At 63.5% G+C, this 41773-nt stretch carries 39 protein-coding genes and 3 tRNA genes (1 of these 42 only partly in view); 23 read left to right on the forward strand and 19 right to left on the reverse strand.

Features of this window, described 5'->3' with window-relative positions:
• Positions 1-1927, reverse strand: partial view of an AsmA family protein gene (locus OE856_RS12985; RefSeq protein WP_263716575.1) — the 5' portion only. The gene continues 2 nt to the left of window position 1, outside the view; 1927 of the gene's 1929 nt are visible here — the first part of the coding sequence; the start codon lies at positions 1925-1927; the stop codon is cut by the window's left edge — 1 of its three bases falls inside, at position 1.
• A 129-nt stretch (positions 1928-2056) separates the two neighbouring features.
• Here OE856_RS12985 and rimO point away from each other — a divergent pair, with 129 nt between their 5' ends.
• The gene (rimO, locus tag OE856_RS12990) at positions 2057-3436 is read left to right on the forward strand and encodes a 30S ribosomal protein S12 methylthiotransferase RimO (RefSeq protein WP_263716576.1); all 1380 of its coding nucleotides are present in this window, start codon (positions 2057-2059) and stop codon (positions 3434-3436) included.
• A 237-nt stretch (positions 3437-3673) separates the two neighbouring features.
• A complete protein-coding gene (locus tag OE856_RS12995) occupies positions 3674-5287 on the forward strand; it encodes a thiamine pyrophosphate-binding protein (RefSeq protein ID WP_263716577.1) in 1614 nt (537 codons plus the stop codon).
• A gap of 126 nt (positions 5288-5413) precedes the next feature.
• On the opposite strand, the gene OE856_RS13000 is transcribed toward OE856_RS12995, so the two are convergent.
• The 16 genes from OE856_RS13000 to OE856_RS13075 all read right to left on the reverse strand — a co-directional run bounded on the left by OE856_RS13000 (position 5414) and on the right by OE856_RS13075 (position 16642).
• Positions 5414-5488 (reverse strand) — tRNA-Phe (locus OE856_RS13000).
• An 89-nt stretch (positions 5489-5577) separates the two neighbouring features.
• Positions 5578-5760 carry a DNA gyrase inhibitor YacG gene (locus OE856_RS13005; RefSeq protein WP_263716578.1) on the reverse strand — a complete coding sequence of 61 codons (183 nt, stop codon included), beginning with the start codon at positions 5758-5760 and terminating at the stop codon, positions 5578-5580.
• The gene (locus tag OE856_RS13010) at positions 5757-6788 is read right to left on the reverse strand and encodes a ribonuclease E/G (protein WP_263716579.1); all 1032 of its coding nucleotides are present in this window, start codon (positions 6786-6788) and stop codon (positions 5757-5759) included. Before OE856_RS13010 ends, OE856_RS13005 begins: the two co-directional genes overlap by 4 nt.
• Positions 6785-7363 (reverse strand): Maf family protein, encoded by a 579-nt coding sequence (locus OE856_RS13015; RefSeq protein ID WP_263716580.1) that lies wholly within the window; start codon positions 7361-7363, stop codon positions 6785-6787. The genes OE856_RS13010 and OE856_RS13015 overlap by 4 nt, the downstream gene beginning before the upstream one ends.
• Positions 7364-7371: 8 nt before the next feature.
• Positions 7372-7590, reverse strand: coding sequence for a translation initiation factor IF-1 (infA, locus tag OE856_RS13020; protein ID WP_037209844.1), 219 nt, complete (start codon positions 7588-7590; stop codon positions 7372-7374).
• A 164-nt stretch (positions 7591-7754) separates the two neighbouring features.
• The gene (locus OE856_RS13025) at positions 7755-8150 is read right to left on the reverse strand and encodes a low molecular weight phosphatase family protein (protein ID WP_263716584.1); all 396 of its coding nucleotides are present in this window, start codon (positions 8148-8150) and stop codon (positions 7755-7757) included.
• 68 nt (positions 8151-8218) lie between these two features.
• The gene (locus OE856_RS13030; protein WP_263716585.1) at positions 8219-8707 is read right to left on the reverse strand and encodes a UPF0262 family protein; all 489 of its coding nucleotides are present in this window, start codon (positions 8705-8707) and stop codon (positions 8219-8221) included.
• The gene (hisD, locus tag OE856_RS13035; RefSeq protein ID WP_263716586.1) at positions 8704-10017 is read right to left on the reverse strand and encodes a histidinol dehydrogenase; all 1314 of its coding nucleotides are present in this window, start codon (positions 10015-10017) and stop codon (positions 8704-8706) included. The genes OE856_RS13030 and hisD overlap by 4 nt, the downstream gene beginning before the upstream one ends.
• A gap of 60 nt (positions 10018-10077) precedes the next feature.
• Positions 10078-10557, reverse strand: coding sequence for a DUF2948 family protein (locus OE856_RS13040; RefSeq protein WP_263716587.1), 480 nt, complete (start codon positions 10555-10557; stop codon positions 10078-10080).
• Positions 10554-11825, reverse strand: coding sequence for a UDP-N-acetylglucosamine 1-carboxyvinyltransferase (gene murA / locus OE856_RS13045; RefSeq protein WP_263716588.1), 1272 nt, complete (start codon positions 11823-11825; stop codon positions 10554-10556). The genes OE856_RS13040 and murA overlap by 4 nt, the downstream gene beginning before the upstream one ends.
• Before the next feature lie 9 nt (positions 11826-11834).
• A complete protein-coding gene (locus tag OE856_RS13050) occupies positions 11835-11978 on the reverse strand; it encodes a hypothetical protein (protein ID WP_263716589.1) in 144 nt (47 codons plus the stop codon).
• 69 nt (positions 11979-12047) lie between these two features.
• Positions 12048-12122 (reverse strand) — tRNA-Thr (locus OE856_RS13055).
• 81 nt (positions 12123-12203) lie between these two features.
• Complete coding sequence (locus OE856_RS13060; RefSeq protein ID WP_263716590.1) at positions 12204-14096, reverse strand: acyl-CoA synthetase; 1893 nt, start codon at positions 14094-14096, stop codon at positions 12204-12206.
• A gap of 107 nt (positions 14097-14203) precedes the next feature.
• Positions 14204-14626 (reverse strand): peptidoglycan-binding protein LysM, encoded by a 423-nt coding sequence (gene lysM, locus OE856_RS13065; protein WP_263716592.1) that lies wholly within the window; start codon positions 14624-14626, stop codon positions 14204-14206.
• 69 nt (positions 14627-14695) lie between these two features.
• Complete coding sequence (locus OE856_RS13070) at positions 14696-16492, reverse strand: ABC transporter transmembrane domain-containing protein (protein ID WP_263716593.1); 1797 nt, start codon at positions 16490-16492, stop codon at positions 14696-14698.
• 76 nt (positions 16493-16568) lie between these two features.
• Positions 16569-16642, reverse strand: a tRNA-Gly gene (locus OE856_RS13075).
• 286 nt (positions 16643-16928) lie between these two features.
• On the opposite strand from OE856_RS13075, the gene OE856_RS13080 reads away from it, so the two are divergent.
• From OE856_RS13080 to OE856_RS13115, 8 genes are all read left to right on the forward strand, one after another.
• Entirely contained in the window at positions 16929-18335 is a 1407-nt protein-coding gene (locus OE856_RS13080) for a serine/threonine-protein kinase (protein ID WP_263716594.1), read from the forward strand.
• Complete coding sequence (locus OE856_RS13085; protein ID WP_263716596.1) at positions 18332-19492, forward strand: FHA domain-containing protein; 1161 nt, start codon at positions 18332-18334, stop codon at positions 19490-19492. The genes OE856_RS13080 and OE856_RS13085 overlap by 4 nt, the downstream gene beginning before the upstream one ends.
• Positions 19479-20438: a PP2C family protein-serine/threonine phosphatase gene (locus OE856_RS13090; RefSeq protein WP_263716597.1), complete on the forward strand. Its 960-nt coding sequence runs from the start codon at positions 19479-19481 to the stop codon at positions 20436-20438. Before OE856_RS13085 ends, OE856_RS13090 begins: the two co-directional genes overlap by 14 nt.
• Positions 20435-21835 carry a hypothetical protein gene (locus OE856_RS13095; protein ID WP_263716598.1) on the forward strand — a complete coding sequence of 467 codons (1401 nt, stop codon included), beginning with the start codon at positions 20435-20437 and terminating at the stop codon, positions 21833-21835. Before OE856_RS13090 ends, OE856_RS13095 begins: the two co-directional genes overlap by 4 nt.
• A 170-nt stretch (positions 21836-22005) precedes the next feature.
• Positions 22006-24057: a dynamin family protein gene (locus OE856_RS13100; protein WP_263716599.1), complete on the forward strand. Its 2052-nt coding sequence runs from the start codon at positions 22006-22008 to the stop codon at positions 24055-24057.
• A 22-nt stretch (positions 24058-24079) separates the two neighbouring features.
• Positions 24080-24976, forward strand: coding sequence for a dynamin family protein (locus OE856_RS13105; RefSeq protein ID WP_263716600.1), 897 nt, complete (start codon positions 24080-24082; stop codon positions 24974-24976).
• Between the two features lie 118 nt (positions 24977-25094).
• Positions 25095-25475, forward strand: a complete 381-nt coding sequence (locus OE856_RS13110) for a hypothetical protein (RefSeq protein WP_263716601.1) — start codon at positions 25095-25097, stop codon at positions 25473-25475.
• Positions 25472-26299: a hypothetical protein gene (locus OE856_RS13115; protein WP_263716602.1), complete on the forward strand. Its 828-nt coding sequence runs from the start codon at positions 25472-25474 to the stop codon at positions 26297-26299. The genes OE856_RS13110 and OE856_RS13115 overlap by 4 nt, the downstream gene beginning before the upstream one ends.
• Before the next feature lie 15 nt (positions 26300-26314).
• Here OE856_RS13115 and OE856_RS13120 read toward each other — a convergent pair whose 3' ends face one another.
• Entirely contained in the window at positions 26315-27124 is an 810-nt protein-coding gene (locus OE856_RS13120; RefSeq protein ID WP_263716603.1) for a helix-turn-helix transcriptional regulator, read from the reverse strand.
• Between the two features lie 612 nt (positions 27125-27736).
• Here OE856_RS13120 and OE856_RS13125 point away from each other — a divergent pair.
• The 12 genes from OE856_RS13125 to OE856_RS13180 all read left to right on the forward strand — a co-directional run bounded on the left by OE856_RS13125 (position 27737) and on the right by OE856_RS13180 (position 39346).
• The gene (locus tag OE856_RS13125) at positions 27737-27934 is read left to right on the forward strand and encodes a Flp family type IVb pilin (RefSeq protein WP_263716604.1); all 198 of its coding nucleotides are present in this window, start codon (positions 27737-27739) and stop codon (positions 27932-27934) included.
• Positions 27935-28045: 111 nt separating this feature from the next.
• Complete coding sequence (cpaB, locus tag OE856_RS13130) at positions 28046-28888, forward strand: Flp pilus assembly protein CpaB (RefSeq protein ID WP_263716605.1); 843 nt, start codon at positions 28046-28048, stop codon at positions 28886-28888.
• Positions 28889-28926: 38 nt separating this feature from the next.
• Positions 28927-30426 carry a TadE/TadG family type IV pilus assembly protein gene (locus OE856_RS13135; protein WP_263716607.1) on the forward strand — a complete coding sequence of 500 codons (1500 nt, stop codon included), beginning with the start codon at positions 28927-28929 and terminating at the stop codon, positions 30424-30426.
• 4 nt (positions 30427-30430) lie between these two features.
• On the forward strand, positions 30431-30928 hold the full coding sequence (locus OE856_RS13140) for a TadE/TadG family type IV pilus assembly protein (protein WP_263716608.1): 498 nt from the start codon (positions 30431-30433) through the stop codon (positions 30926-30928).
• Entirely contained in the window at positions 30925-31554 is a 630-nt protein-coding gene (locus OE856_RS13145) for a TadE/TadG family type IV pilus assembly protein (protein ID WP_263716609.1), read from the forward strand. The genes OE856_RS13140 and OE856_RS13145 overlap by 4 nt, the downstream gene beginning before the upstream one ends.
• Positions 31551-32789, forward strand: a complete 1239-nt coding sequence (locus OE856_RS13150; protein WP_263716611.1) for an AAA family ATPase — start codon at positions 31551-31553, stop codon at positions 32787-32789. The genes OE856_RS13145 and OE856_RS13150 overlap by 4 nt, the downstream gene beginning before the upstream one ends.
• Positions 32790-32792: 3 nt before the next feature.
• Entirely contained in the window at positions 32793-34175 is a 1383-nt protein-coding gene (locus OE856_RS13155; protein ID WP_263716612.1) for a CpaF family protein, read from the forward strand.
• Positions 34172-35131 (forward strand): type II secretion system F family protein, encoded by a 960-nt coding sequence (locus OE856_RS13160; protein ID WP_263716613.1) that lies wholly within the window; start codon positions 34172-34174, stop codon positions 35129-35131. Before OE856_RS13155 ends, OE856_RS13160 begins: the two co-directional genes overlap by 4 nt.
• A 12-nt stretch (positions 35132-35143) precedes the next feature.
• A complete protein-coding gene (locus OE856_RS13165) occupies positions 35144-36139 on the forward strand; it encodes a type II secretion system F family protein (protein WP_263716614.1) in 996 nt (331 codons plus the stop codon).
• 230 nt (positions 36140-36369) lie between these two features.
• Positions 36370-37011 carry a VPLPA-CTERM sorting domain-containing protein gene (locus OE856_RS13170; RefSeq protein ID WP_263716615.1) on the forward strand — a complete coding sequence of 214 codons (642 nt, stop codon included), beginning with the start codon at positions 36370-36372 and terminating at the stop codon, positions 37009-37011.
• A gap of 190 nt (positions 37012-37201) precedes the next feature.
• Positions 37202-39022: a Na/Pi cotransporter family protein gene (locus OE856_RS13175; protein ID WP_263716616.1), complete on the forward strand. Its 1821-nt coding sequence runs from the start codon at positions 37202-37204 to the stop codon at positions 39020-39022.
• A 69-nt stretch (positions 39023-39091) separates the two neighbouring features.
• Positions 39092-39346: a hypothetical protein gene (locus OE856_RS13180; protein ID WP_263716617.1), complete on the forward strand. Its 255-nt coding sequence runs from the start codon at positions 39092-39094 to the stop codon at positions 39344-39346.
• Positions 39347-40158: 812 nt separating this feature from the next.
• On the opposite strand, the gene OE856_RS13185 is transcribed toward OE856_RS13180, so the two are convergent.
• Positions 40159-41037, reverse strand: coding sequence for a hypothetical protein (locus OE856_RS13185; RefSeq protein ID WP_263716618.1), 879 nt, complete (start codon positions 41035-41037; stop codon positions 40159-40161).
• Between OE856_RS13185 and OE856_RS13190 the strand changes: the two genes are divergently transcribed.
• Positions 41028-41357, forward strand: a complete 330-nt coding sequence (locus OE856_RS13190; protein ID WP_263716619.1) for a hypothetical protein — start codon at positions 41028-41030, stop codon at positions 41355-41357. The two genes, OE856_RS13185 and OE856_RS13190, sit on opposite strands and share 10 nt — an antisense overlap.
• The last annotated feature ends 416 nt before the right edge of the window (positions 41358-41773 follow it).

Here is a 41773-nt window from a genome sequence, read left to right on the forward strand (position 1 = left end):
ACTGAAACAGCTTTTCGAGCTTTTTCTTGGCCTTCTCTTCCAGCTTGCGCTTGGCGGCATCCTCCAGGCTTTCGCCTTCCTGGGTCTGCACGCCCAGCTTTTCGGCGGCTTTCTGGGTCAGCTCTTCCTTGGCCTTGTCCTTGCGGGCGTCGATCACCGCGTCAAGATCCAGCCGCAGGCTGGGTTTCGCCCAGGGGCCAACGATGCGCAGCGGAATTTTCAGCGCCTTGCCGCCCTCGCCGCCCAACAGGGTCTGCGGCACCAGCCGATAATCCATGGTCTGCTTGCCCAGGTTGACCTGCCCCTCGCCCAGGGCGGTAAAGCGGTCCGAGGTCAGGCTCAGGTCATCGTTGCGCAGGATGCCGTTCTTGATGGCAAAGGTCGCCTTGACGTCGTGAAAGATCGTGCGGGCGCCGTCTTGCGCGCCCTCGGCCTTCTGCAGGAAGATCGCCAACAGGTCCAGCCCGCGGAATTCGCCCTCGCCCAGGTCAAGGTTGCCGCTGCCCGACAGGCCCGACATGATCGCCGCCATCGAGGGGCCGCTGCCCAGGAAATTGACGCGCATATCGGCACGGGCCGAAAGCCGGTCGTAATCGGCCAGTTCGTTCAGCGCGGGGCGCATGGCGATGCCGGCCAGGCTCAGATCGCCGCCGACCGACAGGCCGCCGCGCCCGTTGATCACGAAATTGCCGGTGATCTGGCCCTCATACGCGGCCATCTGGTGCAGGTCGAGCACCAGCCGTCGGTCGGTCAGCGTGGCGGTCAGGCGGGTCGGGCCCATGGTGGCGCCATCCAGCAGCAGGCTGTCGGCGCTCAGGCCCAGTTCGGCATCCAGCGCGCCCAGGGCCGACACGTCGATCGGCGCGTTGGACCAGCCCCCGCCGCCCTTGCCACCAGCGCCGCCGCCGCCGTCACCGCTCGAGGAGCCCGTGCGCAGGTCCAGCGTGCCGCTGGCGAACTGACCCACAAGGCGCGGGCGCGGGCCGTCCAGGCTGATCGTGGCATTGCCGGCCAGGGCATTGGGACCAAAGCGGATATTGGCGCCGTTCAGGCCGATGCGGCCATCGGCGCCATAGGCCAGATCGCCCTTGGCCGACAGGCCCTGGGTGAATTTGCTATGCGCGGGCGCGGGTTGGTTCAGCGCCGCCATCAGCGCCGGCAGATCGCCTAGATCGGCCTGGAACGCGCCATTGGCCTGCACGGGCGACAGCCCGGCCTGCCCGTCAAACCGCAGCGACGACCCGCCCAGGTCGACCGACAGCCGGGTTTCGGCTACGGCGCCGTTCAGTTGGTCGGACAGCCGCGCCAGATGCACCGCGCCCTTGACCGGCTGACCGTTGACGCTGCCGTCGAATTCCAGATCCAGCGGGCCATTCGCCGCTGGCAGGCGCATCGTGGCATTCAGACCGGTGATATGCTCGCGGGTTTTCGCGGCGTGGTTTACGAAGGTCAGCGAGGCATCGGTGACCTGCGCGATGTCCAGCGTCACGCCGCCACCCGCACTGCCACCCGCGCCGCCGGCGCCAGTTTCGGTGCCGGTGCTTTCCCCGAATTGCCAGTTCACCCGGTCATCCACGCCCTTTTCCAGCAGGATCTCGGGGCGGGTCAGGGCGATCTTGCGGATGACGATATCGCCGCCCATCAGCGCGCCAAGATCCAGCCCGATTTCCAGCGCCTCGGCGCGCAGCATCGGCGTGTCGCTGGCCCAGTCGGCATTCGAGATCGACACCGCGCCGGTGGTGACGCCAATCTGCGGCCAGATCGAGGGTTTCAGCCGTCCCTCGAGCGTCAGCTCGCGCCCGGTGGCCTTGCGGATCTGATCACCGGCCAGGTCCGCGATCTTGTCGGCGGGCAGCAGGAACACCGCCCCGATCAGCAGCACAACCAACAGCACAACCGCCACGAACGCACGGATCAGCCAACGCATGGGAACCCTCCACCATGAAACATTTATCCCAGCCTAGGGGCCGTCATGGCCGGGCACAAGCGTGCCCGCGCGGTGGCGCGATCAAAACCCCGCTTCCCCCGCGCGCGATCCCCGACTATATGAGGCCGCATGAGCACCAACCCGCCCAATCTGCGCCCCGACCTGGCCCCTGCCCCGCGTTTCGATGACACTCGCCGCGAGGGTCAGCCGACCATTGGCATGGTCAGCCTTGGCTGCCCCAAGGCGCTGGTCGACAGCGAACGCATCCTGACCCGGCTGCGGGCCGAGGGCTATGCGATCAGCCCCGACTATTCGGGCGCGGACGCGGTGATCGTGAACACCTGCGGGTTCTTGGACAGCGCCAAGGCCGAAAGCCTGGAGGCCATCGGCGAGGCCTTGCAGGAAAACGGCAAGGTGATCGTGACCGGATGCCTTGGCGCTGAGCCTGAATACATCACCGGCGTGCACCCTCGGGTTCTGGCCGTCACCGGACCGCATCAATATGAACAGGTGCTGGATGCCGTGCATGGCGCCGTGCCACCCGATCCTGACCCGTTCATCGACCTGCTGCCCGCCACAGGCGTGTCGCTGACCCCGCGCCATTACAGCTATCTCAAGATTTCCGAGGGCTGCAATCACCACTGCAAGTTCTGCATCATCCCCGACATGCGCGGCAAGCTGGCCAGCCGCCCGGCCCATGCCGTGATGCGCGAGGCCGAAAAGCTGGTCGATGCGGGCGTGCGCGAATTGCTGGTGATCAGCCAGGACACCAGCGCCTATGGCGTCGATATCAAACATGCCGAGGCCAAGGGCCACCGCGCCCATATCACCGACCTGGCCCGCGATCTGGGGTCGCTGGGGGCCTGGGTGCGGCTGCATTATGTCTATCCCTACCCGCATGTGCGCCAGCTGATCCCGCTGATGGCCGAGGGGCTGATCCTGCCCTATCTGGACATCCCGTTCCAACACGCGCACCCCGACACGCTGAAACGCATGGCGCGCCCTGCGGCGGCGGCGAAAACGCTGGATGAGATCGCGGCCTGGCGGCGCGACTGCCCCGACATCACCCTGCGCAGCACCTTCATCGTGGGCTATCCGGGCGAGACCGAGGCCGAGTTCCAGACCCTGCTGGATTGGATGGACGAGGCGCAGTTGGATCGCGTCGGGTGTTTCCAGTACGAAAACGTCGCCGGCGCCCGGTCGAATGATCTGCCCGATCACGTGTCTGATGAGGTCAAGCAGGACCGCTGGAACCGGTTCATGGAAAAGGCGCAGGCGATTTCCGAGGCCAAGCTGGCCGCCAAGGTCGGTCAGCGCATGGACGTGATCATCGACGATATCGACGAAGACGGCATTGCCACCTGCCGCACCAAGGCAGACGCGCCCGAGATCGACGGCAACCTCTTTATCGACGAGGGCACCGAGGGCTTGGAAGTCGGCCAGATCGTCACGGTCGAGGTGGACGAGGCCGGTGAATATGACCTCTGGGGCCGCCTGCCTAACGGCTGAGGCGCGGCCGATACGGCCCCCGGCAGGTCACACCAGACCTGTTGTCGCAGGAAAAGATTGCACCCATCGGTGTTGGCCGTCGACTCAGCACAAACGCGCAACGCACGCATTTTTTCCATTTATCGCGCGCATCTCCCGCAATTATTTCCCTAGGACCTCAAAGTTTGCGCACTTTGCGCGCAGGCGAACCGCTATGAGTGCACGGTCCATCCGCGCAACAGACCAATGAGCCTCGACATGTATGTTTACCAATCCATAGCCCAATCACTTTGCGATCATGGTTTTGATACGATGTTCGGATTGATGGGGGACGCCAACCTGTTCATGGTCGATCACTACGTTCGGTCCGGCGGCGGGACCTTCGTGCCCGTAGCCTTCGAGGGCAGCGCCGTGCTGATGGCACTCGCCCATGGCCGCGTGTCGGGTCGGGTCGGCATCGCCACCGTCACCCATGGCCCGGCCCTGACGAACTGTGTGACCGCCCTGACCGAAGGCGCGCGCGGCCGTGTGCCGATGGTGCTGTTGGCGGGCGATACAGCCGTGTCCAATCCGCAGAACCTGCAAAACATCGACCAGCGCGAAACGGTCAAGGTGACTGGAGCCGGGTTCGAACAGATGCGTTCGCCCGAAACGGCCTCTTATGACGTGGCGCACGCGATCTACCGTGCCCAGGTGGAAAAACGACCGATCGTGCTGAACATGCCTGTCGATTTCATGTGGCAAGAGATCGAGCACACCCGGCACGTCTTTCCGGCCTTCAACGCGCCGTCGCATGTGCCCGAGGGCAAGGATCTGGACGAGGCCGTGGGCATGATCGCAAGCGCGCGGCGCCCGATCATCCTGGCCGGCATCGGCGCCAAGGATGCCGTTGCGCAGATCACGAAACTGGCCGACCGCCTCGAGGCCCCGCTGGCCACCACGCTAAAGGCAAAGGGGATGTTCAGGGATCACCCCTATAACATCGACATCTTCGGCACGCTTTCCACACCCGCCGCCTATGATGCCATCGCCAAGGCCGATTGCGTCATCGCCTTTGGCACCTCGCTGCATCATTTCACCACCGACCAGGGCGCGTTGATGAAAAACAAGCGCGTGGTGCAGGTCAACAATACCGTCACCGAAGTGGCCAAGAATTATCACCCCGACGTGGCCCTTGTCGCCGATGCGGGCCTGACGGCGGACAATATCGTCTGGTGGCTGAACGAGGCCGAAATCCCCGCCAGCGGCTTTACCGCCGAGCTGGACATGGACGTGCTGACCGCCCACCCCAAGGGCAACCCCGACAAGGCCAAACCCGGGTTCGTGAATTTCGAATATGCGCTGGACCGGCTTGAGAGCGCCCTACCCAGGGACCGTTTCCTGACCACCGATGGCGGGCGGTTCATGACCGAGGTCTGGTGCCGCATCTCTTGCCCCAACGCCGAAAGCTTTATCGCCTCGACCAATTTCGGCTCTATCGGCCTGGGGCTACAGGTGGCCATCGGCACCGGATTTGCAGTGCCGGACAGGCCCGTGGTGCTTTTTACCGGCGATGGCGGCTTCATGATGGGCGGCATCAACGAATTCAACACGGCCGTTCGCATGAACCAGGATCTGATCGTGATCGTCGCCAATGACTCTGCCTATGGCGCCGAGCACATCCAGTTCCTCGACCGCAACATGGACCCGGGCCTGTCGATGTTCGACTGGCCGTCTTTTGCCCGGATCGCGACCGCGCTGGGGGGGCATGGCGTTGTGGTCAACTCTGTCGAAAGCCTGGAAGACGCGATCAGGGCCATTGATACCCGCGACAAGCCTCTTTTGATCGAACTGCGCCTGGACCCGAACGATGTACCGCGCATGCGGATCTAGGACGCACATCCAAAGGCAAGACCGTGGGCATTTGCCGTCACCAAACTTGATGACAGACTCGAAACCGAAACAGGAAGACTGGACAGATTTCTGTCCGGTAAGACCGTGGTGTATGTTCTAAAATAGTGGTGCCCGGGGGCGGAATCGAACCACCGACACGAGGATTTTCAATCCACTGCTCTACCCCTGAGCTACCCGGGCACGGGGAACGCGGTTGCGTTCGGGTGGCGGTGTTCTAGACGCGGCGTGGGGCGGTGTCCAGAGGGCAAATCAGAAAAAAGCGCGAATTCTCAGTGCGGTTTGGGCGGCTGTTTTTCCAGCTCTTCCGCGGCCTTCTCGATCGACTCGGGGTCGGTGGCGGGTACGGCGTACTTGCCGCCCAGCCAATTGCCCAGATCAACATCGGCGCAGCGCTTGGAGCAGAAAGGCCGGTATTTCTGATCGGTCTCTTTCTGGCAGATCGGGCAGGTCATTCGAACAGCCCCCGCTCGACGGGGCGGCGTTCGCGTTTGCGCTGCAGCTCGAAATTGCCCAGCGCCGTCCAGCCGGCCAGCACGGTATCGACCGGGTCGGCACGAAAGGCGGCCTTTAGCACCTGTTCCAGCTGGCGGCGGTCTTTCTTGGGCATGGGCGCGAAATCGACGACCACCTGCCCGCCCAGCCCCCGGATGCGCAGCAGGCGCGGCAGGTCGCGGGCGGTGGCGATATTGGCCTTGAGGCCCGCGGCGGGCGAGCTATCGCCGCCGGTGTTCACATCGACGGCGACCAGAGCGCGGGTGGGTTCGACCCAGACAGAGCCGCCGCCCGACAGCGCCACTCCGCCCTGCAAGGCCACCATGGCGTCCAGCACGCCATGGGCGTCAAAGCCCTGCACCACCTCGTCGGGGGCGGGTTCGGCCCAGTCGCGCCAGGCCAGCTCGTGCGCGTCGGGGGCGTCGACCAGCAGCTCTGGCGCGCCCTCGGCGTCGGCCTGCACCTGTTCGGCGAGGCTGCGCATGGCAGAGATGTCATCGGCAATCTCGTCGGCATCGGCGCCCGCGCAGGCCGAGCGGAGGATCAGGCCCAGCCCTTCATCGGCGCCCTTCATGCCCTCATGGGCGACCTCAAGCAGGCGGTCGCGTTCGTCCTCATCGCGGATCGCGCGCGAGATGTTCAGCCCCGGCGCGTCAGGGGTGACGATCGCATAGCGGCTTTTGAACAGCAGACGCGGGGTGACCGGCACGGCCTTGCCCGGCTCGGCAAAGCCGGTGACCTGCACCAGCAGCGACTGGCCGGGCGCCAGGCCCTTGGCCTGTTTCAGAAAGGCGCGGCCCTGCGGCAGGGTCAGAAAGACACCGCCCTGCCCTTTCATCTGGCGATCGACCTGAGCACGAAAGATCGCGCCCGGCGCGGGCGTGTCGTCGGCGGGGTCGATCAGGAAATCCTCGAGCCGCCCGTCCACCATCAGCGCGGCGGCCTTGCGGCCCTTGATGTCATCAAGAATGACGGATCTGCCCTTCATGCGTTCCCCCGGTAGATCGGATAGCCCGCCGCCGTCAGCAGCGTGGCGGTTTCGGCCAGTGGCAGACCCACGACGCCAGAGAATGACCCGCTGATCCAGGGCACAAAGGCCTCGGCCAGGCCCTGGATGCCATAGGCACCCGCCTTGCCCTGCCATTCGCCCGAGGCGAGATAGGCGTTCAACTCGTCGTCGCTGAGGCGCTTGAATTTCACCGCCGTGACCGCATCGCGCTGCCACAGCCGGTCGCCCAGCCGCAGCGCCACGGCGGTAATCACCTGGTGACGCCGCCCGCCCATTGCGATCAGGAATTCAGCGGCCTCGCCGGCGTCACGCGGCTTGCCCAGAATGCGGCGGCCCAGCGCCACGGTGGTATCGGCGCACAGCACCAGTTCGTCCGGAGCGGCAGGCACGGCCATGGCCTTTTCACGGGCCATGCGCGCGCAATAGGGGCGCGGCAGTTCGCCTTTCAACGGGTCTTCGTTGATGTCGGGGGCGCGGATATCGTCGGGCACAACGCCGATCTGCGCCAGAAGCTCTTTCCGGCGCGGGCTGCCAGAGCCCAGAACGAGTTTCATCAGATCGCTTACTTGAAGCGATAGTTGATCCGACCCTTGGTCAGATCATACGGGGTCATCTCTACTTGAACCCGGTCGCCAGCCAGAACACGGATGCGGTTCTTGCGCATCTTGCCTGCCGTATGAGCGATGATTTCATGGCCGTTTTCCAGCTCGACCCGAAACGTCGCATTCGGCAGGAGTTCCTTCACGACACCGGGAAATTCGAGCATTTCTTCCTTGGCCATGGTCACTCCATATTGATCCAGCCCGCCAAACTGCGGGCGAGGCCTTAAATGCGCCCGAACGCGCCGGTTTTCAAGGGCGAAAAGGCGGATTGCGCGGGGATGTGACCCGTTTTGACCCTGATCCTGCCGGAAATGACGCAGCGCGGTATTCTGCGCGTGCAGTGTCAGCCGCTGGTGGGGGGGCCGAAACGTTCGATCAGGCGCTGGCGGATCTGGTCGCGGGCCTGGCGAAAGGCGGTCAGCTTGGTCTCACGGTTTTCGCCGATTCCGGTCGGGTCGATGATCGGCCAGTATTCGATATCCAGGTGATAGGCCCCGGTCAGTTCCAGCGCACGGCGCTGGCTGGCGGGCGACAGGGCGATGATCAGGTCGAAACTGGACAGATCCTCGCCCCACTGGTTCATCTCGTCGAAAGACCGCGCGCGGTGACGTTCCAGCGGCACGCCGATCTCGGCGCAGACGGCGATGGCAAAGCCGTCGATCTCCAGGTCATTCTCGACGCCCACCGATTGCAGGTAAAAGCGGTGGCCATAAAGCTGCTTGGCGATACCCTCGGCCATCGGCGAGCGCACCGCGTTGTGATCGCAGCAAAACAGAACCGAATGCGGTGTTCCCCCCTGCCCCACGCTCAGCCCCCGAAATGCAGAACGCAGATGAGGGTGAACAGGCGGCGCGAGGTGTCGTTGTCGATCTCGGCCTTGCCTTCCAGGCGTTCCTGCAACACGCGGGCGCCTTCGTTGTGGATGCCCCGGCGGGCCATGTCGATCGCCTCGATTTTCGAGGGCGGCAGTTTCTTGACCGCGTCGAAATAGCTTTCGCAGATCTGGAAATAGTCTTTCACAACCTGCCGGAACGGGCCCAGCGACATGTGGAATTCGCCCACCAGGTCGCCGGCCTCGGTGCGCACCTCGAAGACCAGCCGCTTTTCGCGGATCGCCAGCAGCAGGTGATAGGGGCCGGGCGGCACCTCGCGATCGTCGCGGGCGGGCAGCGCAAAGGTGTTTTCCTCGATCAGGTCGAAAATGGCGACCTTGCGTTCCTGCTCGATCTCGGGCGTGGGCAGGGGCAGGTTGCTGTCGTCGATCTCGACATGGCTCAGGCGGTTGGTCTGGGTCATGCGTCCCCCCCTTGGTTCAGGCGATCAAGCCGCGCGCGGACCGACAGGCCATGCGCCTCGAGGCTTTCGGATTTGGCCAGGCATTCGGCGGCCGGGCCGATGGCGCGCAGCGCCTCGGGCGTCATCTGCGCCAATGTGGTGCGCTTGACGAAATCCATCACACTCAGCCCCGAGGAAAACCGCGCCGACCGGGCGGTCGGCAGAACATGGTTCGGCCCGCCGATATAATCGCCGATCGCCTCGGGTGTCCACTGGCCCAGGAAGATCGCGCCGGCATGGGTAACCTTGTGCGACAGCGCGACCGGATCGGCCACGCACAGTTCCAGGTGCTCGGGCGCGATGCGGTCAGACAGGGCCGCGGCCTCGTCCAGGTCGCGCACGGTGATGACCGCGCCGAAGTCGCGCCAGCTGGCGCCCGCGATGGCGCGGCGTTCCAGCGTTTCCAGCCGTTTGTCCACGGCGGCGGCAACGGCCCGGCCAAAGGCCGCATCATCAGTGATCAGCAGCGATTGCGCGCTTTCGTCATGTTCGGCCTGGCTGAGCAGATCAACGGCGATCCAGTCAGGGTCGTTGTCCTTGTCGGCGATGACCAAAATCTCGGACGGGCCCGCGATCATGTCGATGCCGACCTTGCCGAACACGCGGCGCTTGGCGGCGGCGACAAAGGCATTGCCGGGGCCGGTGATCTTGTCGACCGGCGCGATGGTGTCGGTGCCATAGGCCAGCGCGGCGATCGCCTGCGCGCCACCGATGCGATAGACGGTTTCCACCCCGGCCAGTCGCGCCGCAAGCAACACCAGCGGGTTGCACACCCCGCCCGGCGTCGGCGCGCAAATCACCAGTCGCTCGACCCCCGCCACCTGGGCCGGGATCGCGTTCATCAGAACCGAGGACGGATATGAGGCCAGCCCGCCGGGCACGTAAAGCCCCGCCGCCGACACCGGCGACCAGCGCCAGCCCAGCGTGGCGCCGGCGGCATCGGTCCAGGTTTCGTCGTGGGGCATCTGGCGTTCGTGATAGGCGCGGATGCGTTCGGCGGCCAGTTCCAGCGCGGCGCGCTCCTCGGCCGGCACCTTGGCGCATTCGGCGTCGATTTCCTCGGGCGAAAAGGCCAGCGTTTCGGGGGTCAGGTCAAGCCGGTCGAATTTCGAGGTCAGCTCGATCACCGCCGCATCGCCGCGCGCCCGCACTTCGGCGATGATCGCGGCCACGGTATCGTCCACATCGGGCGCGTCTTCGCGCTTGGCGCCCAAGAGGGCGGCAAAGGCGGCCTCGAAATCGGCGTCACGGGTATCGAGAAATTGCGGCATGACTAACTCCTTGCGCCCATGCACATAACGGCGCGGCGGGCGCGGCTCAAGGGGTCTGTCTCAGGCGTCGTGTTCAGGCGCCTTGCGCGAGGGCGCGGCATAGGGCCGGGTCACGTCGCGCAGGGTGGCGTTGATGCATTCCACATCCAGCGCAATCGCGCCGTCGCCGGCCAGCGTCAGGGTCAGCGTCCCGGCGCCATCCTGCGAGGGCGCAAAGTCGACCGACAGCAGCGACAGCACCACATCCTTGTCGGTGCGGTCGATGCCCTGGCTGCGTACGGCGGTCACGTCATCGACGGCCAGAACCGACTGCACGCGCTCATAGCTGCGGTTGCGGCGTTCGGCGGCTTGTTTGTCTTCCCAGCGGAACCGGTTCAGCAACAGCGCAAAGCGCCGCGCACGCGGCTGCCATGTCATTTCACCGATGGGAAAGACCGCATCCTGGGTCAGGCTGGCCAGCACCTTCAGGTCCTCGGCATCCTCGGCTGACAGGTACAGCGGGCGGTCGCCGCCATCCTCGAACTTTGCGTCGCCGCTCATGCGCCCTTGACCCGTTCGATGCGTGCGCCACAGGCGCCTAGTTTCTGTTCCAGCCGTTCATAGCCGCGATCAAGGTGATAGACGCGGCTGACCACGGTTTCGCCCTCGGCCGCCAGCGCGGCCAGGATCAGCGACACCGAGGCCCGCAGGTCGGTCGCCATCACCGGCGCGCCCTTCAGGCGTTTGACCCCCGTGACAGTGGCGTGGCCGCCATGCACCTCGATATTGGCGCCCATGCGGGTCAGTTCGGGCGCATGCATAAAGCGGTTCTCGAAAATGGTTTCCTCCAGCACGCTGGTGCCGTCGGCGGTGCACAACAGCGCCATCATCTGGGCCTGAAGGTCGGTTGGGAAACCGGGGAAAGGTTCGGTGGTGACATTCACCGCGTTCACCCGGCCGTTGCGGCGGCTGACCTTCAGCCCGCGCGCGGTTTCCTCGACGTCGATGCCGGCGTCGTGCAGCTTTTCGGCGAACGAAGCCACCAGATCCAGCTTGCCGCCCAGGCATTCGACCGTGCCGCCGGTGATGGCGGGGGCCAGCATGTAGGTGCCCAGCTCGATCCGGTCAGTCACCACGGGATGGGTCGCGCCATGCAGGCTGTCGACGCCCTGGATGGTCAGGGTGCTGGTGCCCTCGCCCTCGATCTGGGCGCCCATCTTGCGCAGGCATTGCGCCAGATCGACGATTTCGGGCTCGCGCGCGGCGTTCTTGATGACGGTGGTGCCCTTGGCCAGCGTGGCGGCCATCAGGATGTTCTCGGTCGCGCCGACCGAGGCAAAGCGCAGCTCCATCTGCGCGCCTTTCAGGCCGCCCGCGGGGGCCTTGGCATGCAGGTAGCCGTCGCGCAGGTCGATCTCGGCGCCCAGGGCCTCGAGCCCGTGAATATGCAGATCCATCGGGCGCGCGCCAATGGCACAGCCGCCCGGCAGCGACACGACCGCGTGGCCCAAGCGCGCCAGCATCGGCCCCAGCACCAGGTTCGACGCACGCATCTTGCGCACGATGTCATAGTCGGCGACGTGATTATCCAGATCGTGGCTGGACATGGCCAGAACCTGCCCGTCCTGCATCTTGGTGACCTCGGCCCCCAGCGATTGCAGCAGTTCGGTCATGGTCTTGATGTCCGACAGGCGCGGCGCGTTGGTCAGCGTCAGCGGCTCGTCCGACAACAGCGTGGCCGGCATCAGCGCCAGACAGGCGTTTTTCGCCCCCGCGATCGGGATTTCGCCGTTCAGCTCTGTCCCGCCGTGAATAACAATAGAATCCATCTGCCTGCCTCACTCTTCCCCGGTCTTGGCCGCCTTGCGCGCGCGGGCCTGCTGCTTGCGCCGGGCCATGTTGGCCTTAAGCGCCTGCTTGAGCCGTTCCTCGCGGCTGTCCGCCGGTTTGGCGGGGCTGGTCTTGCGGGGTTTATCTGTCATGCGCCGTCTTTACCCCAGCATACCGAACCCGTCCAGAAGGGCGGTCACGATCAGCGGGAAAAGGAAGGATGGTGCTGCTGGAGAGAATTGAACTCTCGACCTCTCCCTTACCAAGGGAGTGCTCTACCTCTGAGCTACAGCAGCAGTGGGGCGTCGTTTACCGCCCAGCCCTGCGGCCTGCAAGCCCCTTTTTTGCACGGTTTCGAATTTTCCTGCGGTGCGGCGTCAGGCCCATTCCCAGGGCCGGGTGAATTCGCCCAGCAGATGCGCCACCGCGTCGTCATCCACCGTGCCCGTGCGTTCCAGCCGGGCCACTAGCCCGCGTTTCTTGTCCTCGAACACGCTGCTGACGCGCGCCGCCAGACCGGCATCTGCCAGGGCCTCGTTATAGACGCGGGTGATGGCCAGCTTGCGCAGATCGGGCTTGAACACCTTGCCAACGGCGGTTTTGGGCAGCTCGTCCAGGATCTCGACATGTTTGGGGATGGCGGCGCGTTCATGGATATGCACGCGGGCGTGCTCGCGCAGCTCTTCGGCCGTGACCTGGGCGCCGGCAACCAGTTCGACATAGGCGCAGGGCAGTTCACCCGCGAAACTGTCGGGCTGGCCGATCGCGCCCACGAAGGCCACCGCCGGGTGGCTCATCAGCGCGTCCTCGATCTCGGCCGGGTCGATATTGTGGCCGCCGCGAATGATCAGATCCTTGGCGCGGCCGGTGATGTACAGGTAGCCGTCCGCGTCAAGCCGGCCCAGGTCGCCGGTGCGCAGGAAGATCCCGTCGGCAAAGAGGCCGCGATTCTTGTCGGTCTCGGTATAGGTGCCGCCCGGCACAACACCGGGGTTCGACACGCAGATCTCTCCGATCTCGTCGGTGGCGCAGTCGTGGCTGATATTGCCCGCCTCGTCGAACCGCAGGATGCGCACCTGGGTATAGGGAAACGGAATACCGACCGAGCCAATCTTTTTCTGCCCGCTCGGCGGGTTGACCGACACCAGGCAGGTGGCCTCGGTCAGGCCATAGCCCTCGATGATCTGCACGCCGGTGGCCTGCTCAAAGCGTTTGTACAGTTCCAGCGGCAGCGGCGCCGAGCCCGAGAACGCCCCACCCAGCGAGGAAATATCGGCGTTGACCGGGCGCTGCATCAGGGCCGCAAGGGCCGTGGGCACGGTGATGACAAAGGTGATCTTCCAGCGTTCGATCAGCTTCCAGAAATTGTCGAACACGCCCTCGCCGCGATAGCCCGCCGGGGTGGGAAAGACCACGTGCGCGCCCGATGCGATGCAGGACATGCAGATCGGATAGGCGGCAAAGACGTGGAACAGCGGCAGCGGGCAGATCAGCACGTCGTGCTCGGTGAACAGCAGCTCGCGCCCCAGCCAGCCGTTGTAGATCATGCCCGAAAAGCGATGCTGCGCGACCTTGGGCATGCCGGTGGTACCGCCGGTGTGGAAATAGGCCGCGATACGGTCGGTGCCGGATTCCTCGAAACTGAGGCTTTCGCTACGCTCGCGCGCCAGTTCGGCGTTGAAATCCAGCAGGTCGGCGTGATGCACGTGGTGGGTCTTGGGGCGCAGAAAGGGCACGATCCATTTCTTGGGCGGCGTCAGATAGCGCAGCAGGTCGACCTCTAGCACGGTATCGACATTGGGCGCGTGCTGCACCGCCTCGGCCACCTTTTGCGCGATGTCGGTCTTGGGAAAGGATTTCAGCGTGACCACCACCTTGGCCCCGGTTTCGCGCAGGATGGCGGCGATCTGTTCGGGCTCCAGCAGCGGGTTGATCGGATTGACGATGCCCGCCGTCGCCCCGCCCAGCAGGGCCAGCGCGGTTTCGGTGCAATTGGGCATGATATAGGCCACCACATCGGTTTCGCCGATGCCCAGCCGGCGAAACAGGTTGGCGGCCTGGGTGACCTTGCCGCGCAGCTGTCGCCACGTCAGCGTTTCGGCCGGGTCGCGCGGCCCCGATGTCAGCTGAAAGGTAAAGGCGGGGCGGTCGGGAAAGCGGTCGGCCGTCTGCGAGAAGAACTGATAGAGCGTAACCGGCAGGCCGCGGTCTTCCCATGCGGCCTGGGCCGCAATCGCATCGCGATCCGCCACCGAGGCGAAACTTCCCATGGCATCCTCCCAACATCCGGCCCGTTTTCGGGCTCTGTCAGGTGAATGTGGAAAGAAAACGGGGGCAGGACAAGCCATACCCCCGTAAATCGGCGAAAATTCAGCGCTTACCCTTGGGGAATGCGCAGAACCTGACCGGGATAGATCTTGTCCGGGTCGCTCAGCATCGGGCGATTGGCCTCGAAGATTTCGGTATAGCGCGCGCCGTTGCCCAGGGTCTTTTCGGCGATTTTCCACAGGCTGTCGCCCTTGGCGACGGTGTGAAACACCGGATCGACGCCCGCGACGTCATCCTCGACCGCCGCCACGCCTTCGACATTGCCGACAGCCAGAATGACCTTTTCCTTGGCTTCCTGGCTGACCGCGTTGCCCGACACCTTGACGGTGTCACCTTCGACGGTGATGTCCAGCCCGGTGGCATCCAGACCCAGATCCTGGATCTCCTGTTTCAGCGCATCCTCGGAGGGCGACGCCTCGGCCGAGCCGACCAGTTTCTTGCCCTTGTCCTTGATGAAATTCCACAAACCCATGGGATCACTCCTTTTGCCTGAGGTTCAGGGAAGAGCTATGCAAGAGCGGGTCACATGTTAGGGGGAATTTCAGGCGGTTTCGCCCACCCCGTCGGTGAATTGCAGACGGGCCAGGCGGGCGTAGAGCCCATCCTCGGCCACCAGGGCGTCATGGGTGCCCTCGGCCACGATCCGGCCTTCGTCGAATACCACGATCCGGTCGGCCTTTTTCACGGTCGCCAGACGGTGCGCCACGATCAGCGTGGTGCGGTCTTGCGACATCTCGTCGACGGCGTGCTGCACCAGGCGTTCGCTTTCGGCGTCCAGCGCCGAGGTGGCCTCGTCCAACAACAGAACCGGCGCGTCGCGCAGGATGGCGCGGGCGATGGCGATGCGCTGTTTCTGGCCGCCCGACAGCATCACGCCACGCTCACCGACATAGCTGTCATAGCCATCGGGCAGACGCGACAGGAACTCGTGCGCGGCGGCGGTGCGGGCGGCGGCCTCGACCTCGGCATCCGAGGCATCAGGGCGGCCGAAACGGATGTTTTCGCGGGCGGTGTCGGCAAAGATCACCGGGTCTTGCGGCACCAGCGCCACGGCCTTGCGGAAATCGCCGCGCGACAGGTCGGTCAGCGGCTGGCCATCCAGCAGCACCCGGCCCTCTTGCGGGTCATAGAACCGCTGCACCAGCTGGATGATGGTCGACTTGCCCGCGCCCGACGGGCCGACCAGCGCCACGGTTTCACCCGCGCGCACATGCAGGTTGATGCCTTCCAGCGCCGATTGATCGGGCCGCGTGGGATAGTGGAAGGTCACGTTGTCAAAGACGATCTCGCCCCGCACCGGGCGCGGCAGGGCGGCAGGCTGTGCCGGGTCGGCGACACTGTCCTGGGCGTTCAGCAGTTCGACCAGGCGCTCGGTCGCGCCGGCGGCGCGCTGCAACTCGCCCCAGATCTCCGACAAGGCGCCCACGGCGCCCGCGACCATCACCGAATAGATCACGAACTGCACCAGCTCGCCGCGGGTCATACCCCCGGCATAGACATCGCGCATGCCCATCCACAGCACGCCGACAACGCCGGCAAAGACCAGAAAGATCACGATCACGGTCATCACCGCGCGGGTGGTCACGCGGCGGCGGGCGGCGTCGAAGGATTGTTCGGTCACCTTGGCAAAACGGCTGCGGCTGATGGCCTCGTGGGTAAAGGCCTGCACGGTCTGCACCGACAACAGCGCCTCGGAGGCCGAGCCCGACGAGGCCGCGATCCAGTCCTGGTTTTCGCGGCTGAGCTGGCGCAGGCGGCGGCCCAGAACGATGATCGGCACCACCACGGCGGGCACGATCAGCAGCACCAGCCCGGTCAGCTTGGCCGAGGTCAGCAGCATCAGCACCAGCCCGCCCAGGAAAATCAGCACGTTGCGCAGCGCCACCGAGACAGAGCTGCCGATCACCGACAGGATCAGCGTGGTGTCGGTGGTGATGCGGCTGAGAACCTCACCGGTCATGACGCGTTCGTAAAAGGCGGGGCTCATGCCGATCATGCGGTCGAACACCGCCTTGCGGATATCGGCCACCACCCGTTCACCCAAACGGGTGACAAAGTAATAGCGCGCGCCCGTGCCCACGGCCAACAGCCCGGCAATCATAAGGGCGGCCACGAAATAGCTGTTCAGCAGCTCGACATCGCCGTTCTCGAACCCGTCGATCACCCGGCGCACCGCCAGCGGCAGGATCAGCGACACCGTCGCCGTCAGAACCAGCGCCAGCCCGGCCAGCAGCACCAGCAGGCGATAGGGCGCGATAAACGGCGCCAGCCCGCGCAACGCGCCGATGCGTTTCGATTTTTCCCGCTCTTCCAGGATCTCGCCACCCCGTCGTGCCATGCGCATGCCTTTCCTACTTGCGCCCCTCATAAGAGATGGGGGCGGGATCAACAAGCCGGTGATGCGTCGGGAAGGATGGAGCGGGTAGACGGAATCGAACCGACATAGCCTGCTTGGAAGGCAGGGGCTTTACCATTAAGCTATACCCGCGATGGTGGCGCAGAATTAGGACATGGCCCCGACGCGGTCAAGCACCGATCTGAGCACGGAAATCGGCCCTTGGGGGCGGTTTTTGTTTCGATTCTCCGAAAATTCGAAGGGCTGGCACGGCTCTGTTGCTGAGAATACCGGTTATTCCCAGCCAAACGGTCACATTGATGCCATATTGCCCAAGCCGGAAACCATCATTTCGCCAAACTGATCCGCAAGGTTGGAGACGATCCCGCAAGGGGGACTCGAAGCTTCGATAACGCCAACCAATACGCGGACGCAGGAGATGAATTCGGCAGCGCATCCAGTATCCACACCTCGCAACGACGAGTTCAGCGAGGAACTGCAACCGGGCACCACCCTGTTGCAGGGCCAGTATACGATTGAGCGGTTCCTGGGCGCGGGCGGCTTTGCGCTGACCTATCTGGCCTATGACAGCCTGTCGCGCCCGGTCGTGATCAAGGAATGCTTTCCCTCGTCGCTGTGTATCCGCAGCAACCTGACGGTGCGCGCGCGCTCGCAGGCGCGGATCGACGAGCTGAACAAGATCGTGCGGCTGTTCTTTCGCGAGGCCCAGCGCCTGGCCAATCTGCGCCATCCCAACATTGTCGGCGTGCACCAGGTGTTCCAGGACAATGGCACCGCCTATATGGCGCTGGATTACATCGAGGGGCCCGACCTGCTCGACATGATCGAGGACGGGCACAACCCCGATCCCGACCAGATTCGCGACATGCTGACCAAGCTGTTGCAGGCCATCGCCTATGTGCATGACGAAAATATCCTGCATCGCGACATTTCGCCCGACAACATCCTGCTGCATCGGGATGGCACGCCGGTCATCATCGACTTTGGCGCCGCGCGCGAACAGGCGACGCGGGCCAGCCGGGTGCTGTCGGCGCTGCAGATCGTCAAGGACGGCTATTCGCCCCAGGAATTCTATGTCGCCGGCGCCAAGCAAGGCCCCGAGGGCGATCTGTATGCGCTGGGGGCCACGTTCTATCATCTGGTCACCGGCGCCGCGCCGCCCAACAGCCAGATCCGCCTGGCCGCCATCGCCGCCAAGGACCCCGACCCCTACCAGCCGCTGACCGGCAATATCGACGGCTTTGACCGCGCCTTTCTGACCGCCATCGACACCGCGCTGAACGTGTTTCCGGGTGCGCGGTTCAAATCGGCCCGTGACTGGCTGCAAGTGATCGAGGGCAAGCGCGCCGCTACCGGCTCGATGGCGCCGCCGCAGGTCGACGCCAAGGTTGAAAAGGCGATTTCGCAGCTGGTGGTCGAAACCAACAAGGCCGTGCAAGAGGCCCAAAAGCAGGAAACCGCGAGCAGGACCAAACCCAAGCGCGCCGAGAAGAAAGAGCGCAAACCCTTCTTCAAGTGGCAGCTTGACGAAGACTGGGTGAACCGGAGCGAACCCGAACCCAAGACCAGACTGGCGCGGCACGAGGCACCCGCGCCCGAAGCGTCGCAAGCCATGCAGGACGACCTGGAACTGGCGCAGCGTGTCGGCCGGATGGTCGATCACGACGAGGTCGAAAGCATCGACGAGAACGAAAACAACGAAAACGAGGCAGTGACCAGCAGCGCCGCGCCGAAAGAGCGCGGCCTGCTGACCAAGCTGAACAGGGCATTCAAGATTCAATTCAGGGCACAGCCTGCGAATTCCTACGAAAGGACTATCGAATGAATATCTTCCGAAAACGCACTCCGATCGAGCAGGAACCGGCCCCCAAATCGGCCGAACCCACCGCAGCAGCGCAAGCGTCGGTCGACTGGCAGGATGCCGAGCGCGAGGCCGATCGCCTGATCGCCGAGAAAGCCGCCCGCCGTGCCCGTGGCGAAGATGAAGACGGCATCACCGTGAAACGTTTCATGGGTCTTGACGAATTCGACCTGGACGATGCCACCGACAGCGGCCCCGAGGACCGCATGCCGGCTGGAACGCAGGCCAAGATCGCGACGATCCGCCCGACCGCGACGCGGGTTCGCGCCCGGCCGCAGCGCGGGGTGCAGGGCGAATCCGGCCCGTTGCGCCGCCCGGCCCGCGACGAAGAGGCCGATGCCCGCATCGCCAAGCTGCGTCAGCAGTTCATCGAAGAGGATGACCGCGCCGAAGACGCGCCCGACAACAGCCCGTTTCCGCTGCGCGAGGAACAGCGCGTGCGCCCCGTGGACCAGGCCGATGCCTTTGTCGCCTCGGTGCAGCAGCAGCGTGACCGTGCAACCCGGCCCGCGGCCCCGCAGCCCGCAGCCCCGGTGGTTCCCATAGCCGAGCCCGTGGCCGAGATGGCCCCGCCCCAGCCCGAGCCGGCCGCCGAGATGTTCAAGGTGCCCACGCCTTCGGCCGGGCGGTCGGGGGCCCGCGCGGGCCGCGTTAAAACCCGCCTGCTGGGCTTTGAGCCGGGCGGCGAAACCGCGCCGAACCCGTTTGACAACAATGCCGCCGAAACCGGCGCCAAACCGGCCATGTTCCCGGTCGGCTGGCTGATCGTCACCGACGGCCCGGGTCGCGGTGCATCGTTCACGCTGTTTTCGGGCGTATCGCAGATCGGGCGCGGCGACGACCAGACCGTATCGCTTGATTTCGGCGATACCTCGATCTCGCGCAGCGGCCACGCGATGGTGGCCTATGACCCTGAACTCAAACAGTTTTTCATCGGCCATGGCGGCAAGACCAATATCGTTCGCCTGAACAACAAGCCCGTGCTCAGCACCGAAGAGCTGAGCCATGGCGACCAGGTGCGGCTGGGCGAGACCACGCTGAAATTCGTGGCGCTGTGCGGCAGCGACTTCGCCTGGGCCACCGATCCTCAGGACAAGGGCAAAGACGATGGAGCGCAGTAAGATCAAACTCGACGCCGCGTCCGCCATCAGCATGGGCCAGCGCGAATATCAAGAAGACGCGCTGATCACCGATTTCACGCAGGGTTCGGATCTGGGTATCGCGGTGCTGGCCGACGGGATGGGCGGCCATGCCGCCGGTGACATCGCCAGCAAGATCGCCGTGACCGAGGTGTTTAGCGAGCTCAAGCTGCAATCGGGCGACCTTGATCAGTTCGAGATCGAGGCCCCCGATATCTTGCGCGATGCGGTTCTGGCCGCGAATGAATGCATTGGCGGCCACAGCGCGGTGAATGCCGAAACCCGTGGCATGGGCAGCACCCTGCTGGCGCTGGCCTTCGTGCAGGACCGGATGTTCTGGGCCTCGGTCGGGGATTCGCCGCTCTATTGCTATAGCGAGGGGCAATTGGCGCGCCTGAACGCCGATCATTCGATGGCGCCGCAGATCGACCTGATGGTCTCGTTGGGCCAGATGACCGAGGAGGAGGCCCGAGAGCACCCGGAACGCAATTGCCTGACGTCGGTTCTGTGCGGCGCGCAGGTCGCCCGCATGGATTGCCCCAATGCGCCGATGATCCTGGTTCCGGGCGAGGTTCTGATCGCCGCCAGCGACGGGCTGCAATTCCTGGATGACGAGGAAATCGCCGGCATCCTTCGCCGCAACCATCGCAAAAGCGCGGCCGAGATCGCCGCGGCCCTGATGGCGGCGCTCGACGCGCTAGGCGACCCCGACCAGGACAACATCACCCTGACCGTGATCAAGGTCTTGCCCGTCAAAGAAGCCAGGCGTCAGGCCAGCGCGAGCAGCATTCCGTTTCTGCATCAAAAATCACGCGAGGCCGAGTTCACGCCTGAACCCGAGTTGGCCATGGCCGAACCCGAGCCGACGCCGCGGCAACGCCCGCGCTCGTCCCTGCCCTGGCTCTTTCGACGCTGGAAAACCCAATGATTGCCGCCCCCACACCGGATGCCGTTCGTGAAGGGCTGAAGCTTGCCGTGACCGCCCTGGCGTCGCGGCCGGCCCAGCGCGACAAGGCCCGCGCCTTGCTTGACCGGCTGAACACGCCGGTGCGCATCATGGTGATGGGGTTGCCCGGCAGTGGCAAATCGCAGGTCATGAATATTCTGGCGGGACAAAGCCTGTTTGACGAGATGCCCCATCCGACCCTGGTCGATGTGGCCTACGGGCCGCGCGCGCGCATTCTGGTCGATCCCGACAAGCCCGATCCGATCGAGATCGAGGGGCTGGCGCTGGATGATCCGCGCCTGGCCGGGGCGCAAAGCCTGCGGATCGAGGCGCCCATCGCGGTGCTGGAAAAGGTGCGTCTGACCGAGATGCGGATAGAGGGCCCGCGAACGGTGCAGACCCGCAACATGGCCTGGGCCGCCAAGCGCGCCGATATCGCAATCTGGTGCAGCACCCGGTTCGGGCGCGACGAACAGGCGATGTGGCGCCTGATGCCCGATCATCTCAAGGATCATGGCTGCCTGGCCCTGGGCAAGGCCGATATCCTGTATCGCGACGGCATCCTGGGCGACCTGATGGCCGCGCTGGAACTGATCGTGGCCGAAGAGTTTCACAGCCTGTTGCCCTTGGCCGGCAAGCAGGCCAGCGCGGCAATCGGCAAGACCGACCCCGACTCCGAGGATGCGCTCTTTGCCAGCGGTGGCAAGGCGCTTGCCGATACGGTTCTCAAGATGGCGGAACAGGGGCGGCAGGCCGATCTGGATAACGCCTGGGTGTTCCTGCAACGCTTTGCCCATGAGGTGCAGGAGGCCCGAGAGGCGGCAGCAGCCGCGCCAGAGCCCGCATCCCAACCGGCACCAGAACCCGTGCAGTACCAGCCCGAGCCCGAGCCCGAGCCGGAACCCGCGCCTGCGCCGGTGCAAGAACAGCCCGAACCGGTTGCAGAACCCGAACCAGAGCCCGTGCAGCACCGGCCCGACCCGGCGCCCCGCTCCAAACCGGTGACAGAGATCATCGCCGCGCGCCCGCGCAGCCGGCCCCTGCCCCCGCCCGACCCGGCTCGGATCGAGATCCTCGAAGAGATTTCCGAGGAACTGCGCGTTCACGCGATGCAGATCGAGGCCGAACTGGACCAGGGCGGCGACGCCTCGGTGCGCTCGGCACTGGCCAGTTGCTGCGAGGTGACAGAGAACCTGTTGATGCGCGTCAGCGAAGGCGCGCCGGCCTCGGCCGATCTGGATGCGCTGGTGGATGACCTGGCGGATGCCGCTGATATGATGGTGCTTTTCCAGCAGGAAGGCGACGAGAACGCGCTGGCCGATGCGGTGGCACTCTTGCTCCAGTTGCGCCGCGACAGCCAGATTCTCCGCGCTGCCTAAGCTTGCACGCAAGTTACGCGTAACCACCTGATATTGGCCTCAATATTGCCATAAAACCAGAAGGTAATGGGACAATGCCACCGGTACGGGCGCATTGTCACGATTCTGTTTTCCGCACGGGGGTGAGGGGCAGGATCAGCCCCGGCCGCAAAAGAAGTAACGGGTGCCACATGAATGACGAAAGCAGCTTTTTGAAAAAGACGGCCAATCAAAAGGCCGCGCCAAATACCCGGCTGCTGAAACGCGGAACCCGGAAATTGCGCGATTTCGCCGAGCAGCAGGACAAGCTGCGCGAAGCTCTGAACGAGCTGGCCGAGATCCGCGACGATTCCGTGCGCAAGACCGTGCAGCGCCTTCAGGAACAGCTGGCCGCGATCGAGCCGAGCATCACCATGATCGGCCAGGTCAAGGCGGGCAAGACCTCGCTGATCAACGCCATGGTTGGCTGGCCGGGCCTGCTGCCCGCCGACGTCAACCCGTGGACCTCGGTCGTGACCTCGCTGCACGCCACCCCGTGGGAGCCCGCCGGCGATGTGCGTGCTCGGTTCCGGTTCTTTGACAGCAACGAGTGGGCCCGCCTGCTGGACAAGGGCGGCCGCATCGGCGAGTTGGCCGCGCGCGCCGGCGCCGACAGCGAGATCGAAAAGATCCGCGCCCAGGTCGAAGCCATGCGCGAGAAATCCCGCGCCCGTCTGGGCCGCCGGTTCGAGCTGCTGATGGGCACCCAGCACGAGTACAACAGCTTTGATGAGGACGTGGTCGAACGCTATGTCTGCCTGGGCGACGATTTCGCCGACGAGGGCGAGGCGGCATCGACCCAGGGCCGCTTTGCCGATGTCACCAAATCGGCAGACCTGTATTTCCGCCGCCCCGAATTCCCGATGCCGCTGTGCATCCGCGACACGCCGGGCGTGAACGATACCTTCCTGATGCGTGAGCAGATCACCATCCGCTCGATCCGCGACAGCCGCCTGTGCGTGGTCGTCCTGTCGGCCCATCAGGCGCTGACCTCGATCGACATGGCGCTGATCCGCCTGATCGCGAACATCAAGTCGCGTGAGGTGGTGATTTTCGTCAACCGCATCGACGAGCTGTCCGATCCGGCCCGCCAGGTCGAGGAAATCAACGCCAGCATCCGCGAGACCCTGGCCGCGCATGACGGCCCCAAGGATGCCGAGATCCTGTTCGGCAGCGCCTTCTGGGCGACCCATGCGCTGACCGGCGACATGCGCGCGCTGAGCGCCGAAAACCGCGAGGCCCTGCTGAACTGGGCCGAGTCCGGCCTGTCGGCCAATTGCAAGGGCGCCGCGCCGCTGGAAATGATCTGGGAACTGTCGGGCGTGCCCGCGCTTTACGACACCCTGTCCGAGCGCATCGTGAACGGCGTCGGGCGCGAGTCTCTGGAACGTATCGCGCGCAGCACTAACAACCTGACCAAGGGCCTCAAGGCCGCCGGGCACGTCGCCGACGACGCCCTGGGCCAGGGCAAGCTGGCGATCGACCGCGACGACCTGATGGCGCGTTTCGACCGGATCGAGACCGACTGCACCGCCCTGCTGGGCAAGGCCTTTGACGACATGCTGGGCTTTTACCATGGCCGCCTTGACCGCGCGCATCAAAGCTTTGTCGAGCGTGCGACCACCTCGCTGGTCGCGCATCTTGAAAAATACGGGGACAAGCAGGTCTGGACCTATGACCCCACCGGGCTGCGGCTGCTGCTGCGCTCGGCCCATCAGGTGTTCGGCACGCGCCTGAACCGCAGCCTGAACCAGGTTTACCAGGAAACCGCCGCGCAGCTGTCGGTGCTCTACATGAACGCCTTCGGCCTGTCCGAAGAGTTTCGCGTCGATCCGCCCATTCCGCCGCATATGCCGCCCCCGGTGATCATCGGGCAGACCATCGCATTGGATATCAAGGGCAACTGGTGGAGCAGCTGGTGGCGCCGCCGCCGCGGCTATCAGGCCTTCAAGTCCGATTTCTTTGACATGATCGTCGCCGAAACCGACCCGATCGTGAAGGACATGAAGGACACCCAGACCGGCACTGTTCGCGAACAGGTCTTCTCGGTGATGCGCGAGTTTCTGGCCGAGCAGCGCCTGCTGCTGCAAGGCCTGGCCGATCCCGACGGGGACACGGATGCCAGCTTTGGCACCGGTGTCTCGGCCGAACGCTTTGCCGCCATTCAAGCCACCATCGGCACAATGATGGATCAAGCCGCCTGAGAGCGGACACAGGAGAGCAGAGATGGACGATTTCGATACCGATTACAGTGACCGCGCCCCCGAAACCGGTCGCAAGCCGCGCATCGCCTTCATGGGTGAATTCAGCGCCGGCAAAAGCACGCTGACCAACATGCTGATCGGCGCCGCGCCGCTGCCGGTCAAGGTGACCGCGACGCAGCTGCCGCCCGTTTGGGTGTCTTATGGCGATCAGCAGGCTTTTCGCGAGGATCTCGACGGCGAGGCCCACGCGCTTGATCTGAACGATCTCGACAGCATCCGCCCCGACAGCACCCGCGTCATCCGTATCTTTCAGCAGTCCGACATCCTGGAGATGTGCGACCTGATCGACATGCCGGGCATTTCCGACCCGAACATGTCGCCCGATCTGTGGCTGCCGGTAGCCGAAGAGGCCGATCTCGTGGTCTGGTGCACCCACGCCACCCAGGCCTGGCGCCAAAGCGAGGCCGCGATGTGGGGCGAGATGCCGCCCGAGATCCAGCAGCGCAGCCTGCTGCTGGTCACGCGGTTCGACAAGATCCTCAACGACAATGACCGCCGCCGCGTTCTGCGCCGGGTCGAACACGAAACCCAGGGCATGTTCGCCGGGGTCTATCCGATTTCGCTGACCCAGGCGATTGCCGCGGGCGAGGACCGCGAGATGTGGGAAGCCAGCGGTGCCGAGGCCTTTATGGAACGCCTGGTCGAGCTGCTGCACGACATTGACGGCGGCGGAGAGGCCGCCCCTGCCCCGCGCGAACGCCCTGGCCGGCCGGCCCCGGTTGCCGCCGCGCCCGAACGCCTCGCCGCTGCGTCCAGCGAACGGGTTCTACCCCGCCGGGTTGAACTCAACGCGCCGGTACGCATGCGCCGCGCCCGTGGCGCGCAAGACGACAAACCTTCTCGCACGTTCAACTTCTGATCGCGCGCGCAACGGACGGAACTAGGCCATGGGTATTACCGCTGCGACATCCTTTAAATTGCCGCTTTCAAGGCATATCTTGAAGGCTGATGTTGACATGGTACCCGGCAGTTCAGCCATGGCTTTGACGGCCTATCTTGACGAGATAAAGACCGATTTCGCTTCGTGCGAAGTTGTGGCCTATGTCGATCTCGGCTCTCGGCTAGTGCTGCGCGTCAACAGTGAAAACGCCCGCCCACAGGAATGGCTGGACCGGCTGGGGGTGGCCGCCGCGGAAATGCTGAATGGCGAGCTGGCGCAGTCTTTCGGCACGGCCGGCGGGCATTCCGACGAAGCGATGATCGAAACCGGCGGCGTGCGGTTCGTCTTTGTGCGCTCGCCCGCTGACCCGATCGAGGCGCTGTGTTGCACCTGCACGCCGGACACCGATATCGAGGCTCTGACCGCGCGGATGCGTGACACGCTGATCCGACTGGCCGAAACCGGAGGCCCGGCATGACCCCCCAGATCCATATCGAGGCCAGCCTGTCGCTGCTGGCCGGCAAGTCTGACCCGATCGGCACGGCCGGCCGCATCATCGACGGCCGGGACGGGGTAAGCGCCATCGTGCGCGAGATTGACCAGACGGTTCTGAAACGCACGCTGTTCATCGGCAACGGCGAAGGCGGCGAGATCGCGCTGGATGTCGCCGGGCGGCGCTTGCTCTGCCTGCGTAGCATCAACTTTCCTCTTGTCCGCCGCGCCTATCACCGCCTGTGCGACAAACCCCTGAGCGAAGACAGCATCGACGAGTTGATGGACCTGTTCGAGTTGCTCGAGATGTTCGTCGAGCGCGCGCGCGATCTGACCATCCTGACCGAACGCCGCAGTTCGGACGGCTGGGCGGGCGATATCGGCATCTCGGCGGCCCGACTGGCCGAGGGCTGGATGCTGACGCTTTATCCGCAAGCCGTCGACGCCACTGCACAGCCCGCCCCCGCCGAAGAAGAGGACGAACCCGGCCTTGCAGGCTTTCTGCGGCGCTGTGACGGGCTTTACTCTGCGGCACTGGTGCTAGAGGGCGACCAGCCGCTTTCGCAGATCGGTGACGAGAATGCGCTTGTCGCGCTGGCAGAGGCCTCGGCCCGGCGCAAGGCGCCCCTGGCGCTGGTCAGCGGGTTGGTGGATACCGGGGCAGATGCCCCCTATTTCAGCCTGTTGCGCGACATGGACGATGGCGGGCAGATGATGGCCGTGGCCGGTTGCGGGGCCGAAACGGTGCTGTTGATGGCACCTGCCGACAATCTTTCACAGATTTCGACGATGTGGCAGGCGGCGGCCTAAGGCGCCGCCCGCATTTCAGGCCAGCTTGCGTGCAACTTCCACCTGCTCGATGCTGCGGGTGGCCTCGAGCGCCAGACGGTGCAGCAGCTCGACATGGCAGCTGGTGCCGGTTTTCATGAAGACAGAGCGCAGATGCGACCGCACCGTGGCCTCTTGCACGGCCAGCTTGCGGGCAATCTCGCGCACCGTAATGCCCTCGCGCACCAGCGTGCAGACCCGGAACTCCGATCGGGTCAGCCCCAGCGGGTTCGCGGCATCCAGAATCGGCAGGCTGGCCGGATCGGCCATCTCTTGCATCCGGTGCACCCGAACCTGCCCCGCCGCGCGCTCGGCCGTGCCGGGCAGGCGGTCGCTCCAGGTCTTGGCGATGGTCGGCGCCAGGGCCGCAATCATCTCTAGCGCCCGCGATGACGGGGAATGTGCGAGATGCAGCTCCAGCAGGTCGGCCTGGTGTTTGCTGTTGCACAGGCGGATCACGCAGACCTCGCGGATGCCATTGGCCGAGAGCTGTGTGCGCAGGGTGATCATGGCGTCGCGGCTCAGCAGTCCCTCGCGTTCGCATTCAGACAGGGTGACGAGGGCACCGTTGCTGAGATCAGACAGGTGATCGTTCAGCATCTGCTGGGCATACGAGCGTCGCGGGACCGCCGGGAATTTGTGGTCATGGACATCGCAGACGGCGATCTGCCGCAGGGACACGCGATCAGAGCTCTTGCGCAGCAGCAATGCCCCATCGGCATCGAACAGGCGCATAAAGCCCGACAGCCCTTTGCAGAGCGAACCCTTGCCGCGCAAAACCGACACCCAGTCAGCGACTACATCCACGCAAGTCATGTTTACCACTGCACCTGTCGCAGTCGTATGTGCGTGACTACCAACCATGTTACCCTCCAAGAAGAACAAAGGATCATCGCTGATCCAATCATTCCCCCACCACGTATTCAGGATCGGGCTGAACGGCCTTTGTCACAAGGGCCGTCCGACGCGAAACGAACAGGTATTTCTGGGCAAACCTTGCCTCGACAAACCCTCTACACCTAAAAAGTCTACAGGATTACTTAATAAAATCAATGTTCTGTATGGTGTCTTTGCACTACCAAACTTTCACCACAATTTAACCATCTTCTGATTGCCTATATGTTGCTACCAAGCTTGAAACGGACCACAACTGTTAGCGGTTTGGAAACAACGTAGTGTGCGAATCCGCATTGTTGATTTATTGCTCGATTCGCCTCTGACACCCCTCCCTTGCGGGAATCGGGGTGTTTCTCGCCTCAATCAAAAGTTGAACCCCAAAGATTCAACCAAAGGTGGTATTTTCTTCCATCTTGGCAAAGACTCCGCGCATTTCGCGGCCTTACGATGAAGGGGACTTCGGGCAGTCGGCCTGATGTCACGCCAAGTGGCATTTACTCTAGTTATCGTGAGGGGGATCCTATGACCTTCAATAAAATTAAAACCTTCATCAAAGACGAATCCGGCGCCGCCATGGTGGAATACGCTGTTGCTCTGCTGGTTGTGACCGGCATCGGCATCGGCGCCATGGCAACCATCGGCGAAAACGCCGGCGGTCTGGTTGGCACGGCCTGCACCGGCCTGGAAACCGCAGCAAGCGCCGGCGCTGGCACCTGCTGATTCATCGCCCCCGCGCCGAGTGGCTCATTCCCTCGGCGCGGGCGGCAAGCAATGCCGGGGCGCCCGGCACGACCAGGCGCCCCCGCACCCTTTCTATTCTGGAGAGATATTATGCGGATCAAATCGTTCATCATTACACTCGTCGGGGTCGGGATGGCGGCCGGGTCCGTCTTTCTTGCCAAGGACTATATCGGCAAACAGGAAGGGGCCGCCGTGGCCTCGGCCTCTCAGGAAATGGTCGACATTGTCGTCGCCCGTGAAGACATTGATTTCGGCCAGCCCATCGGTCTGCATTCGCTGACCACCCAGGCCTGGCCCGCCAACGCCGTGCCGAACGGCGCCTATACCTCGGTCAACGCCCTGGTTTCGACCGATCCCGATCAGTCGCGCCGCGCGCTGACCCGCCTGTATCAGGGCGAGGTCGTGCTGTCGTCGAAACTGTCGCGTCCCGGCGAGCGCGTGACCATCGTGCAGAAGCTGGGCGAAAACACCCGCGCCATGGCCATCAAGGTTGATGCGACCACGGCCGTCGGTGGCTTTGTCACCCCGGGTGATTTCGTTGATATCGTTCTGACCGAAGGCGGCAGCAGCCAGCTGCGCGCCGGCACGATCCTGCAAAACATCCGCGTCATCGGTGTTGACCAGCAGTCCGAAGAGAATTCCGACCAGCCCGTCGTGGCCCGCACCGTGACCGTCGAGGTCACTGCCGATCAGGGTCAGCGTCTGGCCCTGGCCCAGCGCGCCGGCACTCTTAGCCTGACGCTGCGCACGCTGAACTCGGTCGAAAATGAAGAGCTGGAGCTGATCCAGTTGGACGACCTGTTCCACAACTCGGGGCCCAAAGAAGTGGTGGAGGTCAACGGAAACGCCGAGCCTGCTCCTGCGCCTGCACCGGTGCGCCGCTCTGTCACCGTGCGTCGCGGCGTGACCGAAGAAACCGTCTACGTCAAGTAACCCGGCCTTTGGCCACAGTTGTGAAATGGTGAAATCCAATGCGTATCAAGGCCCAGATTTCCAGATTTGCCGAGCGGGAAGAAGGCACCATCGCCATCCTGTGGGCGATCTCTCTGGTGGCCTTCCTGGGCCTGATCGCAGCCACCTACGAAATCGGCCGGATGGGCACCACGCATAGCGAGCTGCAAAGCTTTGTCGACAGCGTGGCCCTGGCGGCAGCGGGCGAGCTGGATGGTGAATCCACCGCCATCACCCGCGCCACCGCCGCCGCAGCGGCGATGATTTCCGACAACCACACCTTTGCAAATTCCAACAACGTTCTCAGCGGCGCTGGCGACTATACGCTGACCTTCCTGTCGGCCCTGCCCGCCAGCGACAGCACCGCCCCCACCGCCGTCACGACCAACCCGCGTCTGGCCGCCTTTGTGAAGGTCGATGCCACGCCGCAAACCGTTTCGCTGACCGTCATGCGCGCGCTGAACACCATGCGCGGCGTGGCTACCACCGACCCGCAGATCAGCGCCACCGCGACCGCCGGCTTTACCCAGGGCGCCTGTGACATCACCCCGCTGATGTTCTGCCTGCCCGCCAACTGGGAAACCACGCTGGACATTGGCGACATGATCCTGCTGCGCTCGGGCGGCAATGGCACTGCCTGGGGCCCGGGCAACTTTGGGTTCATCGACCTGGCCAATTTCCAGGATGCCAGCGGGCCCTGTGCGTCTAAGGGCGGCAACACGCTGGCCTGTCTGATCGCCGCGCAAAAATCGATCTCGCGCTGTGTCACCACCCGCGGCATCAACACCGAGCCCGGGCAGAAAAACGGCATCACCAACGCGGCCTTCAACGTGCGCTTTGATATCTACCGTTCGACCCTGAACAACGCAAAGAACGACCCCGATTTCGCCCCCGCGCCCAATGTCATCAAGGGCATTGAAAAGAACGGCGGCGGCGGCGGCTGCATCCAGGGCAACGAACAGCCGACCTCTGACACCATGGCCCTGCCCCGCGACACCTGCATGGGGGCTGGCACCTGTGGCGGCAACAACCGCTTTGGTGACGGGGTGTGGGATCGTCAGACCTATCTCAACGTGAACCATGGCGGCAGCGATCTCCACCTGCCCGGCTTGCCTGCAATTCAGGCCGCCTATGCCAATACACGGTTCGGTATGTATCTGCGCGAGATCGCCTATGGCGACACCGAGCCCTTTGCCGCCCCGAACAAAAACGCCATCCTCAACCCCATTCTGTCGGAAACCGGTCGCCCGCAATGTTCGGCCAACATGTCGACCGACCCGTGGCGCCGGGTGATCGTGGCCGCTGGTGTCGATTGCACCTCGAACCCGGTATCCGGCAATACCCCCAACGTGCCCGTGCGCCAGTATGTCGAGATCTTCCTGACCGAGCCGGTCGGCGATGACGGCGCTTCGCCGCCCAGCTTTGACATCCATGGCGAGGTCGTCGGCTTCCCGGACAAGACGGGCGCTGGTGCGGGCACCGCAGGTTTGTTCCGTGACATTGTGCAGCTGTATCGGTGATCCCATGGCCATTCGTCTGCATATCCCCCTTGCCCGTTTCGCCCGCTGCCAGAAAGGCGCCGTGATCGTCGAGTTCGCGCTGACCATGCCGCTGATGATCCTGTTCTTTGCCATCATGATGGAAAGCGCCCGCACCGCCTGGGCCTATCAGATGGTGAACTCGGGGGTGCGCGACGCCTCGCGCTATTTGGCACGCGTGGCGCCCAGCGACATCTGTTCCACCGGTGGCAGCCTGGCCGGTTACACCACCCAGGTCAGCAACATCGTGACCCAAAACCGTGCCGGGCTGGGCGTGATGCCCACCACGGTGGTGGTCAACAGCGTCACCCCCAGCCTGACCTGCGTGGCCGGCACCTATCGCAAAGGCCCGGTCGGCGTGGCGACCGTGTCGGCAAACATCACCATTCAGTACCCGATGGGGTTCATCTTCGACTGGTTCGGCGATGCGGTCGGCCAGGCCACCACCGTGGTGGCCGATGATGCAAGGATCTTTGGCCAATGACCCGCGCCATTGCATATCGCCTGCGCCGGGCCTGGCGCGATGAAACCGGCGCCGCCGCGTTCGAGTTCGCCATCGTCGCCTCGCTGATGCTGTTCCTGTTCTTCGTGCTGCTCGATTTTGGCCGCATGGCCTATTCGCAGGTCATGGCCGAGCAGGCCGCGCATCTGGCAGCACGCACCGCCGTGGTGCGCCCCGCCGCCTGTGCCGGCGTGCCCGAATTCCACGCGCGTGGCGGCATCTCGCCCGCGCCGCGGTTCGGCACCGCGTGCAGCGCGGCCGCCGGCACCTGTGCCAATGTCGGCACCATCTCCTGCGCAGGCAGCGCGGGCAATGCCACCGCCAGCGAGATCTGGACCGCCGTCCAGCCCTGGCTGCCGCCCGGCACCCAGATTTCCGACATCAATTTTACCTATGCCTTCGACCAGAACCTGGGCTTTCTGGGCGGACCCTACACGCCGATGGTCACGGTTGATTTCGACCTGCCCGATTTTCAGTTCATATCACCCATTGGCGCGCTGGCGCTGGCTGCCGGAGCATCCGTCGCTCCGGTCGGCACCAGCAAGACATGGGCCGATTTTTCCGTCTCGCTTCCGGCGGAAGACCTAGCACAAGGAGAGGACGGATGAGCCTAGCAGCTATCAAGAAAACGGCCTCGAGCCCGTATTCGGTGCTCGTCGTGTCCAGCAACCCCGATTTCACCGGGTCCCTTCAGGATCGGTTCTTCGACGGCGACCCCAGCGCCTTTGGCACCGTGGGCAACGGCTTTGTCGGGCTCAAGGATCAGGTGCCCAGCATGGCCTTTGCCAATGACGTGGTCCTGTTCGAGGCGCTGGCCGACAACCCGTCAGAGACCGAGGCCCTGCGCGCCCTGCTGACCCAGCGCAAGGACGGCACCGTGTTCATCGGCCTCAGCGACGACAACATGCCCATGAGCAAGGTGCACGAGCTGCGGGCCCTGGGCGTTGATGACGTGCTGCCGGTGTCGATTTCGGGCGCCGACCTGCATGCCGCGATTGACAAGGCCCTGCCTCGCTCTGCCGCGCCGGTGGCCAAGCGCCCCGGCGGCGCCCCCGGCGGCGGCCGCATCATCGCCGTGGCCCAGGCCCGTGGCGGTATCGGCGCCACCACCGTGGCGGTCAACCTGGCCTGCGCACTGGCCGGCCGCCCGCATTGGTTCCGCAAGGGTGACACCAGCCGCGTCGCGCTGCTGGATCTGGATCTGCAGTTCGGCAATGCGAACGTGCTGATGGATCTTGAGGATAACGGCGCCTTTCGCCGGATGATCGAGGATGGCGAGCGTCCCGATGCCGAGTATGCGCTGGGCATGGTTCAGCGCCATGAAAGCGGCGTCGAGGTGATCTCGGCCCCGGTCTCGGTTCTGCCGCTGAACGCGGTTGAAACTGACGCGATCCGCGCGCTGCTGACCGCGTTGCAATCGCAGTATGATTACGTTGTGGTCGATCTGCCCCGCGCGTTGGTTGACTGGATCGAACCGGTAATCCGCCGCGCCGACGCCGTGCAGGTTGTGACCGATCTGTCGGTGCCCTCGCTGCGTCATGCCAAGCGGCTGATCGACTTTTTCCAAGAGGTGAAAACCGCCCTGCCCGTGCGGGTGGTGCTGAACCACGAAGCCAAGCCGATGGTCAAATCGGGGCCCTGCCGCGATGCCGAAGACCTGCTGGACCAGACCTTCGAGCACTGGCTGCCTGACGCCCCGAAACACGCCCGCAAAGCCGTCGATCTGGGCCGCCCGGTCGTGGCCGAATTCGCCGGGTCGCCGCTGGGCAAAGCATTCATGAAACTGGCCGAGGCCACCCGCACCGATCTGGCTGCGGAAGAAAAAATTCACAAGGGAGCTTAACCAATGTTCAATGATTTCCGCAAACGCACTCCCGCCAAGGAATCCGTGTCGACCAACGTGGTGCCGCTCAAGCCCGAGCCGGTCTCGGCCCTGCACGAGCCCGACGCCGCACTGATGGCGCATCTGGAGCTGAAGAGCCGCCTGCACCGCGAGCTGCTGGACCGCCTGAACCTGTCGATGATCGACAAGGTCGAGAAAGCCGAGCTGCGCCGCCAGATCGCCGCCTTCGTGTCGCAATACCTGGCCCAGCAGGCCACGCCGCTGCGCGCCGATGCCCAGTCGACCCTGATCGACGAGCTGATCTTCGAGGTGATGGGTCTGGGCCCGCTCGAGCCGCTGCTGGCCGACCCCACGATCAACGACATCCTCGTGAACACCCACGAGCAGGTCTATGTCGAGCGCAACGGCAAGCTGGAGAAATCCAACGTCCGGTTCCATGACGAACGCCACCTGCTGCGGATCATCGACAAGATCGTGTCCAGCATCGGCCGCCGCATCGACGAGAGCCAGCCCTGGGTTGACGCCCGTCTGGCCGATGGCAGCCGCGTCAACGCCATCATCCGCCCCTGCGCGGTTGACGGACCGTCGCTGTCGATCCGCAAATTCTCGCGCAACCCGCTGACGATGGAGCGCCTGGTCGCCCATGGCAGCCTGACCGACAGCGCCGCCGCCTTCCTGCGGGCGCTGGTCGAGGCACGGTTGAACGTACTGATCTCGGGCGGCACGGGTTCGGGCAAGACGACCATGCTGAACGCGATGTCGTCCTATATCAGCCCCGATCACCGGATCGTCACCATCGAGGACGCCGCCGAACTGCAAATGCAGCAGGATCACGTCGTGCGCCTGGAAACCCGCCCCGCCAACGTCGAGGGCAAGGCTGCCGTGTCGCAGCGCGACCTGGTGCGCAACGCGCTGCGGATGCGCCCCGACCGCATCATCGTGGGCGAGGTTCGTGGCTCGGAATGTTTCGACATGCTGCAGGCCATGAACACCGGCCATGACGGCTCGATGACCACGGTGCACGCCAACTCGGCCCGTGACGCGCTGAGCCGCGTGGAACAGATGGTCACCATGCTGGGCGCCGACCTGCCGCTGCGCACGATCCGCTCGCAGATCGCCGCCGGTTTCCACGTTGTCGTTCAGCTGTCGCGCATGAGCGACGGCCGCCGCCGCCTGATCTCGATCTCGGAAATCACCGGGATGGAGCAGGACGTGATCACCATGCAGGATCTGTTCAAGTTCCGCCGCGATGGTGTCAACGAGCAGGGCGACGTGCTGGGCGAATTCGTGGCCACTGGCATCCGCCCGCGCTGCACCGATCTGCTGCAGGCCGCCGGCATCCACCTTGATCCCGAAACCTTCCATATCGATCGGGTGAAAGCATGACAGAATTCCTCGCCATCAGCGGCGACTATGTCATCTATGTCGCCATTTTCCTCGGTATCCTTCTGATCTTTGAAGGCCTGCGGCAGATGCTGTCGCGTGACGAGGACGAGAAACGCGCGCTGAACCGCCGGATGCGGTTCCGCCAGAAGGGCGCGACCACCCAGGACCTGCACGAGAAGCTGCTGGAAATGAACGCGTCGCTGGACGACACCAGCATCATGGCCCGGTTCAACCGCCTGCTGCGCCAGTCGGGGCTGGATATCAAGCCGGTGCGGTTCGTCACCGTGCAGGCCGCGGTCGGGTTCATCGTTCTGATCGTGGTGGCCAGCATCCTGCCGCTGACCACGGCGCTAGCGCTGGGAATCCTGGCCTCGGCGGTGCCGCTGCTGATCGTCGTGATGGTGCGCGAACAGCGCATGCAAAAGATGACCGCGCAGCTGCCCGACGCGCTGGACCTGATGGCGCGCGGCCTGGCCGTCGGCCACCCGCTGAGCGTGACCGTCGGCAACGTCGCCACCGACATGCCCGACCCGATCGGCAGCGAATTCGGCCTGATCGAGGACCAGGTGAACTATGGCGACGACATCGCAGATGCCTTTGCCGCCTTTGCCGAACGTGTCGGCACCGAGGACGCCCGCTATGCCTCGGTCAGCGTGGGCATCCAGCACTCGACCGGGGGCAACCTGTCGCATGTGCTGCGCATCCTGTCCAAGGTGATCCGCGACCGCGCCACCATGCGCAAAAAGATCCACGCGATCTCGGCCGAGGGGCGTCTTTCCGCGCTGATCCTGTCGGTGCTGCCTTTCCTGATCTTCGGCATCGTCAACTTCACCTCGCCGTCCTTTTACGGCGATGTCTGGCACGAGCCGCTGTTCAAGTATTTCGCCGGCGCCGCCCTGACCCTGATCGTCCTGCAGACACTTATCCTGTTCCGGATGGTCAATTTCAAATTCTGAGGAGGTGTCCCAATGGAGACCGCATTCCAAGACTTTCTGACCCTGGACAGCCTGTCGCCCGACCGGTTGGCCCTGATCGGACTGGCCATCGGCGTGTTCCTCTTCGTCTACGGCATGTCGACCTCTTTCGCTGGCCCCTCGCCCCGCCAGCGCCGCCTTTACGCGATGGGGTCGACCACCCGTCGCCGCAGCCGTGCGGACGTTCTGCGCCTGCATGACAACGACCCCAAGGGCCTGCTGCGTGCGCTGGTCCCCCAGACCCAGAAAGAGCGCAGCGCGATTGCCAAGCGCCTGCGTCAGGCCGGCATTCACCGCCGCAACGCCATCCAGCTGTATTACATCATCCGCACCGCGCTGGCGTTGCTGTTGCCCGCGCTGTTCCTGGCGCTGCTTTACCTGCCGCAGCAGGTGCCGCTGCCGGGTATCGTGCGCAACGCGCTGACCTCGTTCTCGTGGGGCCAGACGATGGTCATCCTGTCGGTGCTGATGCTGTTCGGGTTCTTCCTGCCGGCGATGTGGCTGCATGACCGGATCAAGGAACGCCGCCTGGCGATCGAGCGGTCGCTGCCCAACGCGCTTGACCTGATCGTGGTCGCGCTTGAGGCCGGGATGGGCTTTGATGCCGCGATGACCCGCGTGGCCCATGAGATCGCCCCGGTGGCCCCGGCCATCGCCGACGAATTCACCATTCTTCAGCTTGAAATCCAGGCCGGTAAGGACCGCCAGCGGGCCTTTCTGGATCTGGCCGCGCGGACCGGGGTCGAAGAGGTATCGTCCTTTGCCAACGTGGTGGTGCAGTCGCTGCAATTCGGCACCAGCGTTGCTGATGCGCTGTCCAACTATGCCAAGGAAATGCGCCTGACCCGCGAGTTGAAGGCCCAGGAAAAGGCCAACAAGCTGCCGGTGAAAATGTCGGCCGTCCTGGCCGGGCTGATGATGCCGGTGCTGATGATCATCTGCCTGACCCCGATCCTGATCCGCTGGCTCAAGGTGTTCGGCAATATGTAAACCGGGCAATCGGCCCACTAACGACAGCGCCCCCGTGTTGCGGGGGCGTTTTTCGTTTTAGACCAACCTATTGGAATCGATGCACAACCGGGATTTTCTCCCTCTCGTCAACACCGAAAGCTCTTACCGACTCGCAATTATGGCCAAAATGTGGCACAATAGACTCACACCAAGAGTGGCGAGCCGGGTTACCGGTCTCGATTGTGTTCTTGATATGGGGGAGCCCAGATATGAAATTTTTCAAACTAAAAGCGGCCGCTATTGGCTGCATTACGGCACTGGCCCTTGCAAGCGGCGCATCCGCTGCCAGCCTCAGCGTCGTCGATGCATCGGTTGATCCGGTGCAGAACACCAAGCAAAACCCGTGCATCATCGCTGGCACCGTCTGCCCGACACAGCCGGCCTCGCTGCCCTACACAAAGTATAACAACGCCGGGAACCTTTCCGCGATCAGCGAATGGAGTCCGGAATACACGGTTGCGAAAATTCGCTCCATCGCTGGCAATGTGATCAGCATCGGCCTGGATGTGAACCAGACCAACGCGAACTCGCCGCAGACGCTGGTGAACTTTGCCATGTATATCAACGGCGCACTGATCGACCAGATGGCCGCGCCGGTTGTCGTGGCTGCCGGTAACAACGGCATCGGCTGGGCCGATTGGCTGATCACCGGGTTCACCTCGCTGGCGGGTTATGGCGACAACGACAAGGTTCAGTTCTTTGCCTCAATGCGCGGCATGAACGATGGCCCCGAAAAGTTCTTCCTGGTCGGGGTTCCTGGCGCGGTCATTCCGCTGCCTGCAACCGGGCTGCTGTTGCTGGGAGGCCTGGGCGGACTTATCGCCTTTGGTCGACGCCGCAAGACCGTTTGACCTGAAGACCCTCATTTCATAACGCGTGGCAGTGGCTGTTCATTCAGCCGCTGCCATATTGCGGCGCGACGCGCCCCTTCCCCCCTCTTGCCGAACAGCTTTGCCCGGTCCATCATCAATGGGCCGGGCTTGGCGTTTCAGCGCCCTATCGTATTGACCGGCAGGTGCTTTTCATGAGGCCACCCCCCGGATGATCAAGAAAGTGACATTGCCCGCGCTATTGCTGGTTCTGGGCCTGGGATTCTGGTTCAGCGGCGATTTTCAGGAAATCGCGGCAGGTGTCGCGATCTTTCTGTTCGGCATGCTGATGCTTGAAGACGGGTTCAAGCAGTTCTCTGGCGGCCTGCTTGAGGCCACGCTGGAAAAGGCCACCGGCTCTGTCGGGCGTTCGCTGGGGTTTGGGGTTCTGACCACGACGATCATGCAATCCAGCTCGCTGGTGTCGGTGATCACCATCTCGTTCCTGTCGGCGGGCCTGATCTCGCTGATCGCGGGGGTGGGCATCATCTTTGGCGCCAATATCGGCACGACAACCGGCGCCTGGCTGGTGGCAGGGTTCGGGCTGAAGGTGAACATCTCGGCCTATGCGCTGCCGATGCTGGCGGTGGCGATCGTGCTGGTCTTTCAAAAGAACAAATACATCCGCGGCGCGGGATATGTGTTGGCCGGGTTGGGCTTTCTGTTCCTGGGCATCCACCACATGAAAGAAGGGTTCGAAGCCTTCAAGGATCAGTTCGACCTGTCGCGCCTTGCGCTGACCGGGCTGTTGGGACTGGTGGTCTACACGCTGGTCGGCACGGCGGCGACTGTGGTGATGCAATCAAGCCATGCCACGATGACGCTGATCATCACCGCGTTGGCAGCCGGACAGATCTCCTATGAAAACGCGCTGGCGCTGGCGATCGGGGCCAATATCGGCACCACGATCACCGCGATCATCGGCGCACTCAGCGCCAATTTTCAGGGCAAGCGCCTGGCCCTGGCGCATTTGATCTTCAATGCGGGCACAGCGGCGATCGCGCTGGTTCTGATCGGCCCGATCCGGATGTCGGTCGATATGATCGCTGCGGGGGTCGGCATTGCCGAGGATGACTTTGCGCTGAAGCTGGCGGTGTTTCACACCATCTTCAACCTGCTGGGCGTGATGATCATGCTGCCGCTGCTGCACCGCCTGATCGCGTTTCTCGAACGCGCCATCCCCCAGCCCGCCGAGGATCGCAGCCAGCCCAAATATCTGACCGAGGCCGTGGACGAGTTTCCCGAGACGGTCAAGGTCGCCATGCGGCACGAGGTCAAGCATCTCTATGACAACGCGGCCGAGCTGATCCTGCACGGGCTGAACCTGCATCAGCACCAGGTGTTTTCCTCGGCCGCCCTGGAAGACACGATCAAGCACAGCCATCATCCGATCGAATTCGACATCGACCAACGCTACGAGGCGCAGATCAAGACGCTCTACGCCGCCATCGTCGAATTCGCCACCCGCGCCGGGTCGAAGAACATGCCCGAGGACGCGATGCACGAGATCTACTCGTTGCGGGACGTGGCCGGTCAGATCGTGCGGGCGGTCAAATCGGTCAAGCATTTGCGGCGCAACGCGACCCGCTATACCGAGCGCCCCAAGGGCGCGATCACCGAGCTGTATGACCATCTGCGCACCGAGATCGCCCGCATCCTGGTCGAGATCCGCAAGCTGGACCTTGAAGACCCGACCGAACGCTCAAGCCTGTGGCTGGACCAAGAGCGGCTACAGGTCGAAAGCGATGCCCAAACCACCAATACGCGGGTCGAAACCCTGATCCGAGATCATCAGCTGACCGCGATTGCGGCGACCTCGTTCCTGAACGACTCGCACTATGCCTACTCGGCCATGCGTGACCTTCTGGGCGCGGCGCGGGCCTTTTACATCGAAACCGGCGACGCCATGGCCGAGGTCGAGCGCATCCTAGCGCTGGATGACGAGGAACTGGCCGACATGACCCACAGCCCGCAAAAGGCAAGGACACAATGACGCAGCCGCATTGTCACATCGTTCTTACATCCGGCCAGGATACTGCCGCATCGGGCAAGGAGAACCGCCATGGGACTTGAGAACACGATCGACAAGCTCGACAAGTATTTCAAACGCCTCGACAAGGGCAAAGCGCAAAAGATCAAGCCCGCCCATGTGGACGAGCTGCTGCGCAAGCTGGAGACCAAAGCCGCCAAGCTGGAGGCCGAGCTTGCCGAAACCACCGACGACGCCAAGCGCCAGCGCCTGGAAAGCAAGCTGACCATGGTACACGAACAGCAAAAGCGCGCCACCTGGCTGGCAGAGCAGATCCGCGACGCCTGAGACGGGCCCCGCAATCCGGGGCGTTGTCTGAAGGCCGCCAGCACGATCAGCACAATCGCCGACCTCAACAAAGTTGCAGACCCTGTCCCGCTCACACGCAACCAACGCGCAGAGCCCCGCAACACCATGCGTCGCTGGCGGCTGGTTTCAGGGGGATTTTCCCGGCTAGATAGGTGGCGGAGACGAAGTCTTACACTCTTATTGCATAATCATTTGATATTTCACGATAATAAGAAATGAAAATGGCGTCATACCACATTTCTTACCACGACAAAGGCAGAGCATCACGCCCGGTGCATCCTCTCGACAAGGTAGTGGAGACCTAAGAGTGTGACGATCAGCAAGCTAGAAATCATCCATGTGTAAACGCCCCACGCAAACAATTGGGCAATCTGCAACGAGGTCTGCACCCAAGGCAGGTCAAGACTACTGAACGAAAGGCGCAAGTAGAAGACCCCGGAGATGTACAGCAAAATTGACAATGTAGCGCAGTAACCGAAAAGCACCGCAAGAAAGCGTCTACGAGTCAGTGTCTCCTTGATCTCCTTACTCTGACGAGTAGCGGTCAATGTCGGGGCGCGCGACTGGGGGTCGATGTAACAACTGTCGAAGGTCGCTTAGCAGCGACAGCCTATGCCCTCGTGCAGGAAGGGATTAGCAGCGGCGGGTATCCGGTCCTGCCCAAGAACCCCGAATTTGCACCAATAGGGGCCGAATATCGTTGCGATGGAGAACCCACATTCTATCGACAACGTATCGATTCCCGAAGACCGCGCACGTCACATTCTGGATGGGGAAGGGCGGAGTGGTGGTCACCGGTTTGGCACAGGGATGCCCGGCAAGACGGAGTTTCCCGAAAGCTGGTCGGATGATGACATTTTGGACGCGATCAGGAAGGTTGCGGGGCCGGACGTGTCGTCGGGCCTGCTCATCGTGAAGGCGATTTGTTGATCACCGGTGAGGTGAACGGCGTTGAAATAGAGGTCGTTGTGCGACCAGACGGTAGAGTGAGAACCGGATACCCAGTATCCGGTAATGGCATTGTAAGGAATCCGAGGTGATCTATGGACGACAAAGAAGCAATCGATCTGCTGGAAAAGCAACTCGCTGCACTTGAAGATGCGAATTTGGACATGTCCATGGACCGAAGGTTTTTCTATGTCGGGGAGTATGACCTCGCATTGGAAGGCGTCTATGTCGCTCATAAACGGCATCCAGGCGTGCTCGATGATTTGGAGATTCAAGCGCTCGTCGATGACTTCGAAATGGATACGGCTGAATTTGACCGGAAGTCGTAGAAGCGACAACGTCATATCGACACCTATCCCGGAGGAGGCGGGGCCGAATATCGTTGATGCTCGACCCGGGGCCACGACGGCACCCGGTGGTAACAGAATTCTGCCCCATGGCAGCAAGGGGAACGGGCAAGACATATTTGTCTCAAAGGCCACGATGTTGGGCAGATCGACGATATCATTGCCAATCCTCGTCCAGATCCGAGCGGTATCGTTGAAGGGCGCGGCTGATACAAAGGTCAGGATATGACCCTGCTGACAGGTCAAGATGGCCATTGGGTTCTTCTTGATCCCGATGGCAACGTCTTCGCTGTAAGCAATCGTAATCTGCCGCTTGGGCACAAAGAGAACCAACCGGACAACATTATCCGTCCACTGGAGTAGCCATGAATACATGGTTTGAAGACCTGATAGAGCAGGCACAAACAGGGGCAGGCACTGAATGGATTTCCAAAGCCGAGCTTTTGGAGTTCAACGAATATCTTGCCACGCGCGGCTTTGGCGTTTCAAGAATGGAGGTCGCACAGGCAGCCGGTGGGACCGTCAAGCGAAATTTCGGCTACGGCATCTTGCCTGCCCCAATCGGCGACGACCCCGAACACTGGCTCAATCATTTCGATCCCCAACGTTCCGCCGCATATGTTCGCGAAACCGTTCAGTTCGCCAAGGAAGACGGCGCCCTGTTCGACTACAAGGTTTGGGCTGAGCAGCCTTAAATCATCGAGAAGCTTGGTCAAAAAACCATACGTTTCTGCCCTGCCAACCCTGAGCCTCTATTGGTGCGGCCGCAGAGAAATGAGGCTTTGTCCGCATTGCTGCCGTCCCGCACTTTTGGCTGGGCTGATCTTTGAAGCGGCACGGCCGCTAACTAAATTGCCACGATGACGATTTGGGGCCAAGCACTGACGCCCGCCGGAAACCCCACAATCGCTCGATCCTTGGCGTCTCGCTCATGTGGATTTTCAGGCTACCGTTGCACATCCCGGCCCCGCCTGACGTCGCCCCCCTGAGCAGCCTCATCTGACTGGTCCAGTTTGATTGTTAGTGCATGATCGTCCTGTGTTCCATCGGGATGATGGATTCCGGGGCCGGTGGGCGATAACCCAATGCACTGTGGGGCCTCTTTGTGTTG

The organism is Actibacterium sp. XHP0104 (assembly GCF_025751515.1).
Taxonomy (GTDB): domain Bacteria; phylum Pseudomonadota; class Alphaproteobacteria; order Rhodobacterales; family Rhodobacteraceae; genus Actibacterium_D.

Excerpts from the sequence above, each read along its gene's own strand:
- rimO (WP_263716576.1), top strand. The coding sequence starts at position 2,057 with ATGAGCACCAACCCGCCCAATCTGCGCCCCGACCTGGCCCCTGCCCCG.
- OE856_RS12995 (WP_263716577.1), top strand. The coding sequence starts at position 3,674 with ATGTATGTTTACCAATCCATAGCCCAATCACTTTGCGATCATGGTTTT.
- OE856_RS13005 (WP_263716578.1), bottom strand. The coding sequence starts at position 5,760 with ATGACCTGCCCGATCTGCCAGAAAGAGACCGATCAGAAATACCGGCCT.
- OE856_RS13010 (WP_263716579.1), bottom strand. The coding sequence starts at position 6,788 with ATGAAGGGCAGATCCGTCATTCTTGATGACATCAAGGGCCGCAAGGCC.
- OE856_RS13015 (WP_263716580.1), bottom strand. The coding sequence starts at position 7,363 with ATGAAACTCGTTCTGGGCTCTGGCAGCCCGCGCCGGAAAGAGCTTCTG.
- infA (WP_037209844.1), bottom strand. The coding sequence starts at position 7,590 with ATGGCCAAGGAAGAAATGCTCGAATTTCCCGGTGTCGTGAAGGAACTC.
- OE856_RS13025 (WP_263716584.1), bottom strand. The coding sequence starts at position 8,150 with ATGGCCGAGGGTATCGCCAAGCAGCTTTATGGCCACCGCTTTTACCTG.
- OE856_RS13030 (WP_263716585.1), bottom strand. The coding sequence starts at position 8,707 with ATGACCCAGACCAACCGCCTGAGCCATGTCGAGATCGACGACAGCAAC.
- hisD (WP_263716586.1), bottom strand. The coding sequence starts at position 10,017 with ATGCCGCAATTTCTCGATACCCGTGACGCCGATTTCGAGGCCGCCTTT.
- OE856_RS13040 (WP_263716587.1), bottom strand. The coding sequence starts at position 10,557 with ATGAGCGGCGACGCAAAGTTCGAGGATGGCGGCGACCGCCCGCTGTAC.
- murA (WP_263716588.1), bottom strand. The coding sequence starts at position 11,825 with ATGGATTCTATTGTTATTCACGGCGGGACAGAGCTGAACGGCGAAATC.
- OE856_RS13050 (WP_263716589.1), bottom strand. The coding sequence starts at position 11,978 with ATGACAGATAAACCCCGCAAGACCAGCCCCGCCAAACCGGCGGACAGC.
- OE856_RS13060 (WP_263716590.1), bottom strand. The coding sequence starts at position 14,096 with ATGGGAAGTTTCGCCTCGGTGGCGGATCGCGATGCGATTGCGGCCCAG.
- lysM (WP_263716592.1), bottom strand. The coding sequence starts at position 14,626 with ATGGGTTTGTGGAATTTCATCAAGGACAAGGGCAAGAAACTGGTCGGC.
- OE856_RS13070 (WP_263716593.1), bottom strand. The coding sequence starts at position 16,492 with ATGGCACGACGGGGTGGCGAGATCCTGGAAGAGCGGGAAAAATCGAAA.
- OE856_RS13080 (WP_263716594.1), top strand. The coding sequence starts at position 16,929 with ATGAATTCGGCAGCGCATCCAGTATCCACACCTCGCAACGACGAGTTC.
- OE856_RS13085 (WP_263716596.1), top strand. The coding sequence starts at position 18,332 with ATGAATATCTTCCGAAAACGCACTCCGATCGAGCAGGAACCGGCCCCC.
- OE856_RS13090 (WP_263716597.1), top strand. The coding sequence starts at position 19,479 with ATGGAGCGCAGTAAGATCAAACTCGACGCCGCGTCCGCCATCAGCATG.
- OE856_RS13095 (WP_263716598.1), top strand. The coding sequence starts at position 20,435 with ATGATTGCCGCCCCCACACCGGATGCCGTTCGTGAAGGGCTGAAGCTT.
- OE856_RS13100 (WP_263716599.1), top strand. The coding sequence starts at position 22,006 with ATGAATGACGAAAGCAGCTTTTTGAAAAAGACGGCCAATCAAAAGGCC.
- OE856_RS13105 (WP_263716600.1), top strand. The coding sequence starts at position 24,080 with ATGGACGATTTCGATACCGATTACAGTGACCGCGCCCCCGAAACCGGT.
- OE856_RS13110 (WP_263716601.1), top strand. The coding sequence starts at position 25,095 with ATGGCTTTGACGGCCTATCTTGACGAGATAAAGACCGATTTCGCTTCG.
- OE856_RS13115 (WP_263716602.1), top strand. The coding sequence starts at position 25,472 with ATGACCCCCCAGATCCATATCGAGGCCAGCCTGTCGCTGCTGGCCGGC.
- OE856_RS13125 (WP_263716604.1), top strand. The coding sequence starts at position 27,737 with ATGACCTTCAATAAAATTAAAACCTTCATCAAAGACGAATCCGGCGCC.
- cpaB (WP_263716605.1), top strand. The coding sequence starts at position 28,046 with ATGCGGATCAAATCGTTCATCATTACACTCGTCGGGGTCGGGATGGCG.
- OE856_RS13135 (WP_263716607.1), top strand. The coding sequence starts at position 28,927 with ATGCGTATCAAGGCCCAGATTTCCAGATTTGCCGAGCGGGAAGAAGGC.
- OE856_RS13140 (WP_263716608.1), top strand. The coding sequence starts at position 30,431 with ATGGCCATTCGTCTGCATATCCCCCTTGCCCGTTTCGCCCGCTGCCAG.
- OE856_RS13145 (WP_263716609.1), top strand. The coding sequence starts at position 30,925 with ATGACCCGCGCCATTGCATATCGCCTGCGCCGGGCCTGGCGCGATGAA.
- OE856_RS13150 (WP_263716611.1), top strand. The coding sequence starts at position 31,551 with ATGAGCCTAGCAGCTATCAAGAAAACGGCCTCGAGCCCGTATTCGGTG.
- OE856_RS13155 (WP_263716612.1), top strand. The coding sequence starts at position 32,793 with ATGTTCAATGATTTCCGCAAACGCACTCCCGCCAAGGAATCCGTGTCG.
- OE856_RS13160 (WP_263716613.1), top strand. The coding sequence starts at position 34,172 with ATGACAGAATTCCTCGCCATCAGCGGCGACTATGTCATCTATGTCGCC.
- OE856_RS13165 (WP_263716614.1), top strand. The coding sequence starts at position 35,144 with ATGGAGACCGCATTCCAAGACTTTCTGACCCTGGACAGCCTGTCGCCC.
- OE856_RS13170 (WP_263716615.1), top strand. The coding sequence starts at position 36,370 with ATGAAATTTTTCAAACTAAAAGCGGCCGCTATTGGCTGCATTACGGCA.
- OE856_RS13175 (WP_263716616.1), top strand. The coding sequence starts at position 37,202 with ATGATCAAGAAAGTGACATTGCCCGCGCTATTGCTGGTTCTGGGCCTG.
- OE856_RS13180 (WP_263716617.1), top strand. The coding sequence starts at position 39,092 with ATGGGACTTGAGAACACGATCGACAAGCTCGACAAGTATTTCAAACGC.
- OE856_RS13190 (WP_263716619.1), top strand. The coding sequence starts at position 41,028 with ATGAATACATGGTTTGAAGACCTGATAGAGCAGGCACAAACAGGGGCA.
- OE856_RS13185 (WP_263716618.1), bottom strand. The coding sequence starts at position 41,037 with ATGTATTCATGGCTACTCCAGTGGACGGATAATGTTGTCCGGTTGGTT.